The organism is Rhodococcus sp. BP-160 (assembly GCF_019836205.1).
Lineage (GTDB): Bacteria > Actinomycetota > Actinomycetes > Mycobacteriales > Mycobacteriaceae > Rhodococcoides.
In genome coordinates, this window is the sequence record NZ_JABUEK010000004.1 from 115344 (window position 1) to 172354 (window position 57011).

General features: G+C 67.7%; 59 protein-coding genes (2 of these 59 cut by a window edge). 33 read left to right on the forward strand and 26 right to left on the reverse strand.

Going from position 1 to position 57011, the window contains the following annotated elements; genetic code table 11:
- Together HQ306_RS16790 and HQ306_RS16795 are read left to right on the forward strand one after the other, a co-directional pair.
- Positions 1–1319: the 3' portion of an excinuclease ABC subunit UvrA gene (locus HQ306_RS16790; protein ID WP_222632772.1), read on the forward strand. 955 nt of this gene lie to the left of the window's left edge; the window shows 1319 of its 2274 coding nt (coding positions 956–2274); the start codon falls outside the window, past its left edge; the stop codon is at positions 1317–1319.
- A 20-nt stretch (positions 1320–1339) separates the two neighbouring features.
- A complete protein-coding gene (locus tag HQ306_RS16795) occupies positions 1340–1990 on the forward strand; it encodes a DedA family protein (protein WP_056448340.1) in 651 nt (216 codons plus the stop codon).
- A 96-nt stretch (positions 1991–2086) separates the two neighbouring features.
- On the opposite strand, the gene HQ306_RS16800 is transcribed toward HQ306_RS16795, so the two are convergent.
- On the reverse strand, positions 2087–2293 hold the full coding sequence (locus tag HQ306_RS16800; protein ID WP_204868713.1) for a hypothetical protein: 207 nt from the start codon (positions 2291–2293) through the stop codon (positions 2087–2089).
- Positions 2294–2454: 161 nt separating this feature from the next.
- On the opposite strand from HQ306_RS16800, the gene HQ306_RS16805 reads away from it, so the two are divergent.
- On the forward strand, positions 2455–3165 hold the full coding sequence (locus tag HQ306_RS16805; RefSeq protein WP_222632773.1) for an alpha/beta fold hydrolase: 711 nt from the start codon (positions 2455–2457) through the stop codon (positions 3163–3165).
- Positions 3166–3184: 19 nt separating this feature from the next.
- Here HQ306_RS16805 and HQ306_RS16810 read toward each other — a convergent pair whose 3' ends face one another.
- Positions 3185–3568, reverse strand: a complete 384-nt coding sequence (locus tag HQ306_RS16810) for an SRPBCC family protein (RefSeq protein WP_222632774.1) — start codon at positions 3566–3568, stop codon at positions 3185–3187.
- A gap of 136 nt (positions 3569–3704) precedes the next feature.
- Positions 3705–4178 carry an OsmC family protein gene (locus HQ306_RS16815; protein ID WP_222632775.1) on the reverse strand — a complete coding sequence of 158 codons (474 nt, stop codon included), beginning with the start codon at positions 4176–4178 and terminating at the stop codon, positions 3705–3707.
- A 195-nt stretch (positions 4179–4373) separates the two neighbouring features.
- Between HQ306_RS16815 and HQ306_RS16820 the strand changes: the two genes are divergently transcribed.
- Entirely contained in the window at positions 4374–5735 is a 1362-nt protein-coding gene (locus HQ306_RS16820; RefSeq protein WP_222632776.1) for an NAD(P)/FAD-dependent oxidoreductase, read from the forward strand.
- Positions 5736–5738: 3 nt separating this feature from the next.
- Here the strand turns inward: HQ306_RS16820 and HQ306_RS16825 are convergent, their stop codons facing one another.
- Positions 5739–7259: a PucR family transcriptional regulator gene (locus tag HQ306_RS16825; RefSeq protein WP_222632777.1), complete on the reverse strand. Its 1521-nt coding sequence runs from the start codon at positions 7257–7259 to the stop codon at positions 5739–5741.
- A 173-nt stretch (positions 7260–7432) separates the two neighbouring features.
- Between HQ306_RS16825 and HQ306_RS16830 the strand changes: the two genes are divergently transcribed.
- The 5 genes from HQ306_RS16830 to HQ306_RS16850 all read left to right on the forward strand — a co-directional run bounded on the left by HQ306_RS16830 (position 7433) and on the right by HQ306_RS16850 (position 12455).
- A complete protein-coding gene (locus HQ306_RS16830) occupies positions 7433–8863 on the forward strand; it encodes a gamma-aminobutyraldehyde dehydrogenase (protein ID WP_222632778.1) in 1431 nt (476 codons plus the stop codon).
- Positions 8864–8891: 28 nt separating this feature from the next.
- Positions 8892–10235, forward strand: a complete 1344-nt coding sequence (gene gabT / locus HQ306_RS16835; RefSeq protein ID WP_222632779.1) for a 4-aminobutyrate--2-oxoglutarate transaminase — start codon at positions 8892–8894, stop codon at positions 10233–10235.
- Positions 10232–11686: an NAD-dependent succinate-semialdehyde dehydrogenase gene (locus HQ306_RS16840; RefSeq protein WP_222632780.1), complete on the forward strand. Its 1455-nt coding sequence runs from the start codon at positions 10232–10234 to the stop codon at positions 11684–11686. The genes gabT and HQ306_RS16840 overlap by 4 nt, the downstream gene beginning before the upstream one ends.
- Positions 11687–11773: 87 nt before the next feature.
- Positions 11774–12019, forward strand: a complete 246-nt coding sequence (locus HQ306_RS16845) for a hypothetical protein (RefSeq protein ID WP_027504915.1) — start codon at positions 11774–11776, stop codon at positions 12017–12019.
- Between the two features lie 10 nt (positions 12020–12029).
- Positions 12030–12455, forward strand: a complete 426-nt coding sequence (locus HQ306_RS16850) for a DoxX family membrane protein (protein WP_056448542.1) — start codon at positions 12030–12032, stop codon at positions 12453–12455.
- 4 nt (positions 12456–12459) lie between these two features.
- Here the strand turns inward: HQ306_RS16850 and HQ306_RS16855 are convergent, their stop codons facing one another.
- Positions 12460–12969 carry an O-acetyl-ADP-ribose deacetylase gene (locus HQ306_RS16855; RefSeq protein WP_222632781.1) on the reverse strand — a complete coding sequence of 170 codons (510 nt, stop codon included), beginning with the start codon at positions 12967–12969 and terminating at the stop codon, positions 12460–12462.
- Positions 12966–13889: an ADP-ribosylglycohydrolase family protein gene (locus tag HQ306_RS16860; RefSeq protein ID WP_222632782.1), complete on the reverse strand. Its 924-nt coding sequence runs from the start codon at positions 13887–13889 to the stop codon at positions 12966–12968. Before HQ306_RS16860 ends, HQ306_RS16855 begins: the two co-directional genes overlap by 4 nt.
- 61 nt (positions 13890–13950) lie before the next feature.
- Here HQ306_RS16860 and HQ306_RS16865 point away from each other — a divergent pair, with 61 nt between their 5' ends.
- On the forward strand, positions 13951–14604 hold the full coding sequence (locus tag HQ306_RS16865) for an NUDIX domain-containing protein (RefSeq protein WP_056448281.1): 654 nt from the start codon (positions 13951–13953) through the stop codon (positions 14602–14604).
- Position 14605: 1 nt separating this feature from the next.
- Here HQ306_RS16865 and HQ306_RS16870 read toward each other — a convergent pair whose 3' ends face one another.
- Positions 14606–14995, reverse strand: a complete 390-nt coding sequence (locus HQ306_RS16870) for a hypothetical protein (RefSeq protein WP_222632783.1) — start codon at positions 14993–14995, stop codon at positions 14606–14608.
- Positions 14996–15291: 296 nt separating this feature from the next.
- Here HQ306_RS16870 and HQ306_RS16875 point away from each other — a divergent pair, with 296 nt between their 5' ends.
- Both HQ306_RS16875 and HQ306_RS16880 read left to right on the forward strand, forming a co-directional pair.
- Positions 15292–15732 carry a DUF3558 family protein gene (locus tag HQ306_RS16875; protein ID WP_222632784.1) on the forward strand — a complete coding sequence of 147 codons (441 nt, stop codon included), beginning with the start codon at positions 15292–15294 and terminating at the stop codon, positions 15730–15732.
- Positions 15733–15744: 12 nt separating this feature from the next.
- On the forward strand, positions 15745–16071 hold the full coding sequence (locus tag HQ306_RS16880) for a hypothetical protein (protein ID WP_222632785.1): 327 nt from the start codon (positions 15745–15747) through the stop codon (positions 16069–16071).
- A gap of 293 nt (positions 16072–16364) precedes the next feature.
- On the opposite strand, the gene HQ306_RS16885 is transcribed toward HQ306_RS16880, so the two are convergent.
- From HQ306_RS16885 to HQ306_RS16910, 6 genes are read right to left on the reverse strand one after another with little or no spacing between them, the layout of a single operon-like run.
- The gene (locus tag HQ306_RS16885) at positions 16365–17399 is read right to left on the reverse strand and encodes an SMP-30/gluconolactonase/LRE family protein (protein ID WP_222632786.1); all 1035 of its coding nucleotides are present in this window, start codon (positions 17397–17399) and stop codon (positions 16365–16367) included.
- Between the two features lie 35 nt (positions 17400–17434).
- A complete protein-coding gene (locus HQ306_RS16890; RefSeq protein WP_222632787.1) occupies positions 17435–18193 on the reverse strand; it encodes a MerR family transcriptional regulator in 759 nt (252 codons plus the stop codon).
- 44 nt (positions 18194–18237) lie between these two features.
- Positions 18238–19731, reverse strand: a complete 1494-nt coding sequence (locus HQ306_RS16895; RefSeq protein WP_222632788.1) for an NAD(P)/FAD-dependent oxidoreductase — start codon at positions 19729–19731, stop codon at positions 18238–18240.
- A complete protein-coding gene (locus HQ306_RS16900) occupies positions 19728–20648 on the reverse strand; it encodes a hypothetical protein (RefSeq protein ID WP_027504905.1) in 921 nt (306 codons plus the stop codon). The genes HQ306_RS16895 and HQ306_RS16900 overlap by 4 nt, the downstream gene beginning before the upstream one ends.
- Before the next feature lie 2 nt (positions 20649–20650).
- Positions 20651–21520: an SDR family NAD(P)-dependent oxidoreductase gene (locus tag HQ306_RS16905; protein WP_222632789.1), complete on the reverse strand. Its 870-nt coding sequence runs from the start codon at positions 21518–21520 to the stop codon at positions 20651–20653.
- Positions 21520–22590: an alpha/beta hydrolase fold domain-containing protein gene (locus HQ306_RS16910; RefSeq protein ID WP_261770163.1), complete on the reverse strand. Its 1071-nt coding sequence runs from the start codon at positions 22588–22590 to the stop codon at positions 21520–21522. Before HQ306_RS16910 ends, HQ306_RS16905 begins: the two co-directional genes overlap by 1 nt.
- A 113-nt stretch (positions 22591–22703) precedes the next feature.
- Between HQ306_RS16910 and HQ306_RS16915 the strand changes: the two genes are divergently transcribed.
- From HQ306_RS16915 to HQ306_RS16925, 3 genes are all read left to right on the forward strand, one after another.
- Positions 22704–23744 (forward strand): ferredoxin--NADP reductase, encoded by a 1041-nt coding sequence (locus HQ306_RS16915; protein WP_308115448.1) that lies wholly within the window; start codon positions 22704–22706, stop codon positions 23742–23744.
- 41 nt (positions 23745–23785) lie between these two features.
- Positions 23786–24235, forward strand: coding sequence for an SRPBCC family protein (locus tag HQ306_RS16920; protein WP_222632790.1), 450 nt, complete (start codon positions 23786–23788; stop codon positions 24233–24235).
- A 117-nt stretch (positions 24236–24352) separates the two neighbouring features.
- Positions 24353–25933: an alpha/beta-hydrolase family protein gene (locus HQ306_RS16925; RefSeq protein WP_222632983.1), complete on the forward strand. Its 1581-nt coding sequence runs from the start codon at positions 24353–24355 to the stop codon at positions 25931–25933.
- On the opposite strand, the gene HQ306_RS16930 is transcribed toward HQ306_RS16925, so the two are convergent.
- From HQ306_RS16930 to HQ306_RS16950, 5 genes are read right to left on the reverse strand one after another with little or no spacing between them, the layout of a single operon-like run.
- Positions 25895–26575 (reverse strand): DUF998 domain-containing protein, encoded by a 681-nt coding sequence (locus tag HQ306_RS16930; RefSeq protein ID WP_222632791.1) that lies wholly within the window; start codon positions 26573–26575, stop codon positions 25895–25897. The two genes, HQ306_RS16925 and HQ306_RS16930, sit on opposite strands and share 39 nt — an antisense overlap.
- 21 nt (positions 26576–26596) lie before the next feature.
- Positions 26597–27940, reverse strand: a complete 1344-nt coding sequence (locus HQ306_RS16935; RefSeq protein ID WP_222632792.1) for a DUF2254 domain-containing protein — start codon at positions 27938–27940, stop codon at positions 26597–26599.
- A 33-nt stretch (positions 27941–27973) separates the two neighbouring features.
- Positions 27974–28375 carry a RidA family protein gene (locus HQ306_RS16940; RefSeq protein ID WP_027504901.1) on the reverse strand — a complete coding sequence of 134 codons (402 nt, stop codon included), beginning with the start codon at positions 28373–28375 and terminating at the stop codon, positions 27974–27976.
- Positions 28372–29136, reverse strand: a complete 765-nt coding sequence (locus HQ306_RS16945) for an IclR family transcriptional regulator (RefSeq protein WP_222632793.1) — start codon at positions 29134–29136, stop codon at positions 28372–28374. The genes HQ306_RS16940 and HQ306_RS16945 overlap by 4 nt, the downstream gene beginning before the upstream one ends.
- Positions 29133–30149, reverse strand: coding sequence for a sugar kinase (locus tag HQ306_RS16950; RefSeq protein WP_308115450.1), 1017 nt, complete (start codon positions 30147–30149; stop codon positions 29133–29135). The genes HQ306_RS16945 and HQ306_RS16950 overlap by 4 nt, the downstream gene beginning before the upstream one ends.
- A 127-nt stretch (positions 30150–30276) precedes the next feature.
- On the opposite strand from HQ306_RS16950, the gene HQ306_RS16955 reads away from it, so the two are divergent.
- The 4 genes from HQ306_RS16955 to HQ306_RS16970 are packed head-to-tail and all read left to right on the forward strand — an operon-like array spanning position 30277 to position 35264.
- Positions 30277–31548 (forward strand): amino acid deaminase, encoded by a 1272-nt coding sequence (locus tag HQ306_RS16955; RefSeq protein ID WP_222632794.1) that lies wholly within the window; start codon positions 30277–30279, stop codon positions 31546–31548.
- Between the two features lie 2 nt (positions 31549–31550).
- Positions 31551–33167: an amidohydrolase family protein gene (locus HQ306_RS16960; protein ID WP_222632795.1), complete on the forward strand. Its 1617-nt coding sequence runs from the start codon at positions 31551–31553 to the stop codon at positions 33165–33167.
- Entirely contained in the window at positions 33164–33796 is a 633-nt protein-coding gene (locus HQ306_RS16965) for a bifunctional 4-hydroxy-2-oxoglutarate aldolase/2-dehydro-3-deoxy-phosphogluconate aldolase (RefSeq protein WP_222632796.1), read from the forward strand. The genes HQ306_RS16960 and HQ306_RS16965 overlap by 4 nt, the downstream gene beginning before the upstream one ends.
- A gap of 28 nt (positions 33797–33824) precedes the next feature.
- Entirely contained in the window at positions 33825–35264 is a 1440-nt protein-coding gene (locus HQ306_RS16970; protein WP_027504896.1) for a GntP family permease, read from the forward strand.
- A 22-nt stretch (positions 35265–35286) separates the two neighbouring features.
- Here HQ306_RS16970 and HQ306_RS16975 read toward each other — a convergent pair whose 3' ends face one another.
- The gene (locus tag HQ306_RS16975; protein WP_222632797.1) at positions 35287–36324 is read right to left on the reverse strand and encodes a LacI family DNA-binding transcriptional regulator; all 1038 of its coding nucleotides are present in this window, start codon (positions 36322–36324) and stop codon (positions 35287–35289) included.
- 245 nt (positions 36325–36569) lie between these two features.
- Here HQ306_RS16975 and HQ306_RS16980 point away from each other — a divergent pair, with 245 nt between their 5' ends.
- The 7 genes from HQ306_RS16980 (at position 36570) to HQ306_RS22275 (ending at position 44144) form a co-directional block, all read left to right on the forward strand.
- Positions 36570–37871, forward strand: a complete 1302-nt coding sequence (locus tag HQ306_RS16980; RefSeq protein WP_222632798.1) for an ABC transporter substrate-binding protein — start codon at positions 36570–36572, stop codon at positions 37869–37871.
- A 33-nt stretch (positions 37872–37904) separates the two neighbouring features.
- On the forward strand, positions 37905–38849 hold the full coding sequence (locus tag HQ306_RS16985; RefSeq protein WP_222632799.1) for a carbohydrate ABC transporter permease: 945 nt from the start codon (positions 37905–37907) through the stop codon (positions 38847–38849).
- Position 38850: 1 nt separating this feature from the next.
- Entirely contained in the window at positions 38851–39747 is an 897-nt protein-coding gene (locus HQ306_RS16990; RefSeq protein WP_222632800.1) for a carbohydrate ABC transporter permease, read from the forward strand.
- A gap of 2 nt (positions 39748–39749) precedes the next feature.
- Entirely contained in the window at positions 39750–41741 is a 1992-nt protein-coding gene (locus HQ306_RS16995; RefSeq protein ID WP_222632801.1) for a beta-L-arabinofuranosidase domain-containing protein, read from the forward strand.
- A 1-nt stretch (position 41742) separates the two neighbouring features.
- Positions 41743–42840: an ABC transporter ATP-binding protein gene (locus HQ306_RS17000; RefSeq protein WP_222632802.1), complete on the forward strand. Its 1098-nt coding sequence runs from the start codon at positions 41743–41745 to the stop codon at positions 42838–42840.
- Positions 42841–42871: 31 nt separating this feature from the next.
- A complete protein-coding gene (locus HQ306_RS17005; protein ID WP_222632803.1) occupies positions 42872–43681 on the forward strand; it encodes an alpha/beta fold hydrolase in 810 nt (269 codons plus the stop codon).
- A 214-nt stretch (positions 43682–43895) separates the two neighbouring features.
- Positions 43896–44144: a LuxR C-terminal-related transcriptional regulator gene (locus tag HQ306_RS22275; RefSeq protein WP_027504894.1), complete on the forward strand. Its 249-nt coding sequence runs from the start codon at positions 43896–43898 to the stop codon at positions 44142–44144.
- Positions 44145–44230: 86 nt separating this feature from the next.
- Here HQ306_RS22275 and HQ306_RS17015 read toward each other — a convergent pair whose 3' ends face one another.
- Positions 44231–44998 carry a DeoR/GlpR family DNA-binding transcription regulator gene (locus tag HQ306_RS17015; RefSeq protein WP_027504893.1) on the reverse strand — a complete coding sequence of 256 codons (768 nt, stop codon included), beginning with the start codon at positions 44996–44998 and terminating at the stop codon, positions 44231–44233.
- A gap of 9 nt (positions 44999–45007) precedes the next feature.
- Entirely contained in the window at positions 45008–47188 is a 2181-nt protein-coding gene (pdxA, locus tag HQ306_RS17020) for a 4-hydroxythreonine-4-phosphate dehydrogenase PdxA (RefSeq protein WP_222632804.1), read from the reverse strand.
- A 184-nt stretch (positions 47189–47372) separates the two neighbouring features.
- Between pdxA and HQ306_RS17025 the strand changes: the two genes are divergently transcribed.
- The 7 genes from HQ306_RS17025 to HQ306_RS22280 all read left to right on the forward strand — a co-directional run bounded on the left by HQ306_RS17025 (position 47373) and on the right by HQ306_RS22280 (position 53122).
- Positions 47373–48311: a phosphoglycerate dehydrogenase gene (locus HQ306_RS17025; RefSeq protein ID WP_222632805.1), complete on the forward strand. Its 939-nt coding sequence runs from the start codon at positions 47373–47375 to the stop codon at positions 48309–48311.
- 44 nt (positions 48312–48355) lie between these two features.
- Entirely contained in the window at positions 48356–49756 is a 1401-nt protein-coding gene (locus HQ306_RS17030; RefSeq protein ID WP_222632806.1) for an Nramp family divalent metal transporter, read from the forward strand.
- Positions 49753–50733, forward strand: coding sequence for an aldo/keto reductase (locus HQ306_RS17035; protein WP_308115451.1), 981 nt, complete (start codon positions 49753–49755; stop codon positions 50731–50733). Before HQ306_RS17030 ends, HQ306_RS17035 begins: the two co-directional genes overlap by 4 nt.
- Before the next feature lie 10 nt (positions 50734–50743).
- Entirely contained in the window at positions 50744–51505 is a 762-nt protein-coding gene (locus HQ306_RS17040; protein WP_056073316.1) for an HpcH/HpaI aldolase/citrate lyase family protein, read from the forward strand.
- A 202-nt stretch (positions 51506–51707) separates the two neighbouring features.
- On the forward strand, positions 51708–52133 hold the full coding sequence (locus tag HQ306_RS17045; protein WP_222632807.1) for a DUF4262 domain-containing protein: 426 nt from the start codon (positions 51708–51710) through the stop codon (positions 52131–52133).
- Between the two features lie 195 nt (positions 52134–52328).
- The gene (locus HQ306_RS17050; protein ID WP_056448204.1) at positions 52329–52793 is read left to right on the forward strand and encodes a hypothetical protein; all 465 of its coding nucleotides are present in this window, start codon (positions 52329–52331) and stop codon (positions 52791–52793) included.
- A gap of 200 nt (positions 52794–52993) precedes the next feature.
- Complete coding sequence (locus HQ306_RS22280) at positions 52994–53122, forward strand: hypothetical protein (protein ID WP_261770170.1); 129 nt, start codon at positions 52994–52996, stop codon at positions 53120–53122.
- Positions 53123–53204: 82 nt separating this feature from the next.
- Here the strand turns inward: HQ306_RS22280 and HQ306_RS17055 are convergent, their stop codons facing one another.
- The 5 genes from HQ306_RS17055 to HQ306_RS17075 all read right to left on the reverse strand — a co-directional run.
- Complete coding sequence (locus tag HQ306_RS17055; RefSeq protein ID WP_222632808.1) at positions 53205–54011, reverse strand: ABC transporter permease; 807 nt, start codon at positions 54009–54011, stop codon at positions 53205–53207.
- Between the two features lie 11 nt (positions 54012–54022).
- The gene (locus HQ306_RS17060; RefSeq protein ID WP_027504881.1) at positions 54023–54835 is read right to left on the reverse strand and encodes an ABC transporter permease; all 813 of its coding nucleotides are present in this window, start codon (positions 54833–54835) and stop codon (positions 54023–54025) included.
- Entirely contained in the window at positions 54832–55641 is an 810-nt protein-coding gene (locus HQ306_RS17065) for an ABC transporter ATP-binding protein (protein ID WP_037184864.1), read from the reverse strand. Before HQ306_RS17065 ends, HQ306_RS17060 begins: the two co-directional genes overlap by 4 nt.
- 27 nt (positions 55642–55668) lie before the next feature.
- Entirely contained in the window at positions 55669–56685 is a 1017-nt protein-coding gene (locus HQ306_RS17070) for an ABC transporter substrate-binding protein (RefSeq protein ID WP_027504879.1), read from the reverse strand.
- Positions 56686–56850: 165 nt separating this feature from the next.
- A protein-coding gene (locus HQ306_RS17075; RefSeq protein WP_308115452.1) for an amidase crosses the window boundary here: on the reverse strand, positions 56851–57011 show its 3' portion. It continues 1159 nt past the right edge of the window; 161 of the gene's 1320 nt are visible here — the last part of the coding sequence; the start codon falls outside the window, past its right edge; its stop codon occupies positions 56851–56853.

Below are 57011 nucleotides of genomic sequence, written 5' to 3' on the forward strand. Positions count from 1 at the left end.
TGACACAGCTCCGTCGACTGGTCGATCTCGGACTCGGGTACCTGAGCCTCGATCGTGCGACGTCCTCGCTGTCGGGCGGCGAGTCCCAGCGCATCAAGATGGTGCGCCACCTCGGCGCCACGCTCAACGACATGCTGTACGTCTTCGACGAGCCCACAACCGGGCTGCACCCGCGCGACGTGCACCGGCTGAACGACATGCTGATCGCGTTGCGCGACAAGGGGAACACCGTGCTCGTCGTCGAACACGACGCGGAGGTGATGGCCATCGCCGACCGCATCGTCGAGATCGGCCCTGGCGCCGGAAAGCACGGCGGCACGGTGGTCTTCGAGGGCACCTGGCCCGAATTGCGGCAGTCCGAGACGCGTACCGGGACGGCGCTGCGTCGAGACGGTCGATCGCGGCGCACCCCGCGCACTCCGAACGGGTGGATGCGCATCGAGAACGCCGACAGCCACAATCTGAAGAACGTGTCGGTGGACATCCCGCTCGGCGTTCTCGTGGCGGTCACCGGTGTCGCGGGCTCGGGCAAGTCGAGTCTGATCCACGGCCACCTCCGCGACGTCCGGCCCGACGCGGTGGTCATCGACCAGGCACCCATCCGCGGTTCGCGCCGCTCCTCCCCCGCCACCTACACCGGACTGCTCGATCCGATCCGTGCACACTTCGCCAAGCGAACGGGACAACCCGCAGCGCTGTTCTCGCCGAACTCTGACGGAGCCTGCCCCGACTGTCAGGGCACCGGCATGATCTTCACCGACCTCGGCTTCACCGACCCGGTGTCGAGTACGTGCGAGACCTGCCAGGGTCGACGCTTCCGATCCGGCGCGATCAAGCACACCGTCGACGGCGTCTCGATCGCCGACGTCTTCGACATGTCCGTCGACGAGGCCCGCGAGTTCTTCACCGTGAAGAAGGTGCGCGACGTACTCCGGCGGTGCAGTGATGTCGGTCTCGGTTATCTGTCCCTGGGCCAGAACCTGACGTCCCTGTCCGGCGGCGAGCGTCAGCGCCTCAAGCTGGCGACGGAACTGGTGGGCAACTCCCCGGTCCTGGTGCTCGACGAGCCCACCACCGGACTGCACTCGTCCGACGTGGACAACCTGGTCGGACTGCTGTCCGGCATGGTCGACGAGGGCCGATCGGTCATCGTGATCGAGCACAACATGGACGTCGTCGCGGCCGCCGACTGGGTCGTCGACCTCGGTCCCGACGGGGGTCACGACGGCGGCGAGGTGGTGTTCACGGGCACCGTCGACGAGCTCGTTCTGGCCCGGACGCACACCGGCACGCACCTCGCGCGGGCTCTCGCGGAGTAAACCCCCGGTAAAGTGCGGGCATGAGCGACATCGTCACCGCTGCCGCCAGTACGGAACTGGGTGGAATCGCAGGCTGGGCCGTCAGCCTGATGGAGAGCATCGGCGGGCCGGGCGCCGGCATCGCCGTGGCCGCCGAGAACTTCTTCCCACCGCTGCCCAGCGAGATCATCCTCCCGCTGGCCGGGTTCACCGCGTCGCAGGGTGGCTTCTCCCTCGCGAGCGCACTGTTCTGGACCACGCTCGGATCGGTGCTGGGCGCTCTCGGCCTCTACTGGCTGGGCAAGAAGCTGGGCCGCGACCGGATGTACGCCGCCGTGGACAGGATGCCGTTCGTCAGCACGGACGATCTGACCAAGGCCGACGAATGGTTCGTGCGCCACGGCCGCTCCGCCGTGTTCTTCGGTCGGATGATTCCGCTCGTGCGATCCGGCATCTCGGTGCCCGCAGGCGTGTCCGGGATGCCGGTCCTGCAGTTCCTGCTCTACACGACGCTCGGCAGCCTCCTGTGGAACACGATCTTCGTGCTCGCGGGCTACTTCCTCGGGGAGAACTGGCACTACGTCGAGGATTACGCCTCGGTGTTCCAGTACGTCGTCATCGGGCTCATCGCGGTGGCGGTGGTGGTGCTGGTGACCAAGCGCGTCCGGCGGCGCCGACGGTCGGACGCCTGACCGCACCCTGCACCACCCTCCGCGAGTACGCCGATACTGCCGTGGTGGGAGCCAGGATCACGACAGTTCGGACGTACTCGCGAGGGTGTGACTGCCCTACTGCGCGAGCGTCGCCGCAGCCTGGGCCCACAGAAAATACTTGTTGGTGCCGAGATCGCGCACCGTGGTGATGTTGAAGGCGGCCTTCAACTTCTCCGCGTCGCCGTCGCTGACGCCCTTCAGAGCCGCGACCGGCGCGTCGGCCAGTTCCTCGATGGACTTGTCCGCGTATGCCTTGTCGAACTTGTCGGCGATGCCTGCCATGACGTCCTCCTGTCGACCGATGCGCGCTCTGCGCACCCCGGTCGACAGTACGTTTCTCGACGGCTCGTGACCTCAGAGTGCGCTGAAAACACCGGCCGCACCATCATTTACGACGAATCGGACGTTCCGCGGAATCAGCGAGACCCGGTAGCGTCTGCGTCATGACCCTCCACACGGCGGTGTTGCCGGGCGAACGTCGTCGAGCCACCGTGTTCCTTCACGGTCTCGGGTCGGCGGGTGTCGCTGCCTTCGGGACCGTGGCCGCGGGACTGGACGACCGCCTGCGGTTGCTCCCGGATCTGCTCGGTTTCGGCGACAGCGCCGACGTGGCGACCGACGGCTACACCCTGGACGATCACGCGCTCGCCGTCGCCCGGATGCTGGATCAGCACGGACTCGTCGGCCTCGACGTCGTCGGACACAGTATGGGTGGATCCATCGCCATCGTCCTGTCGCGGGCACGACCCGACCTCGTACGACGACTGACCGTGCTCGAGCCGAACCTTCTCCCCTTCGACGGCGACGCGAGTGTCGAGATCGCGGGACAGTCGGAAGAGGACTTCGCGACACAGGGGGTGACGTCACTCATCGGTCGGGCCGACGCCGAGTGGGCCGAGACGCTGCGGCGGGCCGATCCGGTCGCACTTCACCGCAGCGCTGTCGGCCTCTGCGTGGGGCCACCGGACACCACCGTTCTCGACATCCTGCTGGCGTCCCACCTGCCGCGAACACTGGTGTACGGATCGAGGACAGGAGAACCCGCCCAGTCCTGCCGGCTTCGTCGGGCCGGTGTCGAGGTCGTCGAGATACCGAACGCCGGGCACATGATGATGGCGGACGATCCCGCTGCTGTCATCGAGGTGCTCAGGTGATCTATGTGCCGGAGCGAGGTCAGGCGAAGGCCGCGCGCACGGATTCCAGGTCGGCAGCGACGGCGGCGCAGTCCCGCTCGAACTCCTCGTCGGTCATCCCCAGTTGCCGGACCGTGAACACCACCTCGGCGCCGTCCGGGTGAGCGAGCACGCGCAGCGGGTTGTTGACGACGGTGCCGTCGGGCAGCGTCACGTCGTGGTCCAGCACCCCGAAGTCGTTACGCGGGACGAACCGCACCCGGACGGTACCCATCGGTGACTCGGCCAGCAGGTCGTCACCGTCGCGAGTGAAGCCCGATGCGAGCCCGGCAGCCCAGGCGGTCAGGTTGTCCACATCGGCCAGGTAGTCGTACACCGCCTCGGGCGGCGCCGCGATCACTGCACTCACGTGTCGACTGATCATCGTGCGAGCGTAGCCACGCCACCGGCTGTCCGCGAGTACGTCCAGAGTGTCGTGATCAGCGGCGATGCGACGACACTATCGACGTACTCGCGGCGGTGGGAAGGCCATGGCCGCTGGGAAAGCCCGGAGTGGTTCGTCAGGCCAGGTCGGCGCGCGTCCAGGTGTTCACGAAGCCCACACCGCTGCGCACGAACAGCTGCGTCACGGGGCAGCGACGCTCGACCTCCGAGACGAAGTGATCGAACGCGTCACCCGTCGCATCGGTCTCCACGGTCGCCTCGACGGTGACGGTGTCGAAGTTGGCGTTGCCTTCGGCGCCCGTCACCAGGACGGTGGTGTCCAGATCACCCTGCACGCGGAAGCTGAACGTCCCCAGCGTGATGCCCAGATCCTTGGCGACGAGAGTGGCCGTGACCTGGTTGCACGAGGTCAGCGCACCGAGTGCGTAGAACAGCGGGCTCGGTGCCTCGTCCTTGCCGCCGAAAGCCGGGTAGGCGTCGGCGTCGAACTCGTGCCCTGCCGTGCCCTCGACGACGAGGTGCTGGGCGACGCCGGTACCGGACGCCTCCACGACGAAGGGAACGACGGAGGTGCGAATGGTGGAAGTCATGCACCCCACGGTCGAGCACTGTCCACCCTCGGGCCAGGGTTGCGATCACGCAGATTCTCGGGCCGTCCGTCCGCGACCCCCACGCCGAGGCGTCCAGGTGACGCGACAGGTGTGCGACATTTCGGCGTTGCGCGTGCTTGCACCGGACCGGGCAGACTGGGATGACCACAACCCCACCTGAACAGGAGCCACACCGTGCCCTCAGTCGACCGGGACGTCGCCATCGTCGGAGCCGGGCCCTCGGGTCTCGCCGCCGCCACCGCGCTGCGGAAGGTCGGCCTCACCGTGGCCGTCCTGGAGGCACGCGACCGGGTGGGTGGCCGGACCTGGACCAAGGAGATCGACGGCGCCGTGCTCGAGCTCGGCGGCCAGTGGGTCTCGCCCGACCAGACGGCCTTGATGGACCTGCTCGGCGAGTTGGGGCTCGAGACGTTCGACCGGTACCGCGAGGGCGAGTCCGTCTACGTCGACACCGCGGGTGTCGCCACGCGCTACACCGGCGAGGACTTCCCCGTCGCGGAGTCGACCGTGAAGGAGATCGACCGTCTCATCGCGATGCTCGACACTCTGGCCGCGGAGATCGGGCCCGAGGAACCATGGGCCCATCCGCAGGCACGCGAGCTCGACACGGTGTCCTTCGAGGGATGGCTCGCGCAGCAGTCCGACGACGCCGAAGCCACCGCGAACATCGGCATGTTCATCGCGGGCGGGATGCTCACCAAGCCCGCCCATGCATTCTCTGCGCTGCAGGCCGTGCTCATGGCCGCGTCGGCAGGCTCGTTCTCGAACCTCGTCGACGACAGCTTCATTCTCGACAAGCGCGTCGTGCAGGGCATGCAGCAGGTGTCGGTCGCCATGGCCGAGCGCCTCGGTGACGACGTGCACCTGAACGCGCCGGTGCGGACGATCCGCTGGACCGACGACGGCGTCACCGTTCTCGCGGACGGGGAGCTCGAGGTGACGGCGTGCCGGGTGATCGTCGCCGTGCCGCCGAATCTGTACACGCGGATCTCGTACGACCCGCCCCTCCCTCGCCGTCAGCACCAGATGCATCAGCACCAGTCCCTCGGTCTCGTCATCAAGGTGCATGCGGTGTACGACAGTCCGTTCTGGCGGGAGGAAGGGTTGTCGGGCACAGGTTTCGGCGCCACCCAGATCGCCCAGGAGGTGTACGACAACACCAACCACGAGGACTCCCGTGGCACCCTCGTTGCCTTCGTCTCCGACGAGAAGGCGGACGCGATGTTCGAACTCGGCGCCGCGGAGCGCAAGCGCACGATCCTCGAGTCGATCGCCACGTATCTCGGACCGAAGGCGCTCGATCCGGTCGTCTACTACGAGTCCGACTGGGGCACCGAGGAATGGACGCGCGGCGCGTACGCGGCCAGCTTCGATCTCGGCGGTCTGCACCGCTACGGACGCGACGTCCGCACCCCGGTCGGCCCGATCCACTTCTCCTGCTCCGACATCGCGGCCGAGGGGTATCAGCACGTCGACGGAGCCGTGCGCATGGGCCACCGCACCGCCGAGGTGATCGTGAGCGCGCTTCGAGGCTGACCGTCAGGTCCCGCGTGCGATGAGGGCGAGCAGCAGCTCGGCGCGCACGCGGGCATCGTCGAGGGAGCACGGCACCGTCGCCTCGATGCGCGAGACCCTGCTGCGCAACGTGTGTCGATGCACCCCGAGGGCCGAGGCCGCCGACTCCCAGTGGCCGTTCGCCTCGAGGAACGCACGCAGGGACGCCACCAGGTCGGTCCCGTTGGCGGCGTCGTACTTCTCGAGGGGCGCGATGGTCGCGTCACCGACGGTAGCGAGGGCCTGACGCGTCGAGGCGTGCGCCAGCAGGACGCCGCCCACCAACGAGCCGAACTCCACGGGATCGGCGCCCGCCGCGGCGGACGACGCCGCCAGCCGACTCTCCTCCACCGCCTGCGCGAGCTGCGGAACAGGATGCGGCGCACTGATTCCCACCCGGAGCCGCCGACGTTCCGAGATCTCCAGACCGGCGATCGTCGATGCCGCGCACGTCGAATCGTCCGTTCCGCGCACCACCAGGGTCACCCGCGACGACCATCGTCGAGCGAACAGCTGACGGCCCGCCGCTGCGCTGTGGGTCGCCATCGCGGCCTCGACACGCTGGGCTCGGGAGGGCGTGTCGGCATCGACGGTCACGGCGCGCACGGTGCCGTCGGCCCCCGCGGCCAGGTCGATCTGCGCCCACACGGGTGCCAGGCCGTCGAGATCGGACAGCACGAGGCTCAGTGCCACGGAGTTGAGCTTGTCCTGCGCCGACTGTACCCGCGCCGGCTTCTCGAAGTCGAGCGCCAGGAGTGACGCCGCGTGACCCACGAGAATGTGGTCGACGTTCCCCAGCATCGGCCCCACCACCGCCACGTGGCCGTGCGTCGCCGAGCCGATGGCGATGCGCTGCACACTGATCGAGATGCCCGCCGGGGTCACCGAGACCCGGCTGGACACGGTTCCGCGTTCGGCTGCGAGGGTGCGGATCTCGTCCAGCACACCGGAACCGCCACCGCGCGGATGCTGTTCGAGCACCCGTCCGGTGTCGTCGAGGAGCACCACCGCGGACGACGTGGCCGTCGCCAGCTCCCGGACGATCGCGGCGGCGCCCCCGGCGACCACGGCGCGGGTCATCCGCGGCTGCGCACGGGACGCACGCACGACGGCGTCGTACTGCTGCTCCGCCAACCGATTCATCACGAGAGTCACCACCGCCGCGAACGGCGTGGGCAGGGGGACCTCGAGGACGGGCAGACCCAGCCGATCAGCGGCCTCGACGAGGTCGGACGGCACCTCAGCGAAGGAGAGGCCCGTGCCGAACCCCACCGCCGCCACACCGGCGTCGTGCAGTCCCTCGAGGTACGCCACCCGCTCCGGTGTCGTCACCGGCAGCCTCAACCCCGTGGTGAGCAGCAGTTCTCCGCCGGAGAGCCACCGGAACGGTTCCGACAGTTCCGTGGTGTGCACGAACGACACCTCGCGGTCCAGCCCGCCCGCGCCGGCTCGCAGTTCGAGGGCGAGCGCCTTCTGCGCCAGAACCCAGCGCACCGACACCGTCACGACGTACCCCTCTCCGGTCGGGAAGCTCCCGACGCAAGAGAACACCCCCGCTACCGCACTGGACAAGTCGGAGTGCCCCACCCCCGGACGATCATCGTTTTGTCCGCTGCCGTTTCGCAGCGTCAGGCGCACACTGATCGAACCACCCAGCCGCCCCGACGGAGAGGTACCTCGTGTCGCACGACGTGCTCCGCAACTACATCGACGGCGAGTTCGTCGCCAGTTCGTCCACCCTGACTCTCGACCTGATCAGTCCGGTCACCGAGGAGATCGTGGGCGTCTCCCCCATCTCCACCGAGGCCGACGTGAACGACGCCGTGGCCGCCGCGGCGCGCGCCTTCGCCAGTTGGGGCAAGACGACTCCGAAGACCCGGCAGACCGCCCTGCTGAAGCTCGCCGACGCCCTCGAGGCCCACTCGGACGAGCTCGTCGAGGCGCAGAGCCGCAACACCGGCCAGCTGAAGCAGGTCATCGCCGACGAGGAGGTGACCGTCGGGGCCGACCAGCTGCGGTTCTTCGCGGGTGCAGCCCGCACGCTCGAGGGGAAGTCCGCCGGCGAGTACATGGAGGGTTTCACCTCCTACGTCCGCCGCGAGCCCATCGGTGTCGTCGGCCAGGTGACGCCCTGGAACTACCCACTCATGATGGCCATCTGGAAGATCGGGCCGGCGCTCGCAGCCGGCAACACGATCGTCCTCAAGCCGAGCGACACCACGCCCGAGAGCACTCTGGTGCTCGCGAAGCTGTCCAAGGGAATCCTTCCCGACGGAGTGCTCAACGTGGTGCTCGGTGACGGCGGGACCGGCGCGACACTCGTCGGGCATCGGTCGCTGGGCCTGGTGTCCATCACCGGGTCCGTTCGTGCGGGCATCGAGGTCGCCGTCGCCGCCGCCCGCCAGCTCAAGCGCGCCCATCTCGAGCTCGGCGGCAAGGCTCCGGCCATCGTCTTCGGCGACGTCGACATCGCCTCGGCCGCGAGCGGTATCGCCGAGGCGGCCTTCTTCAACGCCGGTCAGGACTGCACCGCGGCGACCCGCGTGCTGGTACACGAGTCGATCCACGATCAACTCGTCGACGCGCTCGTGGCCAAGGCCCGCGAGCTGACACCGGGCAGCCCGGACGACGCGGACGCGTTCTACGGACCGCTCAACAACAGTCGTCACTACGCGACCGTCACCGACAAGCTCGCGAACCTCCCGGCCTCCGCGACGATCGTCACCGGTGGCAACCGAGTGGGAGACAAGGGCTTCTACCTCGAGCCCACCGTGATCACCGGAGTCGACCAGCGGGACGACATCGTCCAGGAGGAGACGTTCGGACCGGTGCTGACGGTGCAACCGTTCGCCGACGAGGCCGAGGCGATCGAGAAGGCCAACGACGTTCGGTTCGGGCTGGCCTCGAGCATCTGGACCAAGGACCACGGCGTCACCCAGCGCGTCAGTGCGGCGCTGGACTTCGGCGCCGTCTGGATCAACTGCCACATCCCACTCGTCGCCGAGATGCCGCACGGCGGCTTCAAGTACTCCGGCTACGGCAAGGACCTCTCGGCCTACGGCGTCGAGGACTACACCCGCCTCAAGCATGTCATGAGCTCCCACGACTGACATTCCCTGCTCTGCGAAGGACTTCACCATGGACATCAGCTACCGCCTTCCTCAGAAGCGCGCTCTCCTCACCGAACTTCCCGGACCGCGTTCACAGGAACTGACGGCCCGACGACGCGCCACCGTCGCCGCCGGCGTCGGTTCCAGCGTTCCCGTCTACGCGGCCGATGCCGATGGCGGCGTGATCGTCGACGTCGACGGCAACTCGATGATCGACCTCGGCGCCGGCATCGCCGTCACGAGTGTCGGCGCCTCCGATCCCGCTGTCGCGGAGGCCGTCCGGGAGCAGGTCGGCCACTTCACGCACACCTGTTTCATGGTGACGCCGTACGAGGGCTACATCGCCGTCGCGGAGAAGCTCGCCGAGCTGACCCCGGGTGACCACGAGAAGCGCAGCGTCCTGTTCAACTCGGGCGCAGAAGCTGTCGAGAACGCGATCAAGGTCGCGCGACTGGCGACCGGCCGCGACGCCGTCGTGGCCTTCGACCACGCGTACCACGGCCGGACGAACCTCACGATGGCACTGACGGCGAAGACCATGCCGTACAAGACGAACTTCGGGCCCTTCGCACCGGAGATCTACCGGATGCCGATGTCGTACCCCTACCGCGACCAGCCGGGGCTGACCGGTGAGCAGGCCGCGCTGGCGTCGATCGACCGCATGGAGAAGCAGATCGGCGCCGACGCGGTGGCCGCCGTCATCATCGAGCCCATTCAGGGCGAGGGCGGGTTCATCGTTCCCGCACCCGGATTCCTGCCGACTCTGCAAGCCTGGGCGCGAGAGAACGGCGTCGTGTTCATCGCCGACGAGGTGCAGACCGGGTTCTGTCGAACCGGATCGTGGTTCGCCAGCGACGACGAGGGCATCGTCCCCGACATCATCACGATGGCGAAGGGCATGGCCGGCGGAATGCCGTTGTCGGCCATCACCGGTCGCGCAGATCTCCTCGACCTCGTCCATGCGGGCGGGCTCGGCGGAACGTACGGCGGCAACCCGGTGGCCTGCGCGGCCGCCCTCGCCGCCATCGAGACCATGAAGTCGCTCGACCTGTCGGCGCGCGCTCGGCACATCGAATCGGTCGCGATGCCGCGCCTGCGTGCCCTCGCGGAACAGACCTCCGTGATCGGCGACGTGCGTGGGCGCGGCGCCATGCTGGCCATCGAGCTGGTCGTTCCGGGGACCGACACACCGGATCCCGCCATCACCAAAGCCATTGCGGCGCACGCACTGGCGGAGGGTGTCGTACTCCTGACATGCGGCACGTACGGCAACGTCATCCGGTTGCTGCCTCCCCTCGTGATCAGCGACGAGCTTCTCGACGACGCGATGACGGTGCTGGAGAACACGGTTCGAACGCTGGCGGCACAGTGACCGACTCTGCTTCCCTGCTCGCCTCCGTCCCCACCGGTCTGTGGATCGACGGCGCGTTCGTCGACGCCGCGGACGGCGGCACGTTCGCGGTGCACGATCCCGCCACCGGTGACGTGCTGGCCCGCGTCGCCGATGCCGGTGAGAAGGACGCACTGCGGGCGCTCGACAGCGCCGTCGCCGTGCAGGACGAGTGGGCGGCGACCGCACCTCGGACACGGTCGACGATCCTGCGCGCAGCGTGGGAAGCGGTGATCGAGCGCACGGAGGATCTCGCGCTCCTCATGACTCTCGAGATGGGCAAGGCCCTCCCGGAGAGCCGCGGCGAGGTGACGTACGGCGCCGAGTTCCTCCGCTGGTTCAGCGAGGAGGCGGTGCGCATTCAGGGCCGCTACACGCAATCTCCGTCCGGCGCGGGCCGCATCCTCGTCACGAAGGTTCCGGTGGGTCCCGTTCTCGCGGTGACTCCGTGGAACTTCCCGCTGGCCATGGGAACCCGCAAGATCGGCCCCGCCCTGGCGGCCGGGTGCACGGTATTGGTGAAGCCGGCCGAGGACACGCCGCTGACGATGCTGCTGCTCGCCGAGATCATGGCGGGCGCCGGGTTGCCGGCCGGGGTCCTGTCGGTACTTCCCGCGTCGAACGCTCCCGCGGTCACCGAGCCCCTGCTCGCCGACGAGCGACTCCGCAAGGTCACCTTCACCGGTTCCACGCGGGTGGGCAAGATCCTCATCGAGCAGTCGGCGCGCAACGTTCTGCGTACGTCGATGGAACTCGGTGGTAACGCACCGTTCGTAGTCTTCGACGATGCCGACATCGATGCCGCCGTCGACGGCGCCATGGCGGCGAAGATGCGCAACGGCGGAGAGGCCTGCACGGCTGCCAACCGCCTCATCGTCGCCGAGAGCGTCCGCGAGGAGTTCACGGAGAAGCTCACCGCACGGGTCGCGGCGCTCACCGTCGGGCCCGGCTCGAGCGACGGGACGAACGTGGGGCCGCTGGTGAACGAGAAGCAGCGCACCAACGTCCGATCCCTCGTCGACGATGCGGTCGCCGCCGGTGCCCGCGTGCGCACGGGTGGTCACGTCATCGACGGCCCGGGGTGGTTCTTCGAACCCACCGTGCTCGACGAGGTTCCGCCGTCCGCACGCATCGTGCGCGAGGAGATCTTCGGACCCGTCGCGGCCATCACGAGTTTCGTGGACGAGCAGGACGCCGTCGATGCCGCCAACGACACCGAGTTCGGACTCGCCGCATACATCTACACCCGCGATCTCGATCGGGCACTGCGTGTCTCGGACAGGATCGCGAGCGGCATGGTCGGTGTGAACCGGGGCGTCGTGTCCGATGTCGCAGCCCCGTTCGGCGGAGTCAAGCAGTCCGGTCTCGGCAGTGAGGGTGGCACCGAGGGCATCGACGAGTACCTCGACACGAAGTACGTGGCTTTCCAGTAGTTCCGGTTCCACCGATAGATCCCACAGCAGCCGGCACCTGTCGTACCCCTCCCCTAGCGTGACGCCACCGACAACGGGGGGACGGACATGGGTGGACATCGCCGGGGGCAGCGCAGACGCAGCGAGCAGAGGACGGTGCGCGAGGTCGCCGCACTCGTCGCGGAGCCGGGGTCGCAGTACGGCAGCCGCTGGAACGCGGAGCCGTACAGGTTCTGCGACTGCGACGACGAGGAGTGCGTCGGCGGCGCCGTCTACTGCGAGAACAGGGTCTACGCGCACGAGGAGCTGGGCCGCGTTCTCGGCCGACCGGACCGGCAGCGCGGCGCCTCGTAGGGTGGCAGGCATGACCACGCGCCCCGCCCCTGCGACCGTGCCTCGTATCGTCGGGCGGCTCGTCCTCGGCGCGTTCCTGGTGTTCGCCGGACTGAGCCACCTGTTCTGGGCCCGGCAGGAGTTCGCCGCGCAGGTACCGACGTGGATGCCGCTCGACACGGATCTCGTGGTGGTCGCATCGGGTGTCGTCGAGGTGGTGCTGGGCCTGGCTCTCGTCGCCCTGACGCGGTACCGGGTGGCGGTGGGGTGGGTCACGGCGCTGTTCTTCGTCGCCGTGTTCCCGGGCAATATCTCTCAGTTCGTCACGCACACAGACGCTTTCGGGCTGGACACCGATCGGGCACGAGGTATCCGGCTGCTGTTCCAGCCATTGCTGGTGATCTGGGCTCTGTGGGCCACCGGCGCCTGGTCGGCGTGGCGAGCACGTCGGCGATGACCGGTCAGCCGACGGCCCGCGTCGTCATGCGGTGCACCTCGGCCGAGTAGGCCACCAGGGTCACGAGATTCACGGACACGGGCGCCGACGTCACCGCGCGCACCTGTTCGGCGACCGCGAGCTCCACCGGCCATCCGTACGCACCGCCCGAGATGAGCGGGAACGCGATCGAGGATGCTCCGAGCGAGTGAGCCAGGAGAAGGGAGCGCTCGTACGCTGCGCGCAGGATCGGCGAGCGGTCCTCGCGCGCCGAGTACCGCGGCCCCACGGTGTGGACGACCCACCTCGCCGGCAGGCGGCCTGCGGGCGTCGCGACGGCGGCACCCGTGTCGAGTCCGTTCGGAAGGGTCGTCGCCCGCAGAATCTTGCAGGCGTCGAGGATCTCTCGTCCGCCTGCGCGGTGGATGGCGCCGTCCACCCCGCCTCCACCGAGGAGGGTCGAGTTGGCGGCATTGACGATCACGTCCGCCCGCACGGTGGTGATGTCTCCGGTGACCACATCGATGACACTCATGCTGCTGCTCCTTCTGCGAGGCGACGTCCCAGATCCGCGAGGTCCGCGGTTCGTCGTCCGGGGTACCCGTGCAGGATCGTGGTCCACGCCTCGGGGATCACCGAGGCGCCCCAGCGTGCGCCGAGGAGCCCACCGGCTATGGCTGCGGTGGTGTCGGTGTCGCCGCCCGCGCGGACACACGCCTCCAGCGCCGCTGTCAGCTGGTCCCCGTTCTCCTCGGTGGTCGTGATGGCCGACCAGGCCGTCTGGAGCGCGTGCACCACCCACCCGTTCCTGTCGAAGTCCGACGGGCGCCCCTTCTCCGCGGCGTCGAGCAACGGCGCCCAGGTGTCGCGCACCGACGGCTCCGCCGCGTCGAGGTACAGCGAGATGCCGTCGTAGTTGCCGTGCAGAACGGCGTGCCGGATGCCGGCACTCCAGATCTGGCATGCCTCCCCCGCCTGCGGATCACTGTGCGTCAGAGCGCTGATCTGCGCAGCGGCCACCGAGAGCTGAACCGGGTCGTCGAGATACGCCAGCGCCACCGGGGCAGTTCTCATCAGCGAACCGTTGCCGCCTGTCCTGCCGGACAGTCCTGCGGCGACGGCGGTCATCTCGGCAGCCGACCTGCTGCGCCGGGACAACACCGTGCGCGTCTGGATTCCGACGTCCGCCGGGTTCGTGTCGATCCAGGCCACGAAGTTCGCCGCGACGCCGTCGAGTCCCCGGCCCTCCACCAGCGCCTCGGCGATGCAGAGGGCCATCGACGTGTCGTCCGTCCACTCGCCGGGCGCCCAGTCGAAGGTGCCGCCGCCGATCATGTCGATCACCGTCTCGGGCGTCGGGTAGCCGAACTCGTATCCGGCACCCAGTGCGTCACCGGCTGCGGTGCCGAGCACGACGCCCTCGGCGCGGCTCTTCTGTTCGTCGGTCAGCTTCATGTCGTCCCCTTTGCTCGTTTGTGCGCTAACCATAACGCACCACTGCGCTAAGCTGCAACCCATGCCCTCCGATCTGACGTCGTACCCACGACCGTCCGTCGCTGTCGACGTCGCCGTTCTCACCGTCCACGGCGGAACGCTGAACGTGGTGACGGTGGAATCACCCTGGGGAGCTGCACTTCCCGGCACATTCCTGCATCCGGGCGAGACGCTCGCCGATGCGGCGAGGCGCGCGTTGAGCACCAAGGCCGGCATCGACGGCGTCGAGTTCCATCAGATCCGGATGTTCGACGCTCCCGACCGCGACGATCGAGGATGGGTCCTGTCGATGGCGCACTGCGCAGAGGCGCCCACCGAGTCCCTGCCTTCCGGCACCGATCTCCTGGCCGTCGAGGCGGATCGGCCTGTGGAACCGATGGCCTTCGACCATGCCGACATGGTGTCCGCCGCCGTGGGCGACCTGCGGTCTCGCTACCTCACCCGTCCTGATCCGTCGCACCTGCTGGGAACCACCTTCACACTGCTCGACCTGCGCACCCTGTACGAGACCGTGTTCGACCGCCCGCTGCGCAAGGACACCTTCCGCCGTCATGTGATCGGGGCGCTGGTCGGTACGGGCGCCACCACGTCGGCTGCGGGCGGACGCCCCGCCGAGCTCTACGAACGCAGGCCCGACGAGACGTTCCCCGGGTCCATCGCCGCGCTGCTCGTGTGAGTCAGTTGGGGGTCGGGCGCCGTGACGTCGGGATCCACCATGCCAGCGCAGAACCCGCCTGCACCACCACCAACGGCCACACCATCGGAGAGTGCACCAGCGCCACCGCCCACACGAGGGCCACTGCCGTCACGACGACGCGTGCCGAACGTCGGCGTTGCACGATCATCGTCGCGAGCACCCCGTGCCCCACCGCAGCGACGACGAGAACGAGCGCCCACGCATCGGCGAGTGAGCCCACGAACATCGCGCCGGGCGACTCGTCCGCACTCGCGAAGGCAGCGAGGGCACTGACGACGACGGCGCCGAATCCCGCGATCGCGGCGACACACGCCACCGCACACTGGGTCGCGAACGCGACGAGTACCGCCAATGATGTTGCGTTGGTCAAACTTCCGAGACCGCTGGAAGGGACGGGCAGAGTAGTCGAGTGCATGGTGAAGGCCTTCCGATCGACCGCCGTGGCGCGGTACAGCCTTCGACGCCGCAACCACCCGCTCGGTTCCCGGCGCGCATTTCTGCACACAGAACGGTTCCGGATGGTCGGATGTGCCCGTGGGGACACCGTTGTGTGCAGTGGGAGCACGGAACCGCAGGAGCGGAGCGTGCGTCCAACGACGTGTGCACAGGAACTGTGGGGTACTCGCTGTCGCGGCAGTCGTCGCGTCACTCACCGGGTGCGGTGGGGTGAGCGGCACCGCCGAGCCGGTCGCGATGGAACTCTTCGACCCCTGCATCGTGGTACCCGACGAGGCCATCCGGGCGGCGGGGGCAGATCCGGCGACAAGGGACGACAGTGGTCCACTGAATTCCGATCAGTGGCGATACTGCACCTGGACCAGCGCGAGTCACTTCCTCGGCGTGCAGTCGACAACTCGGACCATGGAAGAGATACGCCGTAACGACACCACCGTGAACGCGGACGCTGTGCTGATCGATCAGCGAACTGACGCTATGACCTACCAACTCGACATTGCCTCTGACCGCAACTGCGTTGTGGCGTTCCCATGGGCACGCGGGGTCATCACCGTGCTGATCGACGTCAAGCTGTCCGTGGTCTCGGAGAACGATCCGTGTGCGGCTGCCATTGCATCGGCGACCGCCTTAGCTCCGTACCTACCGAACTGAAAGAAGAGCGCTGTGACTCGCGATCTGATCACCGATGCGCATCAGGCGGAACGATGCGCGCAAGCCTGCTCGCGATTCGTCGAGGGCCTCGACGCACTGTCGTACTCCGTCACACAGAGCACTCTCTCGGGCGGCTTCGGGACTCTGCCCTCCGGACTCGCGTTGGAGCGCAAGTACTCCGACCTCAGCCACGGCCCGGAGGGCTCACTGAGCTCCGTGCTCGCGGCCCACATTAACGCCGTCACCAAACTCCGCGAGGCCTTCCTCGAAGCGGGTCGCGGGTACCAGGAAACGGAGGACGACTCGACGTCCCGCATCGGCAACACCGGCCCTCGCTGACCGACCCGCACTACTTCCAGCCGCCCACACCCCGCTCCGCCGGCGGAAAGGGGTGTGCGCACCACGCAACCCGTGCACACCACCGCTACGAGCCGCCAACCACCGGCAAGCACCACCCAGCCGACCGACCCGCACTACTTCCAGCCGCCCACACCCCGCTCCGCCGGCAGGAAAGGGTGTGCGCACCGCGCAACCCGTGCACACACCCGCTACGAGCCGCCAACCACCGGCGCGCACGCACCGACCGACCGATGCGCACCTCACGCAATCAGTGCACACCCCCAGCCCAACCCCTACCGCTCAGGCACACCGACCACGGTGAAGGGCTCCACCGGAGTGCCCCCACGCTTGTCGAACTGGCTGTTGACCACCAGCAGCTGATCGTCGACGTCGGCGACGGTGGTGGGGTAGGCGAAGCTGGGGTCGGTGATCTCACCGGTCACCCGCCCACGGTTGCCGTCGTCGTCGAGATCGACTGTGGCGATGAGGCTGTCGCGGTTGCGAACCACGTAGAGCGTGTCGTCCTCCATCTCCATGCCGTCGCCGTTCTGAAGTGTCGCGCCGCCGAGGTCCACCTGCGTGACGGCCTTGGAATCGCGGGCCACGCGGTACAGGTTGCCGGTACTGGACTGCACGATCACCAACGCGTTGTCGTCGTCCGCCTCGACGAGGCCGTTGGCGTTGAAGCCCTCGCCGTACGCGAACGGGGATCCGGTGAAGTCGACGAACGGCTCCAACTGGCCCTCGCCGGTGGCGTTCGCCGGGATGCGCCACAGCGTGGGGTTGCGCGAGTCGGTGATGAAGGCGTCGCCGTTGTCGGCGATGACGACGTCGTTGAGGAACGTGGCGTCCTGGCCGAGCCCGTTGGTGAACTTCCCGCGCAGTGCGCCGGACTCGGCGTCGTAGATCCAGACGGTGCCGGTCGCACCGCCCGCCACGACGAGGGTGTTCTCGTCGTCGTCCCCGTCGACGTCCAGTCCCGCCGCGCCGGTGCGACCGTCCTGTCCACCGGGGAGGAACGGTTCGACGGTGGTGTTGCCGACCGTGCCGCGGAAGATGGCGCCGTCGGAGGTCGACGAGACGTAGAAGGTGTCGTCGTCGGCGGTGATGCCCTCGGGGAACACGCCGGTTCCCGGCAACGTGTAGACGGTGGCGTTCGAGGACATACTCGCCGCCGACGACGACGGAGCAGTGCTGGACGACGACGGAGCAGCGGTGGAGGACGCCGGCGTCGCCTGCCCCTCCTCGCTCGACGACGAGCAACTGGTCAGAACGAGGGCGGTGGCGCCGGCGAGGGCGACAGCGGCGGACAGTCTGGTGCGGTTCATGACTCCACCATGCCCCATTGGTCCGAAAAGCGAGGTCAGGCTGTGTGACGGTCCGAACGAGAGGTGTTGTCGATGGCGACCTCGAGGTACTCGCCGAGCTGCTCCTGCAGGTTGCGGTCGAGTGTGCGGCCGAGCAACGAATGCACGGAATCGACTGCGAGAGTGCGCATGATCTGCAACATCTCGGTGGCTCGGAGGACGTCGTCACCCTCGGGAATCCAACCCTCGCCGTAGCGGTCGACGATGTGACTCTTCACAGTCGAGATCATGTCCTTGGACATTCCGTCGACGGCCGCATGGAGCCGTTCGTGGATGTCCATGACCTCGCGGATTCCGAAGCCGTAGGTCGCGAGGGAGGTGAAGCCCTGCAACAGCTTCGGATCGGTGAATGTGCACCGGTCACCGTCGACACGCGCGAGTCCGTACTCCACGAGCCTGGACAGCTGGACGCCGTCGGGGTCGCCGAGCATCTGCCGCGCCTCGTCGACGGAGACCGACTGCACCTCGCCGGTCGTCGACCACGGCTCGGTGAGGGCGCGCTGCAGACCGAGAACCTCGGTGAGGTCCTTGCCGCTCTCCCAGCCGTCGATGAAGTCGCTGATGTGTGTGGTCGTGTAGCCGCGCTGGAGCAGGATGTCGATCAGTCGCAGCCGGGCGAGGTGCGAGTCGTCGTAGATGCCGACCCGCCCCCGCTTGCGCGGGGGCGGGAGCAGTCCACGCTCACGGTAGGCCCGGACGTTGCGCGAGGTCGTGCCCGCGGCATGAGCCAGTTCGTCGATGCGGTACTCGGTCATCGACTCACTCCTCCACTCGGCCGGACCTCCAGACTAACGCTCGGTCACACCGCGGCGACGACCTCGTCGACCGGTGCCGTCGCTGCCGCCGTCACGGAGTAGTCCGGCAACAGCACCGTCTCGAGCTGCTTGACGTACTGCGTGGCGAAGCCCGGGAACATCGTGGCGTTGAAACCGTCCTCGGTCAGGTACCAGCTCGAGCACCCCGAGTTCCACGTCGTCTTGGTCAGCCGCTGCTGCAGGTCCGCGTTGTACTCGGCCTGCACCGAGGCGCGGACGTCGAGCACGAAGTTCTGGTTCACGGCGGTGGCGATGGCATCCACCAGGTAGTCGATCTGCGCCTCCATGTAGACCAGGGCGGAGCTGTGGCCGGGTCCGGAGTTGGGCCCGAACGTGAAGTACATGTTCGGGTACCCGGACACCGCGATCGACTTGTAGGCGTGAGCTCCCCGGCTCCACTCGTCGGCGAGGACGCGCCCGTCACGCCCGGTGATGGGGATCGGCGACCCGGTCTTGGAGACGTCGAACCCGGTGGCGAAGACGATCGCGTCGAACTGATGCTCGACTCCCTCGACCGTGCGGATTCCCTTCTCGGAGATCTGCGCGATGGGCCAGGTGACGAGCGTGCAGTTGTCCTTCTGCAGCGCCGGGTAGTACTTGCTGGTCATCAGCAGGCGCTTGCACCCGGCGCGGAACTCCGGCGTGAGCTGGCGCCGCAGCCACGGATCCGGAACCTGACTGCGGAGGTGCAGCTTCGACACTCCCTCCACCACGCGCGTGAGCGGCGAGTTCCAGACGACCCCGAGGGCGACCGACTCGTGGCCCCAGAACCAGGCCTTGCGCGCGACGCTCTGACTGAAGGGCACGCGGCGGTAGATCTCGCGAGTCAGTCCGCGGGTGCGGAAGTTGGTGCGGGGCAGCACCCACCCCGGCGTGCGCTGGAAGACCTTGACCGACTCGGCGACCTTCACCAGCTCGGGAACGATCTGCACGCCGCTGGCTCCGGTGCCGACGACGGCGACCTTCTTGCCGGCGAAGTCGTAGTCGTGGTCCCACCGGGCGCTGTGGATCTTCGCTCCCGCGAAGGTCTCGACGCCGCGGATCTTGGGCAGGCTGACGTTCGCCAGCGGTCCCGACGCCATCACGACGGTGCGGGCGAGGACGGGTTCCCGGTCCTGGACCGAGATCTCCCAGAGCGACCGGGACTCGTGCCAGGTGACGTCCACGACGGTGTGACCGAACCGGAGGTAGCGGCTCAGCTCGAACTTCTCGACCATCGAGTCGATGTAGCCCAGGATCTCCGCACTCCCGGAGTAGGTGTGCGACCAGTCCGGATTGGGGGCGAAGCTGTACGAGTACAGGCGGGACGGAATGTCGCAGGCTGCACCGGGATACGTGTTGTCACGCCAGGTCCCACCGGCACGTGTGCCGCGTTCGAGGATGGCGATGTCGCGAATCCCCCGTTGCTGAAGCCGGATCGCGGCACCGATGCCGGCGAATCCGCCTCCGATGATGGCGGTGGAGAGAATTTCGGTCATGCGACGGGCTCGTACGTGAGTTCCTTGGACCACGTGGGCTGCGGGCGCAGCAGCCGCTTCGGGTACTTGGCCGTCAGCGTCACCATCGAGTCGGCGAACTTGTGGTATGGGTGGTCGCGGTTGATGACGACGCTCCCGTGCCAGCTGATGAAGCGGTACATCGGCAGACGCTTCGGGAACTCGCTGCGTTCGCCCACCTTCTTGAAGCGCTTCATCGCGGTGTAGAGGCGCTCCTCGTCGACACCCATCTCGACGATGTTGTCCCGCATCTTGTTCAGCAGTGGGATGTACCGCAGGGTGCCGATGATGAGCGACGGATGCATCCAGGCGCCGATCGTCTCGACGAGAATGCGGCGCATCTTCGCGTGGCCCAGCAGATCGATGACCTCGAAGTCGACGGCGAGGTGCCGCGACTCGTCGGCGTTGATGCGCTTGAACACTTCCTGGCAGACCGGGTCGTCGATCTCGTCGACGATGAACTTGACCAGCGCACCGTCGAGCGCGACCTCGAGCATCGGGATGACGGTGCCGAGCACGGCGAGCGGCGTCTGATCCGAGTACTTGTCGAGCCAGTCGATGATCAGCTTGACGTTGACGTTCGGCTGCGGGATCTCGTCGTTCTCGAGCATGCCCCACCGACGCATCAGTGCCAGTTCGGCATTCGCGTGCTTCTGCTCCTCCGCGTGGAAGTAACGGTAGATCTCGCGCAGCGTCTCGGTGGGCGCCTTGCGTGCCATCGCGGCGAATCCGCGCGCACCGACGTTCTCGATCCACATGAGGTCGGACAGGAACGGCTTGAGCTTGGCATGCTGCTCTGGCGGGATCATCTCGGCGCCGGGGGCGTCCCAGTCGATGTCCGCGAGGGACCACTGGCGGTCCTTGATCTTGTCCAGCATGGCGTCGAAGTCGAAGGCCATCGTCATACTCCTGTCGAGGCGGAAACAGCGGGAAGGGACTGTGGGGCGGGCTCGCCGGGGAGCAGGCGGTCGAGCAGCCCTGCTCCGCGGGTGTAGAGGGTGGGGAGGAGCCGTTTCGTCAGCCAGATGGCTTTCGCGTCGAGCTGGGGCACGACGTAGAGGCGGTTCCTGTCGTGCGCGTCGAGCGTGGTGACGGCGATCCGCTCGGGTGAGAAGCCGGTCCACCGCATCAACTTCTGCGCGAGTTCCGTGGAGCGCTCGGTGATGCGACCGTCGACCGCGACGTTGGTCTTGACGAAGGTCGGGCACAGCACGGTCACGTGGACACCCGACCCGGAGAGTTCGGCCGCGAGAGTCTCGGACAGTGACATGACGCCCGCCTTGCCGACGTTGTAGGGCCCCATCGTCGGTGCCGCCGCGAATCCCGCGGCGGAAGCCACGTTGATGATGCCGCCGCGACCCGCGGTACGGAGCAGCGGAACGAACGTCTCGCAGCCGTGGACCACTCCCCACAGGTTGATGCCGAGCGCCCAGTTCCAGTCCTCGAACCCGATGTCGCCCACCGGCTTGCCACCGATGCCGACGCCGGCGTTGTTGATCACGAGCGTCGGCGCGCCACCGAACTCGAGCTCGGCGAACAGCGCGAGATCCTCGACCTGCGACTGCACGGCGACGTCGCACTGGACGGCAAAGCCGGGGCCGTCGAGCATCCGCACCGTCTCCTCGGCGCGTTCGAGTGAGATGTCCGCGCAGACGACGCGGCCACCGCGGCGGGCGATCTCGAGTGCGAAGGCGCGGCCGATGCCACTGCCGGCGCCGGTGACCACGGCGTCCGCCCCGTGGGTGAGGCGTGGTCTGGGTCGAGAGAACATCAGTGTCTCGTCTCTGTTCGATGGAGAGCTGTCAGGGCGTGCGCGGCGCGGGCGAGTGCCCGGTCCGCTTCCGGGCTGATGCGCGGCAGAGCCTGGAACACGTGCATCTGGTCGGGCCAGATCTCGAGCGAGCAGGTGCCACCGGCATCGACCACCAGATCGCGCAGGTGCTCGGCGTCGGCGACGAGCATCTCCGCACCGCCGGCCTGAACCACGAAGTGCGGCAGTGCCGTTCCCGCCTCGACCGCCAGTCGTAGGCGCCGCCCGTCGGGATTCTCGCCGCGTGTGTAGAGCGCGGTGAGTGCCCGCGCCGCCGCTGCGGAGATCATCGGGTCGCGACGGATGCGCTCCCGGTTCTGCGCGAGGGTGAAGGTCAGATCGATCAACGGCGAGAACAGGAGGACCGCACCAGGCTGCGGAACCGATCGTCGGGCGTTGTCCAGCACCAGGTCCAGCGCGAGGTGACCGCCCGCCGAGTCACCGGCCACGACGACCGACTCGGGTGCGTGGCCGCTCGACAGCAGCCAGCGGTACGCCCGCTCGACGTCGTCGGCTGCGGCGGGGAAAGGGAACTCGGGGGCGAGTCGGTAGTCGACCACGAAGACCGGACGCTGCGTCGCGCGGGAGAGACGCGACGCCAAGCCGCGGTGCGTCCGTGCGGAACAGATCGCGTACGCGCTGCCGTGCAGATAGAGGATCGGGTCGGCGGTGTCCACGGAACCGTCCCCACCCTCGACCGGCCTCCGGCCTGCCCCATCTTCGACCGGCCTCCGGCCTGCCCCATCTTCGACCGGCCTCCGGCCTGCCCCATCTTCGACCGGCCTCCGGCCTGCCCGCGCGTCGACCCACTCCCCGACCACACCGTCCTCGCGCACGGTGCGGACGACCGTGCCGGGTGCGATTCCGCCGCAGGCACGCATGGCCACCTCGACGAGGACGCGGGCGACGCGTTCGCCGCCGCGTCCGAACGGCAGTCGGGACGCGATGGGTCGCAACGTCGACTGCGTGGCTCGGGCCGCGGCGCGGGACCGCAGGGACCCCCGCTCGGGGATCGGACGCGTCGATGTCATGCCGGAAGCGTCACGGATGACTGTGCCATTTGTCAATGGCCTATAGTTCAATGAAACAATCTTCGGTGTAGTCCGGAGTGCCGGACACACCCGGCCGACGAGGGGAAGACATCGTGGCGATCGACTCCGCGGACACCGCCGTCCGCACACTCCGACTGCAGGTCGACGAGGTGATCCGCGAGACGGCGGACGCGGTGACGTTGGTCCTGTCCACCGCCGACGGCGAGGCCCTGCGCTACCGCCCGGGCCAGTTCCTCACGGTCGAGATTCCTCTGAGCGACGGCGGTTCCGCCGCACGGTGCTACTCGTTGTCGAGCAGTCCCGACACCGGCGAGCGCCCCGCGATCTCCGTCAAGCGCACCGCGGGCGGCCTCGGGTCCACCTGGTTGTGCGACACCGCGACGGCAGGATCCGCACTGACGACACTGGCTCCCGCGGGCACCTTCGTTCCCGCGCGATGGGATCGCCCGCTCGTCCTGGTCGCCGCCGGCAGCGGCATCACGCCCGTGATGTCCATCCTGAAGACCGCGTTGGCGTCGCACGACGGACGGGTCGTGTTGTTCTACGCGAACAGAGACCCGGACTCGGTCATGTTCGCCGCCACCCTCGACGATCTGCAGCAGCAGCATCCGGACCGCCTCACGGTGCGGCACTGGCACGAGTCGGCGTCGGGCCTGCCCACTGCCACCGGTCTCACCGACGCCGTCTCCGGCATCGCCGACGCCGACGCGTACCTCTGCGGGCCGGGGCCGTTCATGGAGGTGGCGCAGCAGGGGCTCCTTGCGGCGGGGATGTCGCCCGAGAACATCCACCGTGAGGTGTTCACGTCGATCACCACCGACCCGTTCCACACCACCCTCGTCGAGACGTCCTCGGCCACGGGCGTTCCCGTGTCCGCGGAGGTCGAGGGCGACGATCACTCGTTCCACTGCGCACCCGACACCGTGCTGCTCGACGCCATGCTCGCCGAGGGAATCGACGCCCCGTTCGTGTGCCGCGAGGGCAACTGCGGCGCCTGCGCGTTCACTCTCGTCAGCGGTGACGTGCACATGCGCGTCAACGACACGCTGGATCAGTACGAGCTCGACCGGGGAGTGCGCCTGGCCTGCCAGTCGGTGCCCGTGTCCGACGCTCTCACCATCCGCATCGACTGACCGACCGAATCCCTGACACCACAGCCGCACCAGGAGACCTCATGCCCGTCATCACCAAGCACGTCGAGATCGCCGCACCGGCGTCGGCGACCTTCGACTATCTGTCCTCGTACGAGAACGTGCCGGACTGGATGTTCGGCGTCACCTCGTTCGTCCCCGTCGGACCGGTGTCGCGCGGCACCGGTGACCGCTTCGACGCCGAGATGAAGCTGGGACCCAAAGCTCTGCACTCCACGGTGGACATCGTCGAGTGGGTCGACGGTTCCGTCATCGCGTTGTCGTCGGTGAAGGGTTTCGAGACCAGTTCTCGCTGGGTGGTCACCCCCGTGGACGACGGACACTGCGTCGCCGACGTCGAGTTCCGCTACGAGTTCCCCGGCGGGTTCACGGGCAAGGCACTCGCGAAGGTGGTCGAACCCTTCGTCAACCAGGGGATCTCTGTCACCGATCGGACCCTGCGCTCCCGGTTGGAGTCGCCGCGCAGCACCTAGACTCACCCGGTGACCACGAAGGACCAGCGAGGACGTATTGCCACCGCACTGTGGCGGTGGTGTTCCCGCTTCGAGCCGATCGGCCTCGTCGTCGGACTGGTCTTCTACTGCTGGTCGATGTCCCCGTCGCTTCTCCCCCGACCGTGGTACCTGCAGGCCGTCGCCACGGGCCTCTCGGTCGCGTGCGGTTACGGCGTCGGCGTTCTCGTCGTGTGGAGCGTCCGGCGGATGGAGCTCACTCGCGAGTGGCCCGAACGACTGAGACGGTGGGGCTGGTACGCGATCGGCGCCGCCGCAGTCGTCGTGCTCCCGCTGTTCCTCGTCCTCGGGGCGTGGTGGCAGAACATCTCCCGCGAACTCGTGGGCATCGAGCCGAGCCAGTCGTGGGACTACGCCGGAGTCTTCGTCGTCGCCGCGATCGTCGTCGTCCTGGTGATCACGCTGGCGCGCGGAATCCGCCGCGTCACAGACCTTCTCATCGCACTGATCGGTCGTGTTCTCCCGCCGCCCGTCTCGCGCGGTCTCGCCGTCGTCGCCGTCGGTGTGGTGCTGGTGTTCGCCGTCGAGGGGCTGCTTGCCACCGGGATCTCACGCATCTCCAACGGGTCCGCCGCTGCGGCCGACACCGGGAGCGCCGAGGGCGTGGAACGACCGTCGGCTCCCGAACGCTCGGGCTCGCCCGAGTCGAAGGAGGAGTGGGACACCTTGGGCCGCGAGGGGCGCACCTTCGTCGCGGGCGGCCCGACGTCGGGCGAGATCGCATCCGTGACGGGACGGCCCGCCCTCACCCCGATCCGGGTCTATGCGGGACGCAAGTCCGTCGACGCCGACGGGCTCGGCCTCGGCCGGGACACCGTCGACTCGCTCGCCGACCGACTCGTCGCCGAACTGGACCGAACCGGCGCCTTCGATCGCGAGTACCTGGCGATCGCGACGACCACCGGTCGAGGGTGGGTCAACGCGTCCGTCGCGTCCTCACTCGAGTACCTCGCCGGCGGCGACACGGCGATCGCGGCGGTCCAGTACTCGTACCTGCCCAGTCCGTTGGCGTTCCTCGCCGATCGCGACACCCCGCTCATCGCGGGCCGCGCCGTCTTCGAGGCCGTCTACCAGCGCGTGCAGGACCGTCCCGAGAGCGATCGCCCGAAGCTCCTCACCTTCGGTGAATCGCTCGGGTCGTACGGCGGCCAGGACGCCTTCTCCGGAGTGCAGGACATGCTGGCTCGCACCGACGGCGCGCTGTGGGTGGGGACGCCCAACTTCTCCGAGCAGTGGTCGCGTGTCACCGACTCACGGGACCCGGGCAGCCCCGAGATCCTGCCCGTGATCTACGGCGGGCAGAACGTCCGCTTCGCCGCGGAGCCGTCCGATCTCGACGCACCCGGTCTGGTGGACTGGGAGAGCCCGCGCATCGTGTACTGGCAGCACCCCAGCGATCCGATCGTCTGGTGGTCGTTCGACCTGCTGTTCGGCAAGCCGGACTGGCTCCGGGAACCGCGCGGCGTCGACGTCGACAAGGGGATGACGTGGATCCCTCTGGTCACCTTCTGGCAGGTGACGCTCGACATGGCGCTCGCCGCCGAGGTGCCGGAAGGCCACGGTCACGCCTACGGCGCCGATGCGGCCTCCATGTGGGCGCCCATTCTGAACGTCGACGACTCAGAGCTGGTGGACCGCGTCACCGACGCGATGCGGTGACTCCCTGAGCGCGCTCGCGCGGACCCACCACGCGAGCGAGATCAGCGCGATCACCTCCACGACGACGAGAATCCGTTCGACGTGGCCGAGGGTGACGACGCGGTACCAGGGTGTCGAGGTGGTCATGCCGACGAGCAACGCGTACCCGATGGGCGCGATGGCCACGACGGACAGCACACCCAGCACGAACGTCCGTCGGGCGTGACGGGCATACTCGCTCGACCGGATCCACGGCGCGGCGAGGGCGATCACTGCCACCGGGATACTGACGAACGCGACCGCGGCGCCCGCGCGGTGCACCGCGCCGCCGAGTCCGAGCGTCGCGTCGTTGCTCCAGTCCTGCTTGGGAACCGCGACCACGGCGACGAGTCCCACCGTCCACAGTGTCATCGCCACCGCGGCGACCGACGACGCGCGCAGCAACGACTGCCGGACGGCAGCGACGAGAACGGCGCCGGATCCGACGGCGAGGAGCAGCACCCCGGCCGTGAACACCCATTGCTGCGCGCCCAGCCCGTACTCGCTGATGGTGCGGCGCAGATGGGCGGGCGACCCGAGTGCGGTGACGACGTCGAGGACGACGACCGTCGCGGCGCCGAGCAGGATGGAGAGAAGCCCGAGGGAGGCGAGGCGGGTCTGCACAGGGTCCTTTCGGCAGCGGATCTACGACTCCACTGTGCCTGACGGTGAGCCGGACACGGCGACCGTCAGGAGACGCCCACGCGCGCGGTCGATCTGGTCGAGGCACGAGGCCCGCCCTGCCGGATCCGTCATCTCCCGTCGGCACGCCTCATCGAGGAGGTCGAGGTGGTACCGGACGCGGTCGATCGACGCGGTCGCGGTCGCTGCCGCACCGAGCCGCTCCGCCATCCGGATACCGGCAGCGACCACCATGGGGCTCGCCATCGCGTAGATCCGAACAGCTCCCAGCGCGTGGTCGATCAGGTCGACCACGGGCACCCGACGCAGAACGATCCGTACCGTCCCGGCGTCGTCGGTCCTGGCACCACACGGCGGCGGACGACCGACGAGAGTGGCCATCCCGACGGACAGATCGTCCAAGGCATTGCGAGCGGTGTACGGGTCGTTGGTGCCCGAGGACAGAGCCCGCACCGCCATCTCGGCCAGCTGCTCGACGGCGAACTCGATGTCGTGCTGCGGAGTCCGCTCGTCGCCGATCTCGACCGCGGACTCGATCTCGCGCAGGTGCGACGCGGAGGCGGATCCGCTCCACCGTCGTGACTCCGCGACGGCGTCTCCCTCGATCACGTGCTCGCCCGGTCTGCAGAGCAGCACCACGACGGCATCGGCGTCGACGGCCGAGGACAACGCCGCGTCCTCGTCCACGTCGACGACGACTCCGGAACGCGGAGCACGCACCGTGTCGACGTGGTCGGGCAGCGTCACCTCGGAATCCGACGCCGCGTCGGCCGGCGGCTCCGTCGGGTAGAGCTCGTCGACAGCGGCGGAGAGTTCGTCCCGCACGCGCGAGGACAGCGTCGCCACCTGGATCGACTGGGCGATGTGGTGGATGAAGTACACCAGCACGCCGACATCGAGCACCGCGAGGAGCACGGCGACGTTCACCGCGATGTCGGGTACGAAGACGTCGCCGTCCGAGTCGAGCGACCGGATCGAGCGCAGCACCATCAGTGCGTAGAGGAAGGTCGCCCCGAAGATGCCGAGCACCACCTGGTTCCCGCGGTCCGCCATGAAGTTTCGCACCAGTCGCGGGCCGTAGGTCGAACTGGCCGTCGCGAGAACGGAGATGGTGATGGAGAAGGACGTCGCCGCCACGCCGAGCATCGACCCGCCGATGGCGCCGAGGATGTCCCGGCTGCCACTCGCGCCCACGTGATAGAGCAGCGACCCGCCGATCCCGATGCCCCGATCGAGGAGCCACCGGTCCAGAGCGACCAGGAGTTGAGCCAGGACGACGGCAGCGACGCCCAGGACCGCAGGAACGAACCAGAACGTGCCCTGCAGCCGTACCCACCGTCGTCTCATGGGTTCATGGTGCCCTGACGGTGGGTCGACGTGTCAGACCACCGCGATCGCGTCGATCTCGACGAGCATCTCCTCGCGCGGCAGTCCGGTGAACACCGTTGTGCGAGAGGGCAGGACATCACCCTTCGTGTGTTCGAGGACGAATGCGCCGTACGCCTCGTTCATGACGGCGAAGTCCTCACGCTTCGTCAGGTACACCCGCAGCATCACGACGTCGTCGAACGTTGCACCGCTCGCCTCGACGATGGCCTTGACGTTGGTCAGCGTTCGCGTGGTCTGCGCCGCGACGTCGCCGGGGTACAGGTACTCGTTGGTCGCCGGGTCGACGGGTCCCTGCCCGGACACCTGGACGAACGGGCCCTTGCGCACCCCCTGCGAGAAGGTGTGGGCGGGTGCAGGCGCGTCGGTCGTGAGGACGGCGATCTTGTCGGTCATGCGGGTTCCTTCGTCGGGGTCGGACTCCAGCCGAGTTCGGCGGAGATGGTCTCGGCCACCGCGCGCACCTGCGGCAGGGTGCCGAGGACGCGGGCGTGGTCGAGCAGCATGTCGGGCACGGACATCGACACCGCGGCGACGATCGAGCCGGTTCCGTCGCGCACCGGCACGCCGATGCAGTTGACGAACGACTCGTGTTCCTCGTGGTCCTCGGCGTATCCCTGACGGGTCACGAGGGCCAGTTCCTCGAGGTAGCGCTCGGGCGTGTCGATGGTGCGGTCGGTGAAGCGGGTGTACTCGATGCGATGGGCGACGCGGACCTGCTCGTCCGCAGGCAGCCCGGAGATCAGGATCTTCCCGACGGCGGTGCAGTGCAACGGCGCCGGGCGCCCGACACGGGAGTACATCCGCACGCTCTGCGTCGCGTCGAACTTGTCGATGTAGACGGCTTCCCCGGACTCGTAGGTGGCGAGGTGGATCGTCTGCTTGGTCTCCGCGTTCAGTGTCGCGAGGTACGGCCGCGCCAGCGTCCGGATGTCCCGCTGCTCCAACGACCGGTTGGAGAGCTCGAAAAGCGTCGACCCGAGCCGGTAGCGATGTTCGTGGTCGTGCTGGACGAAGCGCTCCGCCTCCATTGCGCGCAGCAGTCGCAGGACCGTGGTCTTGTGCACGTCGAGGTGGGCGGCCAACTCGTCCAGCGATCGCGGACCGTCGGCCAGCACGCGGAGCAAGCTGAGCGCGCGGGACACACTCTGACTCATACGGCGATTCCCCTCTCGGCGTCGTAGTCGATGCTCGACCACTCCTCGTCCGAGGATGTCACCAGTGCGTCGAGACGGTGCAGCGGAAGCAGATGGGCGGCGTCGCCGTGCGCGGTGAGGGCGCCGGCGGCGCACAGGTGCCCCAGCCTGATCGCCCGCTGTTGGCCGTCGCCCCGGAGCACTCCGGCCAGGTAGCCACCCGCGAACGCGTCTCCCGCACCGATCTTCTCGACCACCGACAACCGCAGAGCCGGGACGTCGACACGCTCGGCGCCGTCGAATCCCACGACCACGTGGGCGTCGTTCTTGATCACCAGGCGGCGCGGCTCGGGGAACAGGGCACGCAGCGCGTCGGGGTCTCCGGTGCCGAACACCTCCTGCGCTTCGTCGGCACCCATGAGCACGATGTCACTGCGCCGAACCTGTTCTCCGAGAACGTCATCCGCGCTCCCGGTGGCCCAGAGGCGGGGCCGGTGGTTGAGGTCGAAACTCAGCAGACCGGGCGACGACGCCAGCGCGGCCGCAGCCTCGCGCGCGGTGTCCGACAGGGCGAGCGTGATGCCGCTGACATGGACGAGGTCGGCCGCCGCGAGCACCGTAGTTGCCCCGAGGATGTCGTCGGCACACAGCGCACTGGCGGCGGAACCGCTGCGGAAGTAGGTCATTCGGCTTTCCCCGGCGGGCAGGTCCGACGCGTGACCGCTGCCCGATCCACGCTCCTTGACGTACATGCCGGTGGTGCGGGTCTGGTCGACGATCACCGCCGACGTGTCCACCCCACTCGCGCGCAGCGTCTCCGTCAGGTAGCGGCCGAAGCCGTCGTCACCGACGCGCGAGAGCCAGGACGCCTCGACGTCCAACTGGGCGAGGACCCGCGCGACGTTGGCCTCGGCTCCCCCGGCCGACCGCTCGAACGTGTCCGAGTGCTCGAGGGGGCCGGGCTGCGCGACCATGACGACGAGTCCCTCACCGACACACACCACCCGTGGAGTCGCCGCGCCGGGTGATCTCACATCAATTCCCTTCGATGTCTTGCGAGTTGTCCCTGTTCGTTGCAGACTAACGACACCGAACACAGTTTGCAATCAGCGTTGCAACATACGCAACGCTACAGCGCCGTATCCGGCGCAGGAGGATTCGATGATCGACAAGGCCGCCGTCGAGGCGCTGCACGACCGCGCTCTCGGCCCCGAGTACAAGTCCGTTCCACCCGCCGCGTGGGGCCGCACCGTGCGCGACTACCTGGCGACGGCGCCCACTCTCGCCGAGTTCGCGACCCCTGTCGTCACGCTGGATCGCCGCCACCTCACGTCGAACATCGATGTGATGGCGCGGTGGGCCGATGCGGCCGGCATGCGTCTGGCACCGCACGGCAAGACCACGATGGCGCCGCAGCTGTGGGCCGAGCAGCTCGAGGCGGGCAGTTGGGGAATCACCCTCGCCACCGGGTGGCAGGTGCAGCTCGCTCGCGCGTTCGGCGTGCAGCGCATCCTTCTCGCCAATGCCCTGATCGACCCGGTGACGCTCCGTTGGATCTCGGCGGATCTCGACGCTCACGACGACGTCGAGTTCGTCTGCTGGGCAGACAGTGTCGACACCGTGGCACGCATGACGGAGATCCTGGGCGCCGTGACACGACCGATCCCGGTGATCGTCGAACTCGGTGGGCCGCACGGCCGCACCGGGGCACGCAGCGTGGACGAGGCGCGACGCGTCGCGGCCGCGATCTCCTCGTCGCCGTCGGTGACCCTCGCCGGCGTGGGCGGATACGAAGGCGCGCTGGCCCACGACCGCACACCCGCAGGACTGGACGCCGTGCGCGCCTACCTCGACGAGGTCGCCGCCCTGCACGCCGGTCTCGCCGCCGACGGCCTGTACGAGGGACGGGCGATCGTCACCGCGGGTGGGAGCGCGTACCAGGACCTGGTGGTCGAGCGGCTCTCGTCGGTCGTCGACGACGACACGGCCGTCGTGCTGCGCTCGGGCGCCTACGTGGTGCACGACGACGGCTTCTACGCCGACATCTCCCCGCTCATCGCCTCCCGCGTCGGCGAGCAGCACCTGTCCTCCGCGATGCACGGCTGGGCGCGGGTGGTGTCGCGTCCGGAACCCGAACTCGCACTGCTCGATGCGGGCAAGCGCGACTTCCCGTTCGACGAGGGGCTGCCGACACCGCAGCGCATCGGCGGCCGGGACGCGGAAGCGGGGCACCATATCTCGGCGCTCAACGATCAGCACGCCTTCCTCCGGACGCCGGGCACGGCCCGCGACGACGTTCCCGTCGGGACGGTCGCACGGCTCGGCCTGTCGCATCCCTGCACGGCGTTCGACAAGTGGCGTCTGCTTCCGGTCGTCGACGACGCCGACGCGGCGAACCCGCGCATCGTCGACCTCGTCCACACCTTCTTCTGATCATGGCGGACATCCTCTTTCGCGGCGGTGACGTCGTCGACGGCACCGGGTCCGACCGAGTCCGCGCCGACGTTCTCGTCGACGACGGACGCATCACGCGGGTCGCGGCACCAGGCACCGTCGCCGACGCCGACGCGCAGACCGTCGTCGACGTGCCCCGGGGCCACGTCGTCGCACCGGGTTTCATCGACATGCACGCCCACTCCGACCTCGGACTGCTGACCGCGCCCGGACACGTTCCGAAGATCACCCAGGGCGTCACCACCGAGGTGCTCGGTCAGGACGGCCTCTCCTACGCACCCGTCTCCGACGAGACGCTTGCGGTGATCCGCCGTCAGATCTCCGGGTGGAACGGCAATCCCACCGATCTCGACATCACGTGGCGCTCGGTCGCCGAGTATCTGGACCGGCTCGACCGGGGCATCACCCCCAACGCCGCGTACCTGGTGCCGCAGGGAACGTTGCGCTATCTGGCCGTCGGGGCGGATCAGCGTCCCGCTACCGCCGCCGAGATCGACCAGATGCGAGAGCTGGTGGCACAAGGCATGTCCGAGGGCGCCGTCGGAATGTCCAGCGGACTGACCTACACGCCCGGGATGTACGCCGACACGGGCGAACTGCGCGCGCTGTGCGAGGTCGTCGCCGAGTTCGGCGGCTTCTACGCTCCGCACACTCGCTCCTACGGCAAGAACGCTCTCGGCGCGTACCGGGAGATGATCGACCTCTCGCGTGAGACCGGCTGCGCCCTGCACCTGACCCACGCCACCATGAACTTCGGCGAGAACAAGGGCCGCGCCGGCGAGTTCCTCGACATGGTCGACGCCGCGATCGCCGACGGGTGCGACATCACGCTCGATACCTATCCCTACCTGCCCGGCGCCACCACCCTGTCCGCGCTGCTGCCCAGTTGGGCGATGTCCGGCGGACCCGATGCAGCGCTGGGCCGTCTCGACGATCCCGACGTGCGGCGCCGCATCACCGACGACGTGAATCGCTACGGCTCGGACGGATGCCACGGCGTCACGGTGGAATGGGAGACGATCCAGCTCAGCGGCGTCGCGAACGCGGATCTCGACCCCTACGTCGGGAAGACCGTCCTCGACATCGCGACCGAGGAGGGCCGCGCACCCGTCGACGTGTTCTTCGACGTGCTCCAGCGAGATGCGTTGAGCACCACCATCCTGCAGCACGTGGGGCATGAGGAGAACGTGCGCGCCATCATGGTGCATCCCCACCACATGGGCGGCAGCGACGCCATCCTGGTGGGCGAGCGTCCGCATCCGCGGGCCTGGGGCACGTTCCCGCGCTACCTCGGTCACTACGTCCGCGACGAGGGCCTGATGTCGCTCGAGGACTGCGTCCATCACCTCACGGGACGGCCCGGCGCACGACTCGGTCTCACCGATCGTGGTCTCGTCCGCGAGGGCCACGCGGCGGATCTCGTGGTCTTCGATCCGGCCACCGTCCGGGACACCGCCACCTTCGACCACCCCAAGCAGCAGGCCGTCGGCATCGCGCACGTTCTCGTCAACGGCTCCTTCGCCGTGCGCGACGGCGTCCCCACCGGAACACTCGCCGGCCGCTCCCTCCGCCGCACCTCTCACGGAAGAACCTCATGAAGACCCGATTCGATGACGCACTTGCGACGATTCTCGAGGACCGCGCGCTGGTGGTGGTCCGCGCCCCGTCCATTCCCGACCCTGCCGCGTTGGCCGACGCCCTCGTCGCCGGCGGACTGCGCGCCGTCGAGCTGACCTTCACCACACCGAACGTGCTGGACTGCCTGCGCGCCGCGTCGTCGTCCGGTGCCGTGATGGGTGCGGGCACCGTGATGACGGGTGATCAGGCTCGCGCCGCCATCGACGCCGGTGCACGCTTCCTCGTCACTCCCGGACTGCGTCCCGACGTCGCCGCGGTGGCGCACGAACGGGACGTGCCCGTCATGATGGGCGCGCTCACGCCCACCGAGATCATGGCGGCGCTCGATCTGGGCGCCGCCGCGGTGAAGGTTTTCCCCGCGAAGCTGTTCGGCCCCAGCTACTTCGGCGATCTCCGCGGACCGTTCCCCGACGTCCCCCTCGTTCCGTCCGGCGGCGTCAATGCCGACAATGCCGCCGACTATCTCGCCCGCGGCGCCGTCGCCGTCACCGCGGGCACCGACGTCGTTCCACCGGCCGCGGTCGCGGCCGGGCTCTTAGACGACATCACCGCTCGCGCCACCTCGTTCGTCCACTCACTCTCCCGCTGACTCTCCACATACTTCGAAAGGCAACCTCATGGGTTCCGTCGTCGACTGGTTGAGGACGTCCACTCCCGGACTCCTCGTTCTGTGCGGTATCGCGATCGCGGTCCTGCTCGTCGTCATCATCAAGGTCAAGCTCGAACCGTTCATCGCCCTCCTCATCGTCGGCCTGGGACTCGCTGTCGCAGCCGGACTCCCGGTGTCGCAGATCGTGGGTACCGCCATCAAGAGCGGCGACTCGATTCTCGAGACGGGCTTCGGCGGCATCCTCGGCCACATCGCCGTCATCATCGGACTGGGCACCGTCCTCGGTGCCATCCTCGAGAGGTCCGGTGGTGCGCAGGCACTCACCGCCAAGCTCCTCGGCGTCTTCGGTGATCGCGGCGCACCCATCGCTATGGGTCTGCTCGGCCTCATCTTCGGCATCCCCGTCTTCTTCGACATCGGCATCTTCGTTCTCGCCCCGCTCGTCTACGTCGCGGCGCGACAAGGCGGAAAGTCGTTGGTGTTGTATGCACTTCCGATGCTCGCGGGCCTGTCGATGACGCACGCGTTCCTGCCTCCGCACCCCGGCCCCGTCGCTCTGGGCGGCCTGCTCGAGGTCAACCTGGGCTGGCTGATTCTCATGGGCTTCATCTGCGGCATCCCCGGTTTCATCGCGGCAGGTCTCGTGTGGGGCAGCTACATCGGCAAGCGCATCATCGTCGAGGTGCCCGAGGACTTCGTCAACGATGCCGACGACGACGGACCGCACACGTCGGGTGGCACCGCCGTCGAGACGAAGCGTCCCGTGGTCACCACTCCCCCGTCCGTCGCGACCATCGGCGCCATCATCGCGGTGCCTTTGGTGCTCATCCTCGGCGCCACGTTCGGCACCATTCTGCTCGACGAGGGCAACCTGCTCCAGGTCCTCACGTTCTTCGGCACCCCCGCGGTCGCTCTGCTCATCGCGGTGCTCATCGCGTTCTACGTCCTGGGCATCCGCCGCGGTTCGACGGTGCAGGAGTTGTCCACTCTCACCGGCGAATCGCTCCGCCCGGTCGGCATGCTGCTCCTCGTCGTCGGGGCCGGCGCGTTCTTCGGCAAGGTCATCTCGGCCACCGGCATCGGCACCGCACTCGCGGACACCATGTCCGCGGCGGGACTGCCGATCATCGTGCTCGCCTACATCATCAGTTGCGCTTTGCGCATCGCGCAGGGGTCGGCCACCGTCGCCATCGTCACGACCGGTGGCATCGTCGGACCGCTCGTCGCGGCGCAGGACTACTCGCAGATGTCGGTCGCGCTCATCGCCATGGCCATCGCTGCCGGCTCCATCATCCTGAGCCACGTCAACGACGGCGGGTTCTGGATCATCGCCAAGTTCTTCAACCTCACCGTCAAGCAGACGCTGCAGACGTGGACCGTGTTGGAGACCGTGCTGTCGGTCGTCAGCTTCGCCGTGGCAGGGGTGTTGTTCGCGATCGTGAGCTGATCGATCCTCGGTGCAGGACGGCTCAGTGCAGAGGGGCAGTCGAGGAGCGGGTGACGAGGCGGCACGGCTCCACCTCGATCCCACTCCCGACATTCCCCTCGATCGCGGCCGCGAGTCGCATCGCGGCCGCGCGTCCGATGTTCTCCAGCGACGGATCGACCGTCGTCAGGGGTGGGCGCGACCCGGTCGCGAGCACCTCCCAGTTGTCGAAACCGATCACGGCGACCTCCTCGGGAACCTGGCGCCCCGCTTCGATCAGCGCATCGAGCACCCCGCGCGCGATCTGGTCGGACCCCGCGAAGACAGCGTCCAGATCCGGCTGACGCTCCAACAGCAGCCGAGTCGCTCCCCTGCCCCAGGCCTCCGACCACTCGCCGAACATCACGGCCCCGCCGGCGAGCTGCAGCCCCTCCTCCTGGAGACGTTCGCTCGCGCCGCGGGCGCGCTCCTGCGTCGCTCCGTAGCCGGGATCGCCGGTGATGTGGGCGATTCTGCGTCGACCGCAGACCAGCAGATGATCCATCGCGAGTCGTCCGCCGACGAGGTCGTCCGCGACCACCGACATGTCGGTGGGGTCGTCGGACGGCGCGTACGCATAGACGACGGGTACTTCCAGTTCCTTTCCCAGTGACGGCCTCGGGTCCGGGCGCGCACCCACCACGATGAGACCGTCGACGCGCCGGGACATGAGTGCGCGCAGGTGATGTTGCTCGCGGATGCGGTCCTCGCGCGCATCGCACAGCAGCACCGACATGCGTTCCGACCCGAAGGCGTCCTCGGCCCCCCGCAGCACGGGAATGCTGAACCGTCCGACGAGATCCGACGTGATCAGACCGACGGTACCGCTGCGCTGCGCCACCATGCCCTGAGCCAACGCGTTCGGCGAGAAGTCCAGTTGATCAGCGGCCGACTGCACCCGGACGCGGGTCTCGGCGCCGACGTGTCGACGATTGTTGAGGGCTTTCGATGCCGTGGCTATCGAGACGCCCGCCAGTGTCGCTACGTCACGCAGTGTGGCCGACCGCCCCCGACGCTTCGGTGGCACCTCTTCGACGCTCATCGCCCTCCTTCGCAGCCCCCGACGCGGGCTGTTCTCCGACACGACTTTAGACGGCAGGGGTTGACCCGCGTGCTGAAACGGCGCTATGGTCCGAAAACGTTTTAGCGACGTGGATCACACTTGGCGACGACATCGGACCGCCGAGTGCAGGCACTCAGCAGAATCACCAGTTCCCGCACCACCTGTCACTCCGAAACGTTTCGCTCCGATGCGGCGTCGATGCCGCGCACCAGAAAGGCAACACGATGACGTGGACTCCACGCCGCCGCACCACCCGCGCCGCCGCCGCGCTCGCAGTCGTCACGATGACGGTGGCACTCTCCGCCTGCGGCTCGTCCTCGACCGTCGTGCGGGGCGATCCGTCCAATGTGGAGGGCGTCGACGACGGAACCACGCTGACGCTCTGGACGCGCGCACCTCTCGAAGCCCAGGCCAATCTGCTGGTCGACGCCTACAACTCGTCGCACCAGAACCAGGTCGAGCTCACCGTGGTGCCCAACGACGACTACGTCGCCAAGGTGGGCGCGGCGGCCGGTTCCGGTGACCTGCCCGACCTCTTCGCAGCGGACGCCGTGTATCTGCCGAACTGGACATCGGCGGGCCTCTTCGGGGATCTGACCGAACGTATCGGCAACCTCGACTATCGCGACGAGATCAATCCGTCGATCGTCGAGGCGGGAACCTTCGAGGACCAGGAGTACGTGCTGCCGTTCGTCCTCGACCTGTCGGTCATGTTCTACAACAAGGCCCTTTATCGAGAGGCCGGGCTCGACCCGGAGAAGGGCCCCACCACGATGACCGAGTTCCGCGATCAGGCACTCGCCGTCGAGTCCTTGAACAAGCCCGACACACACGGCACCTACTTCGGCGGCAATTGTGGTGGATGCAGCATCTTCACCTGGTTTCCGATGATGTGGGCGAGCGGCGAGGACGTTCTCGAGGACGACGGAACTACCGCGAACCTGGCCGGTGAGACCGCACAGGACATCTACGGCGTGTGGCGGGATCTCGAGGATGCCGGCGCGATCGCGCCCGGCGCGGCCGACGAGACCGGCGCCACATGGACCGCAGCCTTCCAGCAGGGTCAGATCGGCGTGATGCCCTACCCCGCAACGCTTTTGCAGAAGGCAAGCGAGACTGTCGACGTGGGTGTCAGCGCCATCCCGGGTGTCGACGGCGGCACGTCTACATTCGTGGGCGGCGACGGTCTGGGCATCAGCAAGGACTCGGACACCCCCGACCAGGCTTGGAACTTCATGCAGTGGCTCATGAGCGAGGACGCGCAGGTCGGAGTGCTGGCCGCGAACAACGTGACGCCCGCCCGAGCCGACTTCCTGGACAACGAGTTCACCGCCGACCCCCGCGTCCAGTTGATCAACTCGGTCTCCACGGCCCCGGACAGCCGAACTCCCAAGGCCCTGAACTTCCAGCAGGCCTTCAACGCGGTGGGCAGCCCGTGGTCGACGTTGGTGCGGAACCAGGTCTTCGGTGACCCGTCGACGCTGCAGCAGGACAACGACGCGATCACCGATCTTCTCCAGAAGTAGAGACATTCAGCGGACTCGACGAGGAGTACGAGTATGACCGGCACCCCCACCGCGGCCCCGCCGGCCCGCGCGACCCGACCGCCTCTGGTGCGGAAGCGGGGAAGCACAAGGGCCCGGAAACGGCAGGGTATTCTCTACGCGGCTCCGACCGCAGCGTTCCTCGTCGTCTTCTTCGTGATCCCCGTCGTCCTCGTCTTCCGGATGTCGGTGTCGGACTGGGGGCTCTTCACCGGCGACCGCGGACTGAACTTCCCGAGTAACTTCTCCGACGCGGCCACCGACCGATTGTTCTGGCCCGCAGTGTGGTTCACCGTCAAGTACACCGCGGTGACCACCGTGATCCTGCTCGGCCTCGCACTGGGCATGGCTCTGCTGGTGCAGGAGTCGGGACGCTGGTCGTCCTTCGTGCGCACATCGTTCCTCATCCCCAGCGCACTCGGTCTGGCTTCGGCATCACTGCTCTTCTACGCGCTGTACTCCCCTCAGGCAAGCCCGTTCACGGCCCTGCTCCGGTGGACCGGTCTGAGCGAGGACCCGGTCTCCTTCCTCGGTAGCCCGGACAGGGCGCTGTGGTCGACCGTCGCCCTGGTCGTGTGGCGCTTCGCCGGCTTCTACATGCTGCTGCTGCTCGTGGGACTGCAGTCCATTCCCGGCGACGTGTTCGAGGCCGCGCGGATCGACGGTGCGAGTGCCTGGCAGACGTTCCGGCACATCACGCTGCCGTTGTTGCGACCGTCTTTGGCGCTGTCGACGATCCTCTGCGTCACCGGATCCCTGCTTGCCTTCGACCAGTTCTACATTCTCACCAAGGGCGGGCCGGACAACAGCACGGTCACCATCGTCCAACTGGTCTACTCCATGGCTTTCCAGGGCTCCAGCGACCTGGGCAGGGCCGCCGCGCTGTCGATCATCGTGCTGGCCGGACTGATCCTGCTCAACGCCGTCCAGTTCCTCGGTCTTCGTAAAGACAAGGATTGACATGACCACGACACCCATCACGAAGACGCCGACCGAAGCCTCGACCAGACCGCCGACACCCTCACGGCGTCGCCCTCGGCGTGCGCGCTCCCTGGCGACCATGGGCCGCAACACTTTCACGGGAGGCCTCGCCCTGCTCTTCCTGTTCCCGATGATCTGGGCGGCGGTCTCGTCGGTGTCACCACAGGGCGGCACTGCGCAGACCGACGGGATCGGTCTGGGTAATTACCGCACCCTGATCGACTATCAGGCCGGCGTGGGGCAGTACCTGCTCAACTCGATGTTCGTGTCGGGCTTGACCGTGGTGCTCACCGTCGTCGTCTCGCTCCTGGGCGGATACGCTTTCGCTCGATTCGAGTTCCCGGGAAAGAATATTCTCTTCCTCGGCACTTTGGCCATCCTGATGGTGCCGTACGCAACCCTCCTCATTCCCCTGTACGTCCTGCTCAACGGCATCGGATTGCAGAACTCCCTCGTCGGACTCGCGCTGGTGCTCACCATGTTCCAGCTGCCGTTCGCAACTTTCATGATGCGCATCTCGTTCGAGGCTGTGCCGAAGGAACTCGAGGAAGCCGCACTCGTGGACGGCTGCGGCACGTTCACCGCTCTTGTCCGGGTGCTGCTGCCGGCAGTTCGTGCGGGACTGATCACGGTGGGACTCTTCGCCTTCCTGGCGGCGTGGAACGACTTCATCACCCCGCTGATCCTGGTCTCGGACTCCGACAAGATTCCGCTGCCACTCGCGATCGCGAACCTGCGCGGGCAGACGATGGGCATCGTGGACTACGGCGCCACCGAAGCCGGCGTGGTCGTGCTCGCCGCACCCTGCATCCTCATCTTCCTTCTCCTGCAACGTCACTACGTCCGCGGCTTCATGTCCGGCGCACTCAAAGGATGACCGTGACCCACTCCTCCTCCATGCCTCTCACACTTCGGGCGTCGACTCATGACGACCTGACGAACTCCACCGGCGCCGACGTGAGAATTCCGGTGGTGCCGGTGGCTCCCACCCGATCCCGACTGCGCCCCCTCGGCGTCGGCGAGGTGACCATCACCGGCGGCCCGTGGGGACGCCGCCAGGATGCCAACGCCGCCGCGACGCTCGCTCATATCGAACACTGGCTCGAGCACGAGGGGTGGCTGGGTAACTTCGACGCCACAGCCGCCGGCGAGTCTCCCGCCGGTAGGACGGGGCGCGAGTTCTCCGACAGCGAGGTCTACAAGCTGCTCGAGGCGCTCGCATGGGAACACGGCCGTAGTGGCGATCCCGCGGTGGACCGGCGCATCCGAGCGATCACCGCGCGGATCGCCGCAGCCCAGGACAGCGACGGGTATCTTAACACGGTGTTCGGCCGCCCGGGCGGTCCTGCGCGGTGGAGCGATCTCGAATGGGGCCACGAGTTGTACTGCCTCGGCCACCTGTTCCAGGCAGGGGTCGCCCGCGCGCGGACGTCCGGTTTCGACGAGTTGCTCGCCGTGTGCACCCGCGCTGCGGATCTGGTGTGCGAAGTCTTCGGTCCCGACGGGCGCGACGCCGTGTGCGGCCACCCCGAGATCGAACCGGCACTCGTGGAGCTCTATCGCGTCACCGGCACCCGTCGCTATCTCGACCAGGCGGAATTGTTCGTGCACAGGCGCGGGCGGCATCTACTCGGAGAAATCGAGTTCGGCAGCTCGTACTTCCAGGACGATATCCCTGTTCTCGAGGCAGACGTATTGCGCGGGCACGCCGTCCGTGCGACCTACCTTTCGTCCGGCGCAGTCGACGTGGCGGTCGAGACCGGCAACACGGAGCTGCTCGGGGCCATCGTCCGGCAGTGGGAGAACACTGTCGCGCGGCGCACCTACCTGACCGGCGGCATGGGATCTCGCCACCAGGACGAGGCGTACGGTGAGGACTTCGTGCTGCCGCCCGATCGTGCGTATTCCGAGACATGCGCAGGAATCGGATCCGTGCAGCTGGCATGGAGACTGCTGCTGGCCGAGGGCTCGCCGCGCTACGCCGATCTCATCGAACGCACGCTCTACAACGTCGTCGCCGCGGGGCCGTCCGACTCCGGCACCGCGTTCTTCTACACCAACACGCTTCACCAGCGGGTGCTGGGAACGGTGCCCGATCCCACCAGAGCCGTTCCGCGCGCGGCGTCCTCGTTGCGAGCGCCGTGGTTCGCCGTCTCGTGCTGCCCCACCAATGTCGCTCGCACCTTCGCCAGCCTGCAGACACTGCTCGCCACCGCGGACGACGACGGCATCCAGCTGCACCAGTACGCGCCGGCGACCATCACGACGACACTTCCGGGTGGACGCAGGCTGACTCTGTCCATGCGCACCGAGTACCCGAGAGCCGGACGCGTGGAAGTCTATGTCGACTCCGCGCCGTCCACGCCGGTCAACATCACCTTCCGAGTGCCGGGTTGGGCGGTCGGCGCCACGCTGACCGACCGCGGTGTGACCCGTTCGGCCGCACCAGGGACGGTCACGACCACCCGGGTGCTGGTATCCGGCGATCTCCTCGTGCTCGAGCTCCCGATAGCGCCACGTCTCACGGTCGCCGATTCCCGGATCGACGCCGTGCGGGGCACCGTCGCCGTGGAACGCGGGCCACAGGTGCTCTGCCTGGAGTCGGTCGACATGCCCGACCGGCGACACGTCGACGACTTCGTCGTCGATCCGGCGCGGGGTCCTGTCGACGACGGGGGCGACAGGATCCGCGTGCACGGCTGGGTACACGACCGTGACAGCGACCCGTGGCCGTACCACTCCCCCGGGAGCGCTGCGCCGCAGGGCGACTCGGTGTCCGTCGTTCTCCGGCCCTATTCCGACTGGGCCGAGCGCGGCCCCTCCACCATGCGGGTGTTCCTGCCCGTCTCCACACCGACCGAGGAGTCCTGACGTGGCTACCGTGACATTCGACCAGACGACGCAGCACTACCCGGGGTCCGACCGCCCCGCCGTCAACCGACTCGATCTCGAGATCGCCGACGGGGAATTCCTCGTGCTCGTGGGACCGTCCGGTTGCGGCAAGTCCACGTCGTTACGCATGCTCGCCGGATTGGAGGACGTGACCGAAGGCACCATCTCGATCGGCGACCGGGACGTCACCGATCTACCACCGAAGGACCGCGACATCGCGATGGTCTTCCAGAACTACGCGCTGTACCCACACATGTCGGTCGCGGACAACATGGGCTTCGCCCTGAAGATCTCCGGAATGTCGAAGAGCGAGACCCGCAGTCGCGTGGAGGCCGCCGCACGCGTCCTCGACCTCACCGAGTATCTGGACCGCAAACCCAAGGCTCTCTCGGGAGGACAGAGACAGCGAGTGGCCATGGGCCGCGCCATCGTTCGCCGACCCCGCGTCTTCCTGATGGACGAGCCGCTGTCCAATCTGGACGCCAAACTCCGCGTCCAGACGCGGACGCAGATCGCGGCACTGCAACGCCGCCTCGGAGTCACCACCCTCTACGTCACCCACGACCAGGTCGAGGCCATGACGATGGGAGATCGGGTCGCAGTGATGAAGTCCGGTGTGTTGCAACAGGTCGGAACCGCGCGCGAGCTGTACGACCGCCCCGCCAACTCGTTCGTGGCCGGCTTCATCGGCTCGCCGGCGATGAATCTACTGTCCGCCCGTGCGGTCGACGATCACGCCGTGGTCGGTGATCTCCGGGTGCCCCTCGCGCGCCAGGTGACTCGCAAGGTGACCGGTGACATCCTGCTCGGCGTCAGACCGGAGGCCCTTCGGGTCACGAGTGCAGCGAGCGGGCTGACCATCGAGGTCGACGTCGTCGAGGAGATCGGCGCCGACGCGTACGTCTACGGCCGGGCGTTACGCGACGGTGTGGCTCCTCCACTCGAAGACCAGTCCACCCCTCTCGTCGTTCGGGTCGACGGTCGCGCCGCGCCGAAACCGGGAACCACCCTTCACCTGGCGACGGATCCGGACCAGGTGCACGTGTTCGACGCCGCCTCGGGTCTGCGTCTGGGGTGATCCCGCCGGCCGCGATCGTAAGCTGACGATCATGCCCACCTTCGTGACGGACGACGACGTGACCCTGAGCTACCTCGACGAGGGCAGCGGTCCCGTCGTCGTCCTGGTCGCCGGGTTCGGCGCTCCGGCGACCACGTGGGTGTTCCAACAGGATGCGCTCGTGCGGGCCGGGTATCGCGTGCTCGCGCTCGACCGGCGCGGCCACGGCGACTCCGAGGCACCCGATCACGGCGCCACCATGGCGCGGCACGGCCGGGACCTCGACAACTTCCTCACCGCGGTGGGCGTCGAGACTGCCGTGCTGATGGGTGGCTCCATGGGCGCGAGCACCGTCTGGTCCTACATCCGTACGACCGGGACGTCGAGGGTCCGCGGTGTCGTCTCGGTCGATCAGACGCCGAAGATGATCAACGACGCCTCGTGGCCGCACGGCTTCTACGGTCTGACCGACGCCACCGTCGACGGGTTCTTCGCGAAGGGCATTCCCGCCACGGGACACGGACCCTCGACATTCGCCTCGCTCCTCCCCGTCGCGAAACTGATTCTGCGCCTGCGGTCGATGCCCAGAATGGTGTCGTCCGAGACACCGCCCATGAGAGCACTTCTCGACGACCACGCCCGCCAGGACTGGCGCGCGGACATCCGGGCCGCGGACGTACCGATCCTCATGATCGCGGGACGGAACAGTCAGTTCTGGCCCTCGGATCACGCAGTGGTCACCGCGCGCGACACCGCGCAGGGTCAGGTCGCGCTGATCGACAGCGGCCACGCCGCGAACATGGACCGTCCATGTGAGGTGAACGAGGCCGTGCTGACCTTCCTGCGCGGCATCGGGTACTGACTGTCGTCTGCGCGACGGACAGTGGAGATGCCCGTCGTCTGATTGCATGGACCGGTCACAGTCCGCAGATGGTGAGCTCTGCGAAGCATGCCCCCGACGTCGGGGTCCCCCGAAGTCGTGGCTACCGAGCTGCCCGGAACAAAACGTACGGTCCTCCCAGAACAGCAGCGCAGCGCTGCTGCGCCGAGCAGGGGGACCGATACAGATGCAGGCAATGATGACCGACGACGACATCGTGAGACCGGCCCTCAGCGTGCGGGAGGTGGAGGTCCTGCGGGCGTGGATCATCAGCGACTCGAAGGGCACCGTCGCACGGTCGCTCTTCATCTCCCCCGCCACGGTCAACACCCACATCGCGCGCATTCGCGAGAAGTACGAGGCGGTAGGCCGCTCCGCCGGGTCCAAGGCCTCGCTGGTCGCCCGAGCACTGCAGGACGGTCACGTGGGGTTGGACGAGCTGTAGGTCGCCTGGCGTTTTCGCTCCGCTCACGCCACCTATCGGCGGGATCCCGCGCGAAAGGGCGCCGAGAGGAGCAGAAACTCCACCGCTCAGACCACGACGATCGTGACCCCGGCGTCGCGGAAGGGCTGCACCTGTTCCTCGGTCGCGCCGGCATCCGTCACCAGGGTGACGCCCTCGGGGAGGGGTGCCCAGGCGTGGAACGGGCGCTGCCCCAGCTTCGCCGCGTGCGCGAGCACGTAGACCGTGCCGGCGCGTTCGATCATCAACTCCTTGAGCCGCGTCTGCTCCAGCTCGGCCTCGCAGATGCCGCGGTCGGCGGTGACCGCGTCCGCACCGAGGAAGGCGCGGTCAAAGGACACCCGTGCCAACGACGCCTCGGCGAGCGGCCCGACGAAACCCTGCGACAGGTGACGCAACGTACCGCCCAGGCACTCGACGCGGACGTCGTCGGCATCCGCCAGCGCCTCGAGCGCAGTGAGACCCGCGGCGATGACCGTGAGGCCCGTCGAGTCACGGAGGTACTCCCCCATGGCACCGACGGTGGTGCCGGCGTCGAGAAGCACCGTCTCGCCCGGGCGCACCTCTCCCGCAGCCCACTTCGCGATCGAACGCTTGGCGTCGAAGCCCTCGACCGCACGCTGTCGCAGCGACGACTCGGGGTGTGGGTCGAGCGCGATCGCGCCACCGTAGGTGCGCGCGAGAAGCCCCTCGGCGGTCAGCTGCGACAGATCCCGACGAATGGTCGAGGCCGTCACGCCGAACTGCACGGACAGGTCTTCCACACTCGCCAGACCACTCGTCTTGGCCAGGCGGACGATCTCCGCGCGCCGCGCCTGTGACTCCCTGAGCGCCATACCCGAAACCTAGCCGACGTCGGCGGTGCTGGTCGCCAGTTCGGCGGCCTGTCGCAGGGCTTCCACCATGCTGCCGGCCTCGGCGATGCCCTTGCCCGCGATGTCGAACGCGGTGCCGTGATCCACGGAGGTACGGATGACGGGGAGTCCCACGGTGATGTTCACGCCGGCCTCGATGCCGAGAACCTTGACCGGTCCGTGGCCCTGGTCGTGGTACATCGCGACGATGAGGTCGTAGTCACCGCGACCCGCGAGGAAGAAGGCGGTGTCGGCGGGCAGCGGTCCGACGGCGTCGATTCCGTCGGCCTGCAGCTTCTCGACGGCCGGCACGATCTTCTGATCCTCCTCGCCGTACCCGAACAGGCCGTTCTCGCCGGCATGCGGGTTGATACCGCACAGGCCGATCTTCGGGTTGCTGTTGCCCGATCGCACCAGCGCCTCGTACCCGCGGCGGACGGTCCGCTCGACGAGACCCGGCTCGATCTTCGCGACGGCGTCGAGCAGTCCGATGTGGGTGGTCACGTGGATGACCTTGAGCTTGGGCGTCGAGAGCATCATCGACACCTCCTCAGTACCGGTGAGGTGCGCGAGCAGCTCGGTGTGACCGGGGAAGATGTGTCCGGCGGCGTGCAGCGCCTCCTTGTTGAGCGGCGCGGTGCAGATCGCCTGGACGTCACCGGCGACGGCCAGTTCGGCTGCGACACGGATGTATTCGTAGGCAGCATGTCCCGCCACTGCGGACAGCTCGCCCCAGGCCAGATCCGCGGGCAGCAACCCGAGGTCGATGACGTTGATGCGCCCGCTGGTGAACTCGGCATCGGCGATGCGCTCGATCGAGACGATGTCGCACTGCACACCCAGCACGTCGGCCGCGAGTCGCAGACGCGCGGCGTCACCGATGACGACGGGCTTGCACCACCCCGCCACCTTCGCGTCGAGCACGGCGGGGACGATGACCTCGGGGCCGATGCCCGCGCCGTCGCCCATCGTCAGGGCCACGACGGGCAGGTCGAGGGTCTGGAGATCGGTCGATGTCATGGCTGTGTCCTTCGGTCGGAGCGTGGTGTCCGGCGAGCCGCCGGTGAGGTAGGAGTGGATGGCGGACAGGCTCTCTCGGTCTCCGAAACTGCCCGGCCGCGTGACGACGCGTCGGCCCCGCGGGTCGACGGACACGACAGCGCCGTAGTGCACGTGTCCTAGCGGGCGCAGGGTGTCGATACCGAGCGCGGTGATGACGGCCCGTGCCGTCTCACCGCCGGTGAGGGCGAGGTCGACCGACAGTCCGTCGGCCCCCGCTCGGACGTACTCGGCCAGGGCGACGGACAGGTCACGGGTACGCGCGACGTCCACGGACCCGGTCACGGTGAGCGCGACCGAGCCGTCGCGCAGGGCGGAGGAGAGCTCCCGTGCGTCGGCGAGGCCGGCAAGCACGTCACCCGCGTCCACGGTGAGCAGCCGCACCCCGTCCTCGGCGAGACGACGAACCTGCTCGACGGCGACCGAGGAGGCGGTGCCCACGACGACGAGGACGGGATCGCCCGTACGCGAGACGGAGTGAGGCGTCGCAGTACCACCGAGACCCCGGGCGACAGCCGCGGCGAGCGCCGAGGTGCCCACCAGGGTCACCTCGGGGCGGTCGGCCACTGCCGCCACCACCGCGTCGAGATCAACGTCGGACTCGATGTCGCACACGACGACCCCGGTCGCGACCGAGAGCGCGTCGATAGTGACGAGCGGAGCATCGAGCATGAGCGGCAACGACTCCGGGGGCTCGCTGGACTCGGCGTGCCAGAGGTCGGTGTCGACCAGCGGCACTCCGTCGACGTGTAGCACGCCGCCACGGACGACGCGGTCCAGCAGTGGCAGACCGCCCGCGACGACCACCGGCCCGCGGGCCGACAACGCGCGCACCGTGGCGGCGACGTTCCCGCGCAGAAGCGAGTCGATCTTCGCGAGCACGCGTGCGCCTGCGGGTACGGAACGCAGTGCGGAGGACACCAACGATTCCGCCTGCTCGGCAGCCAACGCTCGGGTATCGAGGTCCACGACAGACACTGTGGCGGAACCGATCACGGCATCTAGAGTCAGTGACACGTCGGGCGTACGGTCGAGGAACACCCCGGCGACCTCCGCGGCGCCCGAGAGGTCGTCGGCCAGTACGACGACACACGTCGCGCTTCTCACTGCCATCCACCAACTCCTCGTCCTGATCTTCCCATGTGCCCGAACATCCTCAGCCTGTCACTATTGCGTGAATCACGCAATATTCACGACCTGGTTGCGCGAAACGCGCGTTTCTGCTTTGCTTCGTGACATGGACCACAACGACGCGGGATCGTCGCTCACGCGACACAGAGTGAGCGGGAAGGTGCTGGTGACGACACCCACTTTCGGTCGCTACGCCCATGAGCCCCGAGAAGTACTGATCGCCGACGGACTGTCGGTCGACCAACCCTGGGGCCACGCGCAACCGCCGTCTCGCGATGCCATCGCCGAACAGGCTCGCGACGCGGTGGCCATGATCGTCGGTCTCGACACCGTCGACGCCGACATGTTCGACGCGGCCCCCGACCTACGAGTCGTCGCAAAACACGGCGTGGGTTTCGACAACATCGCGGTCGACGCAGCACGGAAGCGCGGGATCGAGGTGGTGTTCGCACCGGGATCGAACTCGAATGCGGTGGCCGAATTGACCTTCGGACTGATTCTCGACGTGACTCGGGGCATCTCGACGACAGACCGTGCTGTACGCGAGCACCGGTGGGTCAAGAATTTCGGAACCGAGCTCGCCGGGCGCACGCTGGGAGTCATCGGGTACGGGCGGATCGGCCGGTTGGTCGCGGGGTACGCGGCGGCGTTCGGGATGCGCGTACTGGCCCACGATCCGTGGGTGAGTGACGCAGATGTCGCGCGAGCCGGTCACGTGCCGTCGTCGCTGGAGAACTGCATCACGTCGGCGGACGTCCTGACTCTGCACGTTCCCGCCATCGCCGGCGACCCACCATTGCTGGACCGTGCCCGACTGCAGTCGATGCGACCCGGGTCGATCGTTGTCAATGCCTCGCGCGGTGGACTTGTCGACGAGGACGCGCTGGCGCAACTGCTTCACGACGGTCATCTCGCCGGAGCAGGCCTCGATGCCTTCTCCACCGAGCCGCTGGGTGAGTCTCCCCTTCGCGATGCGCCGGGCGTCGTTCTCACCTCGCATATCGGAGCGTGCACGCGCGAAGCGAATCGCACCATGGGAGTGACAGTGGCAGAGGACGTCTCGCGCGTCTTGCGCGGTCTGCCGGCAATGAACTCCGCACTCTGACCTGTCTGGCCACTTTGCACAGAAAGCTCGAGATGACCAATACCGTGAAGTCGAAATCACTGGAAATCGACGACCCCTACGCCCTCGACCCGGAAGACGTTCAGGAACCACCCACGACGTTCACCGGACGCGTGCGACGACTGGGACCCGGCATGATCTTGTCCGCCGCGGTGGTGGGATCGGGTGAGTTGATCCTCACGACCTCCCTCGGGGCGCGAGCCGGGTTCATCCTGTTGTGGCTCATCATCATCGCCACGACGGTGAAGGTCTGGGTGCAGATGGAGCTTGCCCGTCTCAGCATCCTCTCCGGGAAGCCGGCATTGGAACTGTTCTCCGCTGTCGCGCCCACCACCCGCAGAGGGGGATGGATCAATTACCTCTGGATCGGCATGGATTTCACGAAGATGCTGCAGCGAGGCGGCATCATCGGTGGCGCCGCTGCCGCCTGTTCCATTCTGCTGCCACTTGTCGGTGAACCGCTCTCACGGGCATCACTGACCGCGTGGACCGTCCTGATCGTGGTCAGCACTGTGGCGCTGCTCCAGACCGGTAAGTACTCGATGATCGAGCGGTTGGCCGTGGCGTCGGTCGCTTGCTTCACGCTCATCACGGTCGCATTGGCACTGAGTCTGCCGTTCACCGATTTCGGTTGGACCGGTGCAGATCTCGCGACCGGAATGTCGTTCACGATCCCGGCTGCGTTCATCGGGATCTCGGTAGCGATGTTCGGCCTCACCGGAGTGGGAGCCGACGAGATGACCACTTACACGTACTGGTGCATCGAGAAGGGCTACGCGCGATGGACCGGACCAGACGACGGTTCCGAGCAGAGGGCGCACCGAGCGTCGGGATGGTTGCGCGTCATGCGCATGGACGTCGCAGTGTCCTGGCTGGTGTGCACGCTCTGCACTCTCGCCTTCTACGTGATCGGTGCATCGGTGCTCCACCCCCAGGGACTGGTACCCGCCGGAAACGAGGTGATCACGACGCTCTCCCGCATGTACACCGACACGCTGGGTCCCTGGGCAGAGGTCGTGTTCCTTCTCGGTGCCATCGCCGTCCTGTGGTCCACCCTGATCGGTTCCGTCGCGAGCGTGCCGCGCTTGTGGACGCACACACTCGGCATTCTCGGGCTCGTCGACTGGAGCGACCCCGCAGCGCGCCGACGGTGGATTCGCATTCTCACCTTCGTGTTCCCGCCCATGTGGGCAGTGTTCTACCTCTTCGTCCAGTCGCCCGTCCTCATGGTTCAGATCGGCGGTATCGGCAGCGGCATCTTCCTGGTGGCCATCGTGATCGCCGTGTGGAAGCTGCGGGCCGCAGAAACGACGAAACGCCACCGTCCGCACCCGGCAGTGACAGGCGCGCTCGTGATCAGTAGCGTCTCGATCATGGTTCTCGGCATCTACTCGGTGCTTCAGGTGTTCGGAATCGAGGTCTCGTGACCGACCTCGATTCGGGCGCGACCCGCACGATGTCCTTCGGCCCGATGGTGCTGGGCACCATGACCTTCGGTGACACTGTCGACCTCGAGGGTTCGCGCGCTCTGCTCGACACGGCACTCGACGCCGGCATCACCCACATCGACACCGCCAACGGGTACGCGGGCGGCGAGTCCGAACGCATCCTGGCGCAGTTGCTCGCTGGTCGACGTGACGAGGTCACCCTCGCCACCAAGGGCGGCATGTTCCTCGGTGACGCCGACGGCCACTCGCCCCTCTCGCCCGAGGGGCTGCGGCTCGGACTCGAGGCCAGCCTGCGCCGGCTCGGCACCGACCACGTCGACCTCTTCTACCTGCACCAGCCCGACCGCGCGTCGTCGCTCGAGGACACCCTCGGGACCGTCGCCAAGTTGGTGGCAGAAGGCAAAGTGGGGGCGCTCGGCGTCTCGAATTTCGCTGCTTGGCAGATCGCCGAGGTGAATCGCGTGTGCGACGAGGTGGGTGCGCCGCGACCCGTCGTCGCGCAGCAGCTCTACAACTTGCTGGCCCGCCGCGTCGAGGAGGAGTACGCCGAGTTCGCGGCCGTCAGCGGCATCACCACGATGGTCTACAACCCGTTGGGCGGCGGCCTCCTCACCGGCAAGCACTCGTTCGACGAAGCGCCCGGCGAAGGACGGTTCGGCGATTCGCGCCTGGCCGAGATGTACCGCGAGCGGTACTGGAACACCCAGATCTTCGACGCGATCACGCGCTTGTCCGCGGTGGCGTCGGACGCCGGCATGCCGCTCACCGAGCTCGCCCTGCGCTGGCTCCGGTCGAAGCCCCTCACCGGACCGATTCTGTTGGGCGGCTCCAAGACCAGCCACCTGCAGGCCAACATCGAAGCCCTGGGCCGCGGTCCGTTGTCCGACGACGTCGTCGCCGCGTGCGACGAGGTCGGTGCGGCACTGCGCGGTCCCATGCCTGCCTACAACCGATAGGAAACCTTTCATGTCTGCCGCCGATTTCGCCCGTCGCATCCGTTCCCGTGAACGGGCACTGGGCTACTGGTCCGTCATCGACTCCCCCGTCTCCACCGAGTGGCTCGCCCACGTCGGGTGGGACTACATCTGCCTCGATCTGCAGCACGGCCTCATCGGCTACGACGGGATGCTGCGCGGACTCACCGCCATCGACGCGGCGCAGGGCCCGGCCGGACTGGTACGGGTCGAGTCCAACGATCAGACCTACATCGGCAAGGCGCTCGACGCCGGTGCGCGCGGCGTCATCGTGCCGCTGATCGACACCGCCGAGGACGCCGCCCGCGCCGTCTCCTACGTGCGCTACCCACCTGCCGGCGTGCGCTCGTACGGCCCGATGCGCTCACAGCTGCGCGTCGGCCCCCTGCCCGCCGACGCGAACGACGGTGTCGTCGTGCTCGCGATGATCGAGACCCCCGACGGCCTCGAGAACGTCGAGGCCATCTGCGCCGTGCCCGGACTCGACGGCGTGTACGTCGGACCGTCGGATCTGCGCATCGCCGTCGGTGGCGCCTCCCCCTCGGACAGCTCCGTGGACGACGTGTTCGACGCTGCTGTGGTGCGAGTGCAGGAAGCTGCCGCCGCTGCAGGTATCGCGGCCGGCATCCACACCCCCTCCGGCGAGGTCGCGGCGCGGCGTCTGGCGCAGGGCTACACCTTCGCGACCGTGGCCTCGGACCTCACCCACCTCAAAGCTGTGTCCGAGGGGCACCTGAAGGCTGCGCGGGGGTAGGGGTTCCGGTCGAGCGATCCGCGGCGAGAGGAGCGCGAGTGGGCCTGGTGTTCCACTCGTGAGCCGTGCGGGCGGGATCCCGCGCGCAGGACACGCACGTGGAACACCACGACCAGAGCTGCACCGCCTGTCGTACCGCCGCGTTACCTTCCTCCTCCGCATCGACTTCCGGGGGGAAACTATGTGCAGAGGGTGCGTCTCAGTGCCGGACATCAAGAGGAAGATCGCGCGCCACGGGTGGGCGGTGACCGCCGTGGCCGGGTCGGATCACGAGGTACCCGACGTCGCGTACACGACGGGCCTCACCAGCAGGTCGTTGCCCGAACTGGTCGTCTACGGACTGCCGTTCCATCTGTCGGGGAGCCTGCTCCACGACATGGCGTCGCAGATGGTCGCCGGTCTCGCACTGTCGTCCGGGATCACGATCCGCAGTGCGACCGGCGACGAACCGGACATCGTGGTCATTCAGGCCGTCAATACCGCGGACATGGTGGTCACCGGTGCGCTGTACTCGGACTTCACTGCGCTGCAACTGGTGTGGCCGGACGTCGACGGCCACTTCCCGTGGGAGCCCGAGTACTCCATCTGTGCCCACCACCAGCCACTGATGGGCGTGGGGTGGGTATGACGGTTCGGGCCTGACCCGGGCGTGGTGTTCCACTGTCCGCCCTGTCGAGCGGGTTCCCGCGTCCGACATCGGAGGAAAGGGACACCACGCCCAGCGCGGAAGAACAACGAAATGGTCACAAACCATTCGGCCGAGTAACGAGTCGCCCGGAGATGCAGACACACTGAGGACACCAGACCACCCGAGAGGATCCTCATGCGCTCGCTCACGAAGCTCGCCGGAGCCGCGTTCGTCGGCATCACCGCCGCGACGATGTCCATCGTCGGTGCCGGCACCGCGTCCGCGGTCGACTATCCCGCACCGGTGCCCGTCGATCCGGCGGCCTTCCTGCAGGGCGATGTCGCGTACTTCTCCACCGGCGCCGCCAACTGTTCCATCACCCCGGCGGGGGTCGTGGGTTGCGATCTTCCGGGCGGCGAGTACCTCACCCAGATCCCCTTCGCCCCCGTGGTCTACGACGTGGCGATCGACGTGCCGTGGTTCCCGGCTCACCCGACCTTCGGGATCGGCGGCCCGCGTGGGCGTGCCGGGAGCACTCCCCTCGGTGGCTCGCTCAGCTACGGCGGGGCCACCTGCTACATCGGCTTCAAGGGATCGCTGAACTGTTCCTCGATGGGTCACTCGTTCACGGTGTGGACGCCGTACATGACGTTGAGCTGACCTGAACGCAACGAGTCACTTCGGATCGGAGCCGCCGTTCTGCTGTGATCGCGCAGTGGACGGAGGAGCAGCCATGGAACCGAGTGCCGAGATCGACGGCCTGATCGCCCGACACCCCGACTGGCGCGGTGACGCCCTGGCGGAAGCACGACGGGTAACTCGACGGGCCGCTCATCGTCGGCGACATCTTCAAAGCGAAAGTGAAGCTCGGCTTCCAGTACGGGGCGGCGCTGGACGACCCGAAGGGCATCTTCAACGGTGAGCTCGGCGGGAAGCAGCGGCGCTCGTACGAACTCTTCGAAGTGACGTCGTCGACGCGGAGGCATTAGCCGGACTGGTCCGTGCGGCGATCGAGCGGAATCGGAACAAGTAAGGCCGAGTCGCGCAAGAGATAGCCCCGCAGCCCTACACTCAGCCTCCGTACTTGGACGTCACCCGGTTCTCTAACCACTGCAACGCCATGGTGGGCGGCAGCGCCATCACCAGGATCAGCACCACGGTTCCCATGATGTTCTCCATGCGGATCAGGCTGACGTTGCGCAACAGTTCGTACCCGATGCCGCTCGATGCCGAGAACATCTCAGCGAGAAGTAGACCCAGGAACGCCAGACCGAACGTCATGCGCATACCGGTCGCGAGCGAGGGCAGCACCGACGGAACGACGATTTGCCGCACCAGCCGTGGCCAACTCACCTGCAGGGACGCGGCCATCTTCAGGTGGATCCGCTGCACGGACGCCGTGCTCTCCACGGCGACCAGGAACATGGGAATGAAGGCCGCGTAGAACGCGAAGCCCGCGCGGCTCAGCTCCCCGATACCCAGGAACGACAGGAAGATCGGGTAGAGCACGATCTTCGGGATGCTGTTGATCGCATAGAAGATCGGGACCACCGTGCGGGCCCAGAACGGGGTGAGCCCGAGCGCGAGGCCCAGGAGCGACCCGACGATCGTGCTGCCCAGGAAGGCGAGCACCAGGATGCGGAGCGAATCGAGCACGTTGGCACGGAAGTCCGGATTCCCGAGATCGGCGACCAAGGATCGCATCGCCTCGAGCGGCGTCGGGAAAATCAGACTGTCGGCGACGACAGCCGACACCCACCAGATCACCACGGCGAGCACTGCCACCACGAGCGGCGGCACCACACGACGTGCGGTGTGCACACCTCGACGCCGGGGCGCTACGGCCGGCGCGGCGATGGTCAGGGGCAGAGTGGCCACGGAGCGACTCATCAGCGACGCCTCCAATCGAATCGGTTGAGGGCGGCGGAGATGCCGAACGTCGCGATCAGGGCGATGGCCGCGACCACGAGGATGCCTGCGTACATGTCGGCGATGTCGAAGCTGTCGTACGCGATGGAGATGAAATGCCCGAGACCCTGTGTGGACAGGATGAACTCGCTGGCGAGCACCGAGATGATCGCGTAGGAGAGCCCCAGCTTGAGGCCTGTCACGATGTTGGGCAACGCGTACGGTAAGAGAATCGACCGAAAGTACTGCCAGCGGCTGAGCATCAGCGTGGTGCCCAGTTTGGTGACGATGGGCGACACGGCGTTGAAGCCAGTGCGCGCGTTGAGGGCCACCACACCGAACGCGAAGATGGTCGACAGGATGGCGATGGGTGCGACGCCGGCACCGAACAGCACCACCATGATCGGGTAGAGCGCGAAGGTGGGCACCGCGTAGTACACGTTCAGGTACGGCTGGAACGCTCTGTCCCACAGCTCGAATCGCCACAGGACGTAGGCCGCGGCCACCCCGGACACGGAACTGAGCACGAACGCGACCACGATGATGCCGAGCGTCCGCCCGAGAGCGTCGACGAGGAAGTCCGTGTCGGTCAACAGTCGGAGGGCGGTGAAGAACATGTCGGACACCGGAACGATGTCGAGGGGGGACGCGAAGAATCGTGCCGCGATGTCGACGGCCACCAATGCAGCGACCAGGATGACCACCGTCCACCCCCACGCCGGTAACCCCAGTGACGTGGCGGGTGCCGGCCGCAGATAACCGGGAACGACGGAGCTGCGTTCGGTGGTGCTCACGGCTCGATGCTCATCGTCTTCTTGGCCTCGTCCCGCAGCGTCGACCAGATGCGCTCGTGCAACGCGACGGCATCGGGACTGGCCAGCACGTCCTCGGACCGGGGCCGCGGCAGATCGATCGGTACCTCGTCGATGAATCGGCCCGGGCGGGCGCTCATCACGAGCACGCGGTCGGAGAGCAGCACGGCCTCCTGGATGCTGTGCGTGATGAACAGGACTCCGCAGGTGAGCTTCTCGACGATCTTCAACAACTCGTAGGACATCACGAGCCGGGTCTGCTCGTCGAGAGCGCCGAAGGGCTCGTCGGCGAGAACGAGATCGGGCTCCATCGACAGGCACCGTGCGATGGCGACGCGCTGTCGCATACCGCCCGACAGCTGCGTCGGGTAGTGGTCGCCGAATCGCGCGAGCCCGACGGTCGCGAGCAACTCGTCCGCGCGCTCGCGGCGCTCCTTCTTGCCGACTCCCCGCACTTCGAGTGCGAAGGCGACGTTGTCGCGAATGGTGCGCCATGGCAACGTCGCGGACTCCTGGAAGATCACTGCCGTCTTGGTGCGCGGTCCACTCATCGGCTGGTCGTCGATGGTCACCGTACCGCTGTCATGATCCTGCAGGCCTGCGAAGATCTCGAGAAGTGTCGACTTCCCGCATCCACTCGGACCGACGATCGACACGAACTCACCGCGCCCGATGGTCAGGTCGATCTCGTGCAGGGCGGTCACGTCACCGAAGTGTCGGGAGACCGAGGAGGCGATGGCTATGGCCGACGACGTCTCGGGTCGGGGTCTGGTCGCAGCGTGGGTCACGTCGATACCTTCTTCTCGAGGAGCAGGTCAGGCGGGGCAGTTGCCGGGAACGTCGGCGTCGACGTCGGGGGCGAGGAACTCGGGATCGAACAGGGTGCAGAAATCGGGCACACGGTCGCTGCCCGACGCGTCCACACCCGACTGGGCGGCCTCGACGGATGCCGCGTCGAATCCGCCGCCCCAGGTGTCCACGGACGAGGCACGTTCGACGACGGCGGTGGCCGACTCGACGTCGAATCCTGTGTAGTCCGCATAGATTCGGGCGGCTGCGACGGGGTCTGCCTTGATCGAGGCGACCGCGTCGGTGTACCCGTGGTTGATGGCGCGGACGACGCCGGGGTTGCTCGCGGCATAGTCCTTGGTCGTGGTGATGGTCGACTGCAGGAATCTCTTCATGTAGTCGGGGCTGCTGACGATGAGCTTGAAGTCCTCCGGCCGCTGTTCGGCGACGATGGACGGAATCAGGGCGATGTCGACGGAACCCGCTTCGAGCAGGGCCAACCCCTCCCCGATTCCACCCGACGACACGCGCTCGATCCGCGCAGGATCTGCGCCGGCGAGGGAGGGCAATAATCGGGTGAGCGCGTCCGACGCGGAGTTCGGTCGCGTGTACGCCCACCGGCGGACGTCGTCGATCGAGTCGACCGCCGAGTTCGACGCCAGCGCATAGAAATTCATCGGATACGGACCCTGGGTACCGCCACCCACGATACGCAGCTCGGACCCACCGGCGTCGGCCTGCACGATGGAGGGGTAGCTGACCTCACCGATGGGGATGTTGCCGTCGAGGAGGGTGCGCATGGTCGCGCTGCCGCCCTTGCCCGGAACGATGTTCTCGACGATGACGCCGTACTTCTCGAACAGTCCCTGCTTCTGTGCGACGAGCCACGGGATGCTGTAGATCTCGGCGGCAGCCGACACCGTCACGTCGATGGTGACGGGGTTCGCGGGGTCTGCGTCGCGGCCCGGTCCCGAACTGCAGGCGGTCAGTCCGACGGTCAGTCCGAGTACCGCCAGGAGCGGCGCGACTCTGCGTCTGTACATCTGTTCCTCGCTGGCTGGTCGATGTGGTGACGGACCACGAGAGGCGTCTCCGACGCCTGATCCGTTCGGCTGCAGTGCGGTTGGTAATCCACGCAACACCGACTTTACGGGATACATACGATGATTGACAGCGTTCGTGGTGATTTATCACCGCGATTCCGACAATTACCGCTCAATCATCTGATGTATGGCGGCAGGACGTCGCTCGTGCCAATCGGTCGCGCCCTGATACCGCACCCCGGCCTCGAAGAGCACACCCTCTCGACCTCGCGCAGCGGTGAGCTGAGCACCGACCGGCATCCCCGACAGTGGGTGGAACCCCACCG

Coding starts and splice junctions, on each gene's coding strand:
- HQ306_RS16795 (WP_056448340.1), top strand. CDS start 1,340: ATGAGCGACATCGTCACCGCTGCCGCCAGTACGGAACTGGGTGGAATC.
- HQ306_RS16800 (WP_204868713.1), bottom strand. CDS start 2,293: ATGGCAGGCATCGCCGACAAGTTCGACAAGGCATACGCGGACAAGTCC.
- HQ306_RS16805 (WP_222632773.1), top strand. CDS start 2,455: ATGACCCTCCACACGGCGGTGTTGCCGGGCGAACGTCGTCGAGCCACC.
- HQ306_RS16810 (WP_222632774.1), bottom strand. CDS start 3,568: ATGATCAGTCGACACGTGAGTGCAGTGATCGCGGCGCCGCCCGAGGCG.
- HQ306_RS16815 (WP_222632775.1), bottom strand. CDS start 4,178: ATGACTTCCACCATTCGCACCTCCGTCGTTCCCTTCGTCGTGGAGGCG.
- gabT (WP_222632779.1), top strand. CDS start 8,892: ATGGACATCAGCTACCGCCTTCCTCAGAAGCGCGCTCTCCTCACCGAA.
- HQ306_RS16845 (WP_027504915.1), top strand. CDS start 11,774: ATGGGTGGACATCGCCGGGGGCAGCGCAGACGCAGCGAGCAGAGGACG.
- HQ306_RS16850 (WP_056448542.1), top strand. CDS start 12,030: ATGACCACGCGCCCCGCCCCTGCGACCGTGCCTCGTATCGTCGGGCGG.
- HQ306_RS16855 (WP_222632781.1), bottom strand. CDS start 12,969: ATGAGTGTCATCGATGTGGTCACCGGAGACATCACCACCGTGCGGGCG.
- HQ306_RS16860 (WP_222632782.1), bottom strand. CDS start 13,889: ATGAAGCTGACCGACGAACAGAAGAGCCGCGCCGAGGGCGTCGTGCTC.
- HQ306_RS16865 (WP_056448281.1), top strand. CDS start 13,951: ATGCCCTCCGATCTGACGTCGTACCCACGACCGTCCGTCGCTGTCGAC.
- HQ306_RS16885 (WP_222632786.1), bottom strand. CDS start 17,399: ATGAACCGCACCAGACTGTCCGCCGCTGTCGCCCTCGCCGGCGCCACC.
- HQ306_RS16890 (WP_222632787.1), bottom strand. CDS start 18,193: ATGACCGAGTACCGCATCGACGAACTGGCTCATGCCGCGGGCACGACC.
- HQ306_RS16895 (WP_222632788.1), bottom strand. CDS start 19,731: ATGACCGAAATTCTCTCCACCGCCATCATCGGAGGCGGATTCGCCGGC.
- HQ306_RS16900 (WP_027504905.1), bottom strand. CDS start 20,648: ATGGCCTTCGACTTCGACGCCATGCTGGACAAGATCAAGGACCGCCAG.
- HQ306_RS16905 (WP_222632789.1), bottom strand. CDS start 21,520: ATGTTCTCTCGACCCAGACCACGCCTCACCCACGGGGCGGACGCCGTG.
- HQ306_RS16910 (WP_261770163.1), bottom strand. CDS start 22,590: ATGACATCGACGCGTCCGATCCCCGAGCGGGGGTCCCTGCGGTCCCGC.
- HQ306_RS16920 (WP_222632790.1), top strand. CDS start 23,786: ATGCCCGTCATCACCAAGCACGTCGAGATCGCCGCACCGGCGTCGGCG.
- HQ306_RS16925 (WP_222632983.1), top strand. CDS start 24,353: ATGTCCCCGTCGCTTCTCCCCCGACCGTGGTACCTGCAGGCCGTCGCC.
- HQ306_RS16935 (WP_222632792.1), bottom strand. CDS start 27,940: ATGAGACGACGGTGGGTACGGCTGCAGGGCACGTTCTGGTTCGTTCCT.
- HQ306_RS16940 (WP_027504901.1), bottom strand. CDS start 28,375: ATGACCGACAAGATCGCCGTCCTCACGACCGACGCGCCTGCACCCGCC.
- HQ306_RS16945 (WP_222632793.1), bottom strand. CDS start 29,136: ATGAGTCAGAGTGTGTCCCGCGCGCTCAGCTTGCTCCGCGTGCTGGCC.
- HQ306_RS16955 (WP_222632794.1), top strand. CDS start 30,277: ATGATCGACAAGGCCGCCGTCGAGGCGCTGCACGACCGCGCTCTCGGC.
- HQ306_RS16960 (WP_222632795.1), top strand. CDS start 31,551: ATGGCGGACATCCTCTTTCGCGGCGGTGACGTCGTCGACGGCACCGGG.
- HQ306_RS16965 (WP_222632796.1), top strand. CDS start 33,164: ATGAAGACCCGATTCGATGACGCACTTGCGACGATTCTCGAGGACCGC.
- HQ306_RS16970 (WP_027504896.1), top strand. CDS start 33,825: ATGGGTTCCGTCGTCGACTGGTTGAGGACGTCCACTCCCGGACTCCTC.
- HQ306_RS16975 (WP_222632797.1), bottom strand. CDS start 36,324: ATGAGCGTCGAAGAGGTGCCACCGAAGCGTCGGGGGCGGTCGGCCACA.
- HQ306_RS16980 (WP_222632798.1), top strand. CDS start 36,570: ATGACGTGGACTCCACGCCGCCGCACCACCCGCGCCGCCGCCGCGCTC.
- HQ306_RS16985 (WP_222632799.1), top strand. CDS start 37,905: ATGACCGGCACCCCCACCGCGGCCCCGCCGGCCCGCGCGACCCGACCG.
- HQ306_RS16990 (WP_222632800.1), top strand. CDS start 38,851: ATGACCACGACACCCATCACGAAGACGCCGACCGAAGCCTCGACCAGA.
- HQ306_RS17005 (WP_222632803.1), top strand. CDS start 42,872: ATGCCCACCTTCGTGACGGACGACGACGTGACCCTGAGCTACCTCGAC.
- HQ306_RS22275 (WP_027504894.1), top strand. CDS start 43,896: ATGATGACCGACGACGACATCGTGAGACCGGCCCTCAGCGTGCGGGAG.
- HQ306_RS17015 (WP_027504893.1), bottom strand. CDS start 44,998: ATGGCGCTCAGGGAGTCACAGGCGCGGCGCGCGGAGATCGTCCGCCTG.
- pdxA (WP_222632804.1), bottom strand. CDS start 47,188: ATGGCAGTGAGAAGCGCGACGTGTGTCGTCGTACTGGCCGACGACCTC.
- HQ306_RS17040 (WP_056073316.1), top strand. CDS start 50,744: ATGTCTGCCGCCGATTTCGCCCGTCGCATCCGTTCCCGTGAACGGGCA.
- HQ306_RS17050 (WP_056448204.1), top strand. CDS start 52,329: ATGCGCTCGCTCACGAAGCTCGCCGGAGCCGCGTTCGTCGGCATCACC.
- HQ306_RS17070 (WP_027504879.1), bottom strand. CDS start 56,685: ATGTACAGACGCAGAGTCGCGCCGCTCCTGGCGGTACTCGGACTGACC.